Below are 49,114 nucleotides of genomic sequence, written 5' to 3'. Positions count from 1 at the left end.
GGAGCGGTCCTTCGCAAGCTCCCTAGATCGGCCAAGAGCGGACAGTGGCCGTTTAGTGCTCAGTCGATAGGAATAAAGAACGTGTCCGAAATTTCATTTCATGAAGCAACCATCCGCGACATCCACACACTCGACCGGGCAATCACGATTGTTGTTGATGAGGCAATCGTGGAGTCAGTAAAAAGCTCACTGCGGATCGAGCTTCGCGACGTTACGAGCATTGAGCGTGACGGGGTGTTGATCGATTCGCTAAAGGTGGAGAAAAAAGACGGCGAAATTCTTTCGCTGTTCACGACCTCAACTGGCATAGAGCTGGTCGTAGAGTGGCATGATTTTTCACCACTCGTATTTGAGACTAGGGCGTACAAAGTGCAGTGTCGCGAGTTCGCTGCAATGCCATGCCCGTAAGGTCTGCAATGGGTCGGTTGCAGTCCTTCGCTGGTAGACTGCTACCGGCCATAAGCGGACATTAAATCTTGAGGTAAGGACAGTGAAAATCGCAGCGTTCCTTGCTAACGAGCCACTAGCTTTGCCCAGTCGTGCCCGCCTATCCAGTCGCGCGACCTCCTCGCGAAGAAGCAGTTTTTCTTTACGTTTCCTCAAATCGTCCAGTTCACTCGTCATTCCTCCCTTTCCGAGGTGTTCAGTTGGGCACCCAAGGCTTGATCCGTCCAGTAAGCGCCCAACGAATGGCATAAAAAGTTGCCATCACTGCGACTGGGCCGACGACCGCAAACACAGCGGCCGCCATCTTGCCGTTAGGACTGCGGGTAATAAAAATACCGACGACGCAGAAGAGGAAGCCGCAAACGGCTCCAAGACATGCAAATCGGAAGAGAATTAATTATAAATGTTTCATTGTTTTCCTAGGTGATAGCCCTGTCGAGCCGGCGATGGATTAGGGACGCCATCGACAGCAAATCCTCTGCGTCATCCTTAGACATATTCCAGTGAATGCGGGCTTCGTGCGCAGTCGTATTCCTGAACATTCCGGCGACTCCTCGTAGCAGGTTTGCGAACCCTTTTTGCTCGCTTCGTTCGCTGTCGGTCGACAATGCATTGATACGAACCAGAGGACGTTCTCCGGCAAGTGCCTTATCAATAAGCGCGGCACCATCTTCATTAAGTCCGCTTTTCGACCGGAGTTTGTCCATGACACTCTTTACGGTCTCCAGAACTGCATGAAAGTAGTTGTTTACCAGAAGCTCTTCTCTACAGAATTTTAGGACGTCAGCGTGCACGCCTCGTTTCACCAGGTCGGCGCGAAGCTCGTCAGCACGGACCCTTGCCTCCGAAATTGTGCGCGCCTGCCGTACCTCGTGGAGCAAGCCACTATGATCAATTGCCAACCCAGCGAACAATAGAGCTTGGTTCACGCGAACACGCATGGGCTCGAAGCGATCAGGGTTGGACACGTATCGTTCAGGCTTCACCGACTTTCGGATGAACGCGAGTACATGCAGCCTATCCTGTCTGCTATTTTGGTCAACAGCGAAAGCATTGTAGAGCCGGATGCGTTTGGTCGCGTTCGGATCGACATCCGTGATACGGCTCGCGCTGAGCAGAAATCCGATTTCTGAGCATGTTAGCCCGCTTGAGGTATCACCGAGCGCAGCAGCAATTGCTTCCAGCTGCGTGTCGGTAAAGAAAAGAGAACTCATATTTTTCCGGTCTTATTCGGTTTTCTCCCGTAATACCAGCATTGCATCCGCTATGGCGTAACAGTGCTCTGCGATAGCTCGGGCTGAGTGATCACCGCTCAGTTCGGTTGCAGTTGGCCGAAGGCTGCCTAGTGCCTGGGCGGCGAAATAGCCAAGCAAGCTCATCCCATGCGAACCTGCGCTAGGTTGATTGTCGCGCGTGGTGGGGAAGACAAGCTCAACTTCACCACTAGCTAATTTGAAGGAAGGCTGGTTTGGCATATTGACCTCTGTTTCTGGCTACCGGCCCATGCGGACGCCAATGACGCGTTTTTTCATGCTCACTTTGCCGGTTTATGTTTTTGGACGATGGCAGCAATCTCTGCGTCAAGTTGTTGCTGCTCTTTCCTCAGCTTCAGTGTCGCTTTTTGCTGAGCCTCCCGCTGCGCTTTGGCGCCTGCAGGATCAAATCTTTCGCCAATATAGTTGGCCTGATTCTCTTCCGGGAAGTCCTCAAAATAGTCTGACCACTCACCCATCTCTGCTCTCCTCTCGGTTGTACCGACTGCCGGTCGCCACGGACGCCGTTAGGCGCAGATTTCCCGAGCGTAGCCCGCAGCGTGTTGCAATAAGGCAATCTTATAGCCATGGGCCATTCGGGTCCACAAGAAGTTGATGATTTTTCAGTTTTCGCTACAACCAAAAGTGAAGCGCACGCAGTCGGTTAAGAGGGTGTAGACAAAATCGACGGCGTAACTATGGCATGCTATCTCTGATGTGGAGGGGCATGCCATGGCAACGAAACAGCGACTCGATTCTCAGCCGCTAGCGAATCCTGGCGGCAGGCCGTCAGCATTAAAACCTGAGCATATCGCAGCTTTGCACGAAATCGTATCGGAGCACGCGCAAGCCAGTTTAGAGGAAATTGCCAACGAGCTGGATCGTCGCTGCGGCGTGCGCGTTTGCACAGCGACGATCCGGCGCGCGTTGCGTGCACAAGGGATCGTGCGCCTCAAGACAGCTCGACGGGTTTCCCCGACTGCCGATAAAGGACCAAAGCGCTACGGCTACACGGCGGCGCACCGGCGCGAAGACGTACCCTTCTATAGCACCAATCTGACAGACGCTGAATGGGACTTGGTCGCCGACTTGTTCGAGCGCGCTCCTGGCCATCGAGGCACGCCGCCCCATTAAAGTCGACGCGAGCTGGTCAACGCCTGTTCCTATGTATTGCGTACGGGCTGCGCCTGGCGGCTATTGCCCACGACGTTCCCACCCTGGCAGGCAGTGTACAAAACCTTTGCGCGTTGGGCCGCAGCAGGCGTGTTCGCGCAGATGCAAGACCGATTGCGCGAGCAGTGGCGCCTACGTATGGGGCGCACTGAGACGCCGACAGCGGCCGTCATCGATGCTCAGTCCAATCGCAGTTCACCCCAGGGCGGCGAAAGCGGCTTTGATGCAGGCAAGAAGGTCAAGGGGAGAAAGCGCAACCTCGTCGTCGATACGATGGGCCTGATCATCGCCCTGACAGTGACCGCGGCGAGCGTGCAGGATCGCGATGCCGCCGCTGCAGTCGTCGCGAAGGCATGTGCTAAAGCGCCCGGGCTTCAAAAGCTTTACAACGACGGTGCATACGGTGGGAAGTGCGCTCGCGATATCGAGGAGCGTCACCATATCCGTGTCGAAGTCATACGGCGCCCGGGAAACGGCACGACGGGAACCTTGCACAACGCTGCGCAAGCGACCGCGCCGGCTGCAGAAGTCGACACCGCGTTCGTGGCTCTGCCAAAGCGATGGGTCGTTGAACGAACGCATGCTTGGACTGAACGCTGGCGCCGCACGGTAATGCATCCCGACCGAAAATTAGATATTTCGGCCGCTTGGGTTTGGCTGGCCGAGGCCCGAATGCTACTCAGCCGATTGACTTATCGGAGTTAATTTCGTCCACACCCACTAAGAATGCCTAACAAAACCTCTTACTTGCTGTGGTAGCAACAACCTCGTACACTGAGCCGACGTCCGCAATCGGCCCAGCCTGTGTAAAAACTCAAAATCCAAGCCTTGGCCACGAATTGTACGGACCAAAGCTAATTTCGGCGCGTTGAGAAGCGTTCCAGGGGGCGTAATCCCGTTTGACAGTTTTCATCAACACCAGCGTGGAAACCGCTTCAAGCAGGCCTTGTAGCGTCAGAAAATGGGCGTGCGCCATGATCGCTGCGAGCATTTTCTCGGGGCCGAGAATCGCCATCAAGCGCCTGAAGTTATAGGCGAGCACGTGCAGGCTCATTTCTGCTTTCACGCGCTCCATGCCTTTCGTCAGGAAATGCGTAGCGCCCATCCATGCCTTGATCGTCGCGTATGGATGCTCAACCGTTGAGCGCCTGATTCGCATGGCATCCGGCGTCTGTTCGAGACGCGCCTGCATCTCATCGAGCACGTCCTGATGTTCCCAGCGGGTTACCCGCCTGTTAGCGCTCGGCGTGCATTTGTCTTTGAGAGCACAGCCTTTGCAGTTCGAGCTCCAGTACCGGTGGTTGGTCATGCCCTTCTCGACGCTGGCGAAGCGCCATATTAAAGACTGGCTTGCCGGGCAGCGGTATTCGTTCTTTTGCGGGTCGTAAATGAAGTCGGCCTTGTCGAACCGGCCATCGGCTTTGGCTCCGGAGGTTTTCGTGGGAGGCACCAAAGTGCAAATACCTGCTTCATGGCAGGCAAGGATTTCTTCGCCCTTGAAATAGCCGCGGTCAGCAATTGCTGTCAGTGTCGCCGTGCCGATCGCGGCCCGGGCTTTCTTGGCCATGTCAGACAATTGGTCTCGGTCACTGCCGTTATTGGTTACCTCATGTTCGACAATCAAATGATGCTTGGCGTCGACTGCAGTTTGCACGTTGTAGCCAACGATGCCTGAGCCGCGCGTCATCATCGAGCGCGAGTCCGGATCGGTGAGCGAGATCTGCGTTTCGCCAGTCTCCATCAGCTTCGCTTCGATTTCCTTAAGCATCGCCATTTGCGATTTCATCGCCGCGATCTTGTCGTTCAGACGAGCGCTTTTCGACTTTGCAGTGGCTGGTTCCTGCCGGTCAGCGGAATCAAGTTCTGCCAGGTAGCGGCCGATATTGGCTTCGATCTCCGCCATCCTGCGCTTGAGTTTGGCATCGGTAAAATTGCGGCCGCTGCTGTTGACAGCCTTGAATTTGCTGCCATCGATCGCGACGACCGCGTCCGAGAAAAGATCCAACTGCTGGCACAGAACGATGAACTGCCGGCAGACTTTACCAATCGCCTTGCCGTTGTCTTTTCGAAAGTTCGCAATTGTCTTGAAGTCGGGCGCCAGGCGTCCGGTTAGCCACATCAACTCGACGTTGCGTCAAGCCTTCGGCTCGATTGAATACGGTTGAGGTAGCCGTAAATGTAGAGTTTGAGAAGCACAGCAGGATGGTAAGCCGGCCGGCCCGTCTTCGCCGGATGCACGCGCCCAAATCCGAGGCTGGCAAGATCAAGCTCTTCGACAAACACATCGACTACACGAACCGGATTATCCTCAGTCACGTAATCGTCCAGATGCTCAGGCAGCAGCGTGCCTTGTCCGCGTTCTTCGCCTTCAATAAAGCGCCTCATATAGCACCCGTGATGATGAGATACTGGTTCAACGTTTACTGGTACGATTTCGTTTACATGGCCCTACGTTTTTACACAGGCTGGGCCAGAAGCAGAGGATCATGAAGCGATGAGTGCTGTTCAAGCCATGAACGCAACATGGCCCCCTGGGTGGCGTGCTTTGTCTCACTCGCCAGAACGCCAAGCGCAAGTTCTATGATGGTGATAGCAGACACAAAGAGGTCAGCGGCATCAACGCTCTCCGCCCATGCCGTTACGTTCGTATTGGCCTTGCCAAGCCGCACGTTGCGGAGTTCGGACACCACGTTGGTATCGAGAACAAACATTATGAGAAATCAGCCGCCCGTGTTTCGATGGTCACGCGGGGAGGCTCGAGCTCAATGTCGGTAATACCCGGTATAGCCAGCGCATCAGCAATGTTGCGCCGCTGCTTTGTAAGTCGCTGATATTCCTCAAAGCTCATCAGTACATGGGCCGGCCGGCCTCGATCTGTGATGAACACCGGCCCATTGGTTGCGGCCCGTTTTGCCTCGCTCACCCCTTGGTTGAACTCGCGGCTGGATATGGTGATAATGGTCATGGCAACCCCTTATGCTTGCTCTATGCAGTGATGTTACTACTAGTGCAAGTGAGTGCAAGCTAACTGGTGTAAACGAATAATAAAGTTTGCCATATGCATCCATATGGGGAGGCCGTTCCAGCACGCTGTTCCTGCGAATAATGTTTGCCATAGCTCGCAGGGCGAAGGCTTCGGTGAAGTCCCCTTTCGACCCAGGCTGTGTAAAAACGCGAGATCTGTGTGTTTTCGGGGATCTCTTTACCATTCCCGACCTCGAGAAAACGCCGTCGACAGCGTTCTGAGAGCCCTGGTGTCGCCGGCGTACTGCCGGCTTTGTGTTTTTACACAGCTTGGGCCGACTGCAGACGTCAGTCAGGCCGCATCCCGGGCTACAGCAGGATTCGGTCGACGCTGCCGCATCGTTACTCACCAAAAAAAGGTGTTTCCTACGTTCACTAATAGGCTCTGTTGAGCCCAGTTACGCTTGTCTCTTTATAGTTGTGAACTTTGCTTCCCCAAGCTTTTCGAAACCGATTAATCTGACGCGCATGTTAACGGCTGTCTGTGGATTGCCATAGGACGAAGGCCGGGTCGACATCGTTGACGGACGTCGTCATGCGACGAACTCGGTCCATTCTAGCCTTCAGCTATTCGACTGCGTCTGGGAAAGCAGGGCAAAGAGCACACACGTGACGCCCACAACTGTCGCGCACGAGAGATTTCCGTGTCGTGATTTTCGCCTTAAGAGTTGTCCCGTGGACGAGATTGTCGTGAATTCGATCCCTAACTCGACCATTTGTCGCAAATTTCGTCCTTAGTGCACTCAGTTCCACGAATTATTTCCAAAGTGCCTTAGAACTAGTCCGGCTATCCCTATTGTGGCGTTTCCAAGGAGCGGATAGTAATAAGACCCTAAAACACCCAGATCCTGCGTTGTATGAAACTCCTATCAGTTGCGCCTTGACCGACCGGACGCAGTCGAAAAAGAGCGCGAACAGAACTTCGTTGCTTGTCATGAAAGCAACGAACCGTACACTAAGCCACTCTAAGCGTCCGCTCTCGGCACGATGTGTCGAAAACTCGGTCAGGTCGCCGCCGAAACAAGAGAAAGCGTTTTCTCGACTGTTCAGAACCGCACCTATGAAACTTACCCGGACGTCTTGGCAAAGTACACCGCGGCCTTTTACAATGTCACGCTCCTCCGTGACGCGCTTGAGCTCGGCCTTCAAGCGCCGCATCTCGTCGGACTGGGCATTAATGGCCTTCCGCTCCACCTCTGGTACGCCATAGCGCTTCGTCCATGCGTACAGGCTGTGGATGCTTATCCGGAGCCGTGCGGCTACTTTGATCGCTGGGTGATTGCTCTGCTCCACCTGTTTGACCATTGCAATCTTAAATTTCTCTGTGTACCGCTTGCCGCTCATACGTTCTCCTTGTGCCGATATTATGGCTCAGGAGTGTCCACGTTAGCCGTGGCGATTCATGCATCTTCACGAGTTCAGCATGCGGTTGTTAGTCTTGTCCGACCTTCACTTAGAAGTGTGGCGTGAGTAAGCACCTCGATTCGATACGTCTGCTAGTGAACCAGATGTTGTTATCTTGGCGGGTGACATTCATACAATATCTCGAGCCCCTGCGTGGGCTGCAGAGGAGTTTCCTGGAGTGCCCGTGCTTTATTGCTGGCAACCATGAGTTTTACGGGGAAACTATTGAGACGTCTGGGTTAGCGATTCGTGAGGAATGCGAGAATTACCCGCACGTGCACTACCTCGACTGTGGGGAATATGTGCTATCTGGCGTCCGTTTTTTGGGTGCGACACCATGCACTGATTTTTCCCTTTTTAGCCCGGATCGCAAGTGGAGTGCTATGTTGGATGCGCGAGCCGGTATGAATGACTATCAGCGCATCAGGGTAGCAACAGCCGGATACAGAAAATTGCATCCACAGGACATAGCGGGGCTACACGCTGAACAGAAGAAGTGGCTTAGCGAGAAGCTCGAGGAGCCGTTCTCGGGCCGTACTGTGGTTGTGACGCACATGGCGCCTTCGATGCGCTCTGTTGCTCCCCAATATAACGCGGATCCCGTCTCCGCTGCGTTTGCTTCGAACCTCGACGACTTGACGGCGAAGGTCGACGTCTGGGTTCACGGTCATACACACACTAGTTTCTACTATCAACTGGGCAAGTGCCGTGTGGTGGCCAACCCACTTGGCTATTTTCTGCGTGGTGGAGGGGCGGAAAACCAAAAATTTCGACCCAAACTTCATTGTTCAAGTTGAAAATTGATGGTGTTGATTTGGACAAAAGCTTAGCCAACGCATCGACCTCTTCTGGTAATTGGTTTGATGCCTTTGTGCCGTATGCGTGAAGAATTGCAGTCTAATGATGCTCTACTGCTCTACTGCTCTACTGCTCTACTGCTCTACTGCTCCACTGCCAGCTTTAATTGAGGCCTTGTGTCCTAGATTTCTAGCAGCGCGCGACCACGCCCGGCCCAGTACAAGCCATTGCTGCTCAAACACATGTCACCGGCGAGCGGCCCAGGTCCCTGGAGGATGATGATAGTAAGGGCGGGCAGAATAATTGTTTTCCGATATAGCGGCGGGTGGGTAATCGTCAAGGTACCGTCCTGCTGCAGACTGGAAGTCATCGCACTGAGATGACAAACGACATTTAGTAATGCTCGGTACATCCAGGTAGGTCTTGTACGGATCACTATTGCTGAGTAGCATAAGCCACTAGTGCGCATCGATTTTGGCAATTCTCTCAACAGTGGCCGTCTTGCTGGGCTAACGTCCAAACCGGCGCTCGTTATACTCTCTTGCGGTCAGAAGTACACGAATTAATTTACCCCGCTCAAGCGCTGCCAATGGAGTATCCTTGTCTAAAGAGTACTTTGGGGTCGTGAAAAATTGCCATTTCGCATCACCAGCCAGATCGCCTAGAGCAACGGAAACCTGTTCGAGCTCGCATCGCCTTAAGGAGCTAGTTACAAAAAAGCTCGGGTACCACATTGCCCGGCCCGGCCCCCTGATCCCGAACATACGTTTTTCCCGAACAGCGTTTCTTAGGCTGCAATGGGTGATTCCAAGACGTTCACAGAGAAAAGAAGAGTCAATAAGTTCCCCTGCCCTAAAGAGGGCCGACCGCCGGTCCATTGCGTCTTGTCGCAGTTGAGCAACTAGTTCAGCGTTATCTTCCTCGCTAACTTGATTCGCCTGCTGCACTTTTAACGATGCCCCAGTCTTCTTATTTGATAACGTATCAGCAGTTTTTTTTTGCATTCGAACTTTCATCGCAGTATCTTCTATCTAATAAATTTACTGAGCCTTGACCTATTTAGCTGGGAAGATCAAGGGTTCACAGTTCGCCAATTTAAAAGCAATTTCGCGATCATGCAAAATAAAATTTCTTCATTGCACTTGAGACTTAATTAGTGAATCTATTGTTTCTGCCCGCGCAATGTCACCAGCGGAAATGGCTGCGCTATGCTCCCTTTGTAACCAAAGCATCATTCTTTCCTCCAAATACCGGGCAGTATTCTCACCGACGACATTGGCAAACCGGCACAGCTTATCGAGATCCACAATTAATGAACGGCCAGCATCAGCCGATCGGCAGTCCATCTCACTAAACTTCGCCAGCCACATGAAATCTACAGTGTTATCTAAGGAAAACGCCGCAGAATTCCCTATTTTTGGCTCGATCATATACCTATTTATAATAGACCTGAATTTTGATAAGGTCTGCATGTATAGCGCATGTAACTTTCGGAATTTAAGATTCATTTTCGACCACCTTATGAAAACTCTGCCCACAGACTTTGAAAATCTTGGCATAACTTGTGATAGCGAAATCTATTCTAATAAGATATTTTACTCGTTTGGCAAAGCGTCGAGATCATTGCGGTATTTTGCAATGCGATGGTTCGACCAACGCAACTCGGAAATCGTCTTCTAGAGTAGCGCGGCTACACATCCTTAATATCATCTGGTCCGTATGGAGAGAATCGGATCAGGTTGATTTTGGAATTCGTTACTAGAGCAATGCAATAATAATAACCGGATCGACTTTCAAGCATCGGGGTAAAATCCATCGTCGGCGAGCTCCTCCCAGTCGATCATATTAGTATTTCGCCCTACGCGTACCAGATCAGCAGCACCTGCGCGTTTTGTCGCGATACGCAGCGGTCTTCCTTCGATATGTAACGTTCTCGCAACAAGCGATTCTATTTTGCGTGCGCTATGTGTAAATTCAATGATTCCGTAGGGTGTGCTGAATGTTCCTTTTCGGCCGGTCGTCATGACCGTAATCCGACTAATCATAATCTGAGAAATTACACCGAATTCTGAAAGAATGGATTCTAAGCTAACGTAATTAAAATAACCCTTTCTCAGTACGCATGCTATCTCTTCGATCAAGTAGCTCTTCCGCGACTGAGCCTGAAGATTTACAAAAACTCCTCTGGCTACTCGCTGCAATACTCTTTCGGAAAGCAAAGTTTTCACAGCGTCCGTAACTACACTAGGAGAACATGTTCCCAGCATAGATTTTAGGTCGGCAGAGCTAATAACCTGGATGCCGCGCTGATCTAACTCTTCGAGTTTGATGATCAAATTCTTAAATTCAGCAGCCATAATCAGACACTAAATTATCCCGAAAACCATTTTTCAGTTTGGCAAATGAGTTTTTCATAAAAGCGATATGGGCGCGACCACCATAATATAAGGCGCTAACTTTACGTAATATTTGATTTTTTACCGCATTCGTTGGCTGTTACGTTGGATATTCAAAGAATCAACTGTTAGGTACGAAATTGCGCTCTTTGCCAAAAAGCTGGCAAAAAATACTTGACATCAGCGAATCTCCGTCCAGTATTATCTGATCGTTAAGAGGCTCGGAAACATCTGAAGAAAGTTTAAACCGCGGCATTGCATTCGCATACTGCTCTAACTTGGCCACCACAGCTGAAACAGCATTTTCTATTCGGGTCTTCTTAAACTTGTCCCAAAAACGTTGATCAATGAATATCTCATTAATAATTATTATGACGGCCTTTGCGGGGAAATTGCGCATTATGGGTTCAAGTGCTGAGCGCAACTGCGACTCTGCGCTTTGATTTAGCCGAAGCTTTATCCTAGAAAACTTGGAACCAATTAGATTTATGCATTCATGCTCGACGAGTGACCGCCGTAACTCTCTACAGCTTGGTTCAGAGGCCGAGCCGATTATGTTACGCAGTAAAGCCATGAGCTGATCTTTATCATGGCCGTCCTCATCGACTGCAAGCGTCCAACTAACACGCAGAGGATCGTATGTGATTTGGCTACCCTTGCCACCCGCGATATTGAAAGACCGTAAATGCGAATGCACGCTGGGCACGATTACTGAAAGAGAACGTAGCCGCTCATAGAGCTGTTCAGTTAAAAGGAGCGTCGGTGCTAATTTCGCTGATAGAGTGTTGTTGGCAGGTATCTCAGAGTCGTACCAATCGTCTATAGATCCAACTAAAATAGAATATATATAAAATGCGTCGACTGCACTTAGCGAGGTGTAATCGAAAGGTCGGAGTTGATTGCGTAGTTTCTGGAGCTTCTCTTCAATGATGTCGGCGCGTTGGTTGAGTGATTTTAATGTTTTACTCAAGTCGAGCGGATCACGCTTGAGCTCACATTTGACATTGTGGCACGGCCGCGCAAATCTACTTGTGAACCTTGCTAGTTGCTCGTATTGCGCTCGCGTCACCGCAAACTCTGGCATTCCACAACATTTACAGCGCATTTTGAGCGCGTACGCCACTGAGTTATCCGAAACCTGCTTTTCTAACGACTCTGCCGTAAGTGCAAACGCCCGACAAAGACTGATTAAACTCTCTTGCCAAGCTCCGTCGTCGTATGCCCAATAACGCAGGCAAAGTTCCGCGTTTGCGCTTGAACTCAAGGTACATAGTAGGTCGAACGCCATGATTGCATTGAAGTAAGTAAGCAGCACCTCAATGATCAATGTTCGAGGAGCAGGAAGGGACCATCGCACATGGCCTCTAAGAAGGCTCACTTCGAATTTCTCAGAAATGATGACTATAGTCCGAAGACTAAATCATACAGCAAAGAGATGATTTCTCCAACGAAGGAGAAATCATTGGACCCCGGCTTAGCATTTGGAATAGCGTTTCGCGAGGCGCGAATAAGCGCTGAGCTCACTCAGGAGCAGGCTGCACATGCCGCAGGTCTGGACAGAACATACATCAGTCTGATTGAGCGAGGCAGACGGCAGCCCACCGTTCGAGCGGTGTTCCAGCTCGCTGCTGCCGTTGGAACCACCGCAAGCTCACTGATCATTTCAACAGAGGAGCTGGTCGCCGCTACCTAGAATCATACGATGGCAATTTACCTGAAAGTCAACACTAGCAGCGGGATGTTCGCAATCGCTGGCTCTTGCAGCGTGCCGGTTACGAGCAGAAGCACTCAGGCACGACGTGCGGGTCGGACCTAACAGGAGTCCTTGCGCCTTCGGGCAGCTAAATCAACCTCGGCCTGCGTGCCTTCGGTCTGGGCCTGGAGGACCGCCATGGTCTGTTGGAAACGGCCAAGGAGTGCGTTGTTCCACACTGAGACAGGCACGCCCAGAACGCTCGTGTCCGGTGTGAGCAATGTAACAATGCAGTACGTTTTTTTGTCGCAATCTTCCATGGTCAATAGTCTAATCGGTCCAAGCAAAACTCAGCGGGCACATCGGCTGTCATATGTGCTTACCCTGCCACCGTAACCAAGCTGATGAAAGCTGATACTTCAATTTTATTTGCTTCATATGCTCATGGTTGCACGACCCGCCGTAGGGGTTTTGCCCTTCTTGTCGGGGTGCGCATCTGAGTCTATGGCTACTTTTTACACCTCAACCCACTCTGTTGCAAGAAAACGCAGTCGCCTTGCGGTGGTGTCCGAGACGGCTGTTCACTAATTGCGATAAAGCCCAGTGCTCGCAGTAATGAGATAAATTTCGCGTAGGCGCCAGCTGGCTACGCAACCCGAACATTGCATTCCCCTCATCAACGTACCGCTCCGAGGACCGGACCTTGCTGGAGGCCGTGCTTAAGAGCGCCTAACAAAACCTCTCAACGTACCTCCAACAGATGAGTGAGCAGGCAAGCGAAAGAAAGGCTTAGTATCTCTAACAGAACCGTTCAACATATCGCCAACAGATGAGAGAGCATGCGAGAGAAAGGAAGGCTTGATGAATATCTGCACGACGTTCGTAGCGGATTCGTAGCCTGCGAAATCGATGAAGCCAACCAAGGGTTCGTTCGACCACCCAACGCCATCGGCCGAGCCGTTCACGTGACTCGACACCGTACCTCGCGATCCGTGAGGCAATGCCTTGGCGACGCAGCCAGGCCAAATGCGCGCGCGACGCGTACGCTCGGTCGGCATGCAATTTTGCTGGACGCTTGCGAGCTCGGCCTGACAAGCCTTTGACGGCCGGAATAGCGTTCACTAGTGGCATGAGTAACCGCGAATCGTGAACTTGTGCTCCCGAGATTCTAGCCACTAACGGCAATCCGCGTTGATCTACCAAGATATGATGCTTGCAGCCGAGTTTGCCACGGTCAGTAGGATTTCGCCCAGTATGCTCACCACCAAAGGGCGACGGCACGCTGGCAGCGTCGACGCTCACTCGGTCCCAAATGATTTGGTCGTATTCGCGGAGCCGACGAAGTACCGCCTCATGAACGCTCTGCCAAACACCGGCCTGCATCCATTCGTGTAGCCGACGCCAGCATGTCATGCCGCTACCGCATCCCAGCTCGCGCGGCAGATATTCCCAAGGTATTCCAGTCCTCAGTACGAACACAATTCCGGTTAGGGCCGCCCGGTCATTGACGCGTGGCCTGCCTCCCTTCGGCGACGGCGCATGTGCTGGAAGATACGCTGCGATAAGGGACCAGAGCTCGTCGGGCAGCAGTGCTTTGGACATGGGATCAATCCAGGCTACGAGCATACTTGACGCCCGCGACAGTATAAAAAGCACATTGACCAGCTAGGTGAGCCGATGTTGTTGACTCAACATTTCTACGAGGTCGGCGGGAGATCTTTGTCCTATCGGGGCTTGTCTCGGGAACGAAGAAGCTTCCGTTTTAAGCCCCGAATGAACCGCTCCCGCCGCGCCCGTATGGGTTAGGGTTGCTTTGAAACTACCATTGACAGTGCGAGTGCTTGGTCGCCATCGCCTGCCTTGACGGTTGCCTTATCACCTAATCGTGCCAGTATCGTCGGGGCACCAACGACCTTGTCGTTCTTGATTAGCTTGCCAGCTAACCAGACCTGATTCGCTGACTGCGCTGGCCGTACGGTAAGTTCGATACGCCAGTCACCTGATGCAACGGCGAACGCTTCGCCCGCTTTTGCCAGCACTCGCGGTTCAGCGTGCTCAGCACCGGCATCGAACGTCAGAGCAACGGAATAAGTGGACGCTGTCGCAACCTGTTCGGCGCGGGCGCCCAGCGTGGCGGCCATTGCCCCTGCGGCTAAGACAACGACGATACAGCGGCCGGCAAGGCGACGGGCGATTCCGGGTGCAGACAAATGTAGGCTCATGATTCTTTCCTTCGTTGGGTGGTTGGTCTGCCAATGGCAGTTGATTCCGGCATAGACTGCGGAAGCGCCGGTATGAAACTTCAAGAGGGCATGTGCATATGCCCGGCGTTGGTGCGGATGACTCGCCATAACGAGTGCATCGCAGGCGATTTCCTGGTCTTGACGGAAGCGCCGTGCGCCGAAGTGGCACAACGGATTGAACCAAAATACGCACTGAAACATTGCGCATAGTAGATTGCCTATGGCGTCCCGCCGGTCTATATGAGCCCGCTCGTGTGCGACTATAAGCACCTGTTCCAGCGCCGAGCAGCGCCGAGTGAAATCACTTGGCACAAAGATACGTGGACGAAACAAGCCAACAGACGCTGGACCCACGTCACCTGCACTCACATACCAATCTTGGCAAGCGGTAAGATGGCCAGCCTGACGCAAAAACTTATAGTGCGCTGCAATAAACTGAGCCGCCATAAGGACCATGCCGCACGCCCACAGCACGAGCAATGCGTCGGCTGGAGCTGCTGTGACTGGTGTGGTGTGCTCCGCGAGAACACGAATAGGCTGAAGAACTGGCACCATCCGGATAACCGGCGCAGCGCCGCTGGGCAGCAGCGCTGCGGTAGTCGCGCAAGGTACGATTAGCCAAGATTGATAGGCCGTTGCGGCGCCAAGCCAGTGCCGCAACGGCCGGCGAACAAGCAGAACCAACACGATCGCAAAGCTCGTAAACAGCAACGCCCGTGATACCAATAGTGTCAGCTCATTCACCATCGTCGAGCTCGTCGATTAACTTGCGCAACTCATGGATATCAGCTTGTGACAGCTTGCTGCGGCTGCCGAAATGTGCGACGAGTGGTGCGATGCGCCCGCCAAACAGGCGTTGAAGCAAGCTCTCGCTTTCGCTCGACAACCAGGCATCACGCTGTAATACGGCGTGGTAGAGAAAGCGCCGCCCATCTTTTTGCGCACCGATAGCCCCTTTCTTTAGCAGGCGGTTGAGTAGCGTCTTTACGGTAACCGCCTGCCAATGTTCGGTGTCCGCTAATGCAGCAATAATCTGGTCCGCCGTTAGCGGTGAGGCTGCATGCCAAAGGATGTCCATGACACGGGACTCAGCGGCGCTGATTGAGGTAGCGATATCGTCGTTCAAGGCTTCAACCGTTTACAAGTGTAATTGCGATGATAATTACACTTGTAAACAATAGTGTCAAGCTTCGATTTCGTCTGCAGTGTGTTGCTTTAATTCAAGCCGAGGTTTTGTTAGACGCTCTAAGTCATGAGCTTGCATTTTGAGCTGTGAGCCTAGCATCATGTGTGCGCACGTTCACCTGTGGGTGGTCGCATTCATACTTATCTGCGGCCATGACGCCGCTGCCTGGTAGCGGGGCGAACGGTAGATAGCAAGAGCTGCTTGGTGAGCTTGCAATGTGACGAGGCCCACCTTCGCTTGAGGCCAACGGTGAGGTGACTGATCGTACGCGGTACAGGTCGCCGTTTCTGAGACGCTGCCCGATTTCGGCAAGTATATGTTGTCGCTTGTAAATGGCGACGCTCTTTCAGTGCCGGCGCACTTGCTCAATTATGACGCGCGAGTTCGGTTGGCCCTCGAGCACACATCCGAGAGGGCTAGATCTGCGACCTGTAGCGCCCGATGAACATGCCAGCGCGCATGCGGCGCGCATCGAGCTTGGGATGGACTGACTGGGCAGGGCGCGCCCCTGATGGGCAGCTGCAGAGACAAAAATGTCGCGGCAGTGGGAACTTTGATTCGTAAGGCAACTGAGGGATCGAAACTGGTTGTCAATTTGTAAAGTCAGATAGGCGGACAGACAGCACTGACTTTCATATAACTTCAAATTCGTCGAGGAACAGCACGCCGCAGTGCGCGAGCGAGACTTCGCCCGGACGCGGCACGCCGCCCCCGCCAACCAATGCCACGCCCGAGCTGGTGTGGTGCGGGCTGCGAAATGGCCGCACGCGCCAACGCTCCACCGAAAAACTGCCACCCAGCGATTGCACGGCAGCCGCCTCCAGCGCTTCCTCGTCCGTCATGGGCGGCAGCAGGCCGGGAAAGCGTGCCGCCAGCATGCTTTTTCCCGCACCGGGTGGGCCCATCAGCAAGAGCGAATGGTTGCCGGCCGCGGCAATCTCGAGCGCGCGCTTCGCATGCTGCTGGCCCTTGACGTCGGAAAAGTCGGGATAGTGCACCGCTTGCCCTGGGCGTTCGTTGCGATAGCGGTCCAGGCGCGCGCCCTCGTCGGTTGCCGCGAAGTGGGCGCAGACCTGCAGCAGCGTGTCGGCCGGATAGATGGCGGCGTCGGTCACCAGCGCGGCCTCGTCGGCGTTCGCCCTGGGCAGGATGAATGCGCGCCCCTTGCCGACGCTGCCGCGGCCGATCGCAAAGGTCATTGCCAGCGCGCCCCGAACCGGACGCAACTGTCCGGAAAGCGACAACTCGCCCGCGAACTCGTAGCTGTCCAGTTCCTTTGCCGGGATCTGGCCGGACGCGGCCAGGATGCCGAGTGCGATCGGCAAGTCGAAACGACCGGATTCCTTTGGCAGATCGGCCGGCGCCAGATTGACGGTAATGCGCCGCGCCGGCATCTCGAAGCCGACGTTTTGCAAGGCGGCGCGTACCCGGTCCTTCGCTTCGCGCACCTCCGCGTCCGGCAGGCCGACGATCGTTAGTCCGGGGAGGCCGTTGGCAAGGTGGACTTCGACGCTGACGGCGGGTGCTTCCATGCCGGCAAGGGCACGGCTTCGTAACACGGCGAGACTCATGGGACTCCTGACGAAACGGGACTGGCCAGATGGTGCGCCGCCGTGAGCTTGCGTCATTGAGCGCTGCCAATCGTGCGCGGAACCCACGCCGATGTGCTTGTTTGTGAGAGTCCGGCACTCCTGAAAATGCACGCTTTCTCAAGTCTTTAGCCAACGCGTTATGGCCAGTGCATATTCAACCGTATTTTTTTGTTTGGTTTTAAGCAGGATTCATTTGGTATTGACTTATAGCAAGCCGAGCTTCATTGTTTAACTTCCAAATAGGGAATGCAACCAACCGCGTCAATAAGATGAAGGTTCGATGCACCATGGCGAATAAATGGTTAATGAACCTTTTATTCTTCGTATGTATAAATAGATCGGAATATAAAAACGTGAAAATTCTCATTGCGTTGATGGTAAGTGCCGGCATCCTGTCGCCGGTTTTCGCTGCAGCTCCAACCGCCGCGGCGGCACCTGTCCAGGCAAGGTCCGGCTTGCAAAGCGGTCCGGCCAAGGTGACCTCGGTGGAGGGCATTACCGAATACCGCCTGGCGAACGGCCTGCGCGTGCTGCTCTTCCCGGACGCGTCCAAGCCGACGCTGACGACGAATATGGTGTACATGGTCGGTTCGCGCCACGAGAACTACGGCGAGACCGGTATGGCGCACTTGCTGGAACATCTGCTGTTCAAGCCGACCGCCAACTTCGGCGTCAAGAAAGGCACCCAGAGCCCGGTCGAAGTGCTCAATGGACTCGGCGCCGACTTCAACGGCACCACCTGGTTCGACCGCACCAATTATTACGCGACCTTCCCGGCGAACGACGCCAACCTGCGCACCATGCTGGCGCTGGAAGCGGACCGCATGATCAACGCCCCGATTTCGCAGGACGACCTGTGGAACACCAAGACCAACAAGGGGGAAATGACGGTTGTGCGCAACGAGTTCGAGATCGGCGAGAGCAACCCGGTCCGGGTCACACTCCAGCGCCTGCAGGCCGTCGCATTCGATTGGCACAACTACGGCAAGTCGACCATCGGCGCCCGTTCCGACATCGAACAGGTGAACATTCCGCGCCTGCGCGCCTTCTACAAGCAGTACTACCAGCCAGACAACGCGGTGCTGATCGTCGCCGGCCGCTTCGATGAAGCCAAGGTGCTGGCCCAGGTCAACACCCTGTTCGGCAAGATCCCGAAACCCGCGCGTGTGATCCAGCCGACCTATACGGCCGAACCGGTGCAGGATGGCGAACGTTCCGTCACCGTGCGTCGCTCCGGCGGCACCCAGTTCGTTGGCGCCGGCTACCACGTCGCGCCAAGCGGGCACCCGGATGCCGCGGCGCTGCAGGTACTGGCCCGTGTGCTCACCGACGCGCCATCAGGCCGCCTGCACAAGGCCTTGGTGGAAACCAAGCTGGCAACCGGCGTCAATGTCATGGCAGTCAGCAACCTCGAGCCTGGCTACCGCATCTTCGGCGCGGTGGTGCCGAAGGGCCAGCCGCTGGCGCCGGCCCAGGATGCGATGCTCAAGGTGCTGGAAGACCTGAAGTCCAATCCAGTGACCGAAGCGGAAGTGGCGCGCGCGCGGCAAGCCATCGCCAAGAACATCGAACTGGCGATGAACGACAGTGCCAGCCTGACGATCGGCCTGACCGAAGCCATGGCGGCAGGCGACTGGCGCCTGTTCTTCGTGAACCGCGACCATGTCGAAAAGGTCGACGTCAAGGCCGTGCAGGCAGCCGCCGAGAATTACCTGAAGGCGTCGAACCGCACGCTCGGCGTGTTCGTCCCGACCGATGCCGCGGACCGCACGCTTGTGCCCGGCGTGATCGACATCGCCGCCGTCGTCAATGACTACAAGGGCCGCGCAACCGTAGCACAGGGTGAGATATTCGACCCGAGCCCTGCCAATATCGAAGCGCGTACCCAGCGCTTCACGCTGGCCAACGGGTTCAAGGGCGCGCTGCTGCCGAAGAAAACCAAGGGCAAGCTCGTCACCGCGACCATCCGCTTGCGCTTCGGTACCGAAGAAACCTTGCGTAACAAGGCAACCGCCGGCAGCTTCACGGCAGGCCTGCTGAGCTATGGCACCCAGGAGAAATCGCGCCAGCAGCTCAAGGACATGTTCGACAAGCTCAAGGCCCAGCACAGCATCTCGGGCGGCGCCGAAGGCCTCAGCGCGTCGGTGACGACCACCCGCGAGAACCTGCCTGCCGTGATGGAGCTCGTGGCCGACATGCTCAAGCAGCCGGCATTCGCAGCGCTTGAATTCGGCGAGTTCCAGCGCGCGAACATCAATGCAACCGAGCAGGCGATTCCGGAACCGAATCCGCAGGCCAGCGCTGCACTGTCGCGCCTGCTCGACACCACCCCGGAGGGCCACGTCAAGCATGCGATGACGCTCCAGGAAAAACTCGCCGCGCAGAAAGCGACGACGGCCGACGAGGTCAAGGCTTTCCACGCCGCCTTCTACGGTGCGGACAACGCCACTTTCGCTGCGGTGGGCGACTTCGATCCGGCGGCGCTCAAGGCCCAGGTCGAGCGTCTGTACGGTGCCTGGCGCGCGCAGCAGAAATATGTGCGTGTCCCAAGCACCGTCAAGCCGGTCGCCGGCCAGAAGCTGGCACTCGAAACCCCGGACAAGGCCAGCAGCATGTTGCTGGCAGTGCATCCGGTGCCCATGAAAGACGACGCGAAAGCCTATCCGGCGCTGGTGATGGCGAACTACATGCTGGGCGGCGGCGCCCTGCGTTCGCGCCTGGCCGACCGCATTCGCCAGAAGGAAGGCCTGTCGTACGGCGTCGGCTCGCAGCTGAACGTCCCGATGCGCGATCCTGCGGGCATGTGGATTGCGTACGCCATGAGCGCCCCGCAGAACACGGCGAAGGTGGAAGCCGTCCTGCGCGAAGAGCTCGCGCGTGCAGTGGGTGAAGGCTTTACCGAAGCCGAGCTGCTCGAGGCGAAGAAGGGCTGGCTGCAGGGTGAGGAAGTGTCGCGCACCTCGGACGAGGCGCTTGCCGGCGCCCTGGCCGAGTACCTGACGCTGGACCGCACGCTGGCATTCGATGCCGCGGTCGAAGACCAGGTGCGCAAGCTGACGCTGGCCCAGGTGAACGACGCGATGCGCAAGCTGACGCTGGCCCAGGTGAACGACGCGATGCGCGAGTTCATCAAGCCGGCTGCCATCTCGTTTGTTGCGGCGGGTGATTTTGCGAAGGCGGCGAAGGAAGGTAGCGGCGTCAAGTAATACAGCGCCCATCGCTCCCACGAGAACGCCCGGTCATGTCATGATCCGGGCGTTTTTTTCAGGTCTCGGACGCGGCAGACCCGGTACCGAACGCCGGCTCTGCCAACGCCAATAAATGGGCACGCACGCCGGAGGGCCACGCGGCGACCAGCCCCCGGAAGCGCTCGCCGTCGCCCGCGAACAGCGCCCGCGACGCCTCTTCGAATCCGGCAGCATCCCCCATCAGCTCATGCATGAAACGATACGCCGCATCGCGCGCTTCGCGCATCGTGTCGGCCCCGCGTGCGTCGCGCGACGCGTGTTCGACCAGTTTGCGCAGCGCCACCGATGCGCCGCCGGGCTGCTTCGACAGCCATTCCCAGTGGCGCGGCAGCAGCGTCACTTCGCGCGGGACCACGCCCAGCTTCGGGCGGCCGGCGCTGCGCACGGGGGCGCGCGGAATGCGCTGCAAGACTTCTTCTTCCGTGCCGGTGAAATTGATGTCGACGGGGCGGCTGGTGGCCGCGTCGAGCAGCGCGACCGAGCGCTCAGTACCCTTGTCGAGTGCTGCCTTGACGGCCCGTATGACATCGATGAGCTCGCCCTTGGCCAACAGGTCGGTTCCGGCAAAGGCGATGCAGTGACTTGGCAGCATAAGATTCTCCACAATGGTGCGCCCTCGAACGAAAGCGCCTGCGTGAATATTACCCGGATAAAAATAGAGGGTCAATAATATCCGGGTAAAATTCTGCCCCGCGTTATTTCGGCGCCACGGCTGCCATCCGGCTAAGGGTCCAGCACTGACGCGACCTTGTCCGTCACGTCGATTTGCGGGCGGTGCCAGATCGTGCGCGTCAGGACCACATCCACACCCTGCCGGGCGGGCAGCGTCTGCACGATGTCGTGGATGCGTTGCGCAAGCGCCGCGCGCTCGGATGCCGTGCGTTCGGCAAAGTCATCGCCCATCCGGTCCTGGGCACGCCGCACGGCCCGTTCGAGTTCGCCCACCGCGCGCGAACGCTTGAGTTTCTCGCGGTCGTCGAGGCTGGGGGCATCCTGCGCCAGCTTTTCCGACAGTTCGCGCAGCTGGCGCAGCTGGGCCTGGATCTGCTGGCGCCGGGGCGCGAATTCAGCCTCGATCTTCGCGGCGGCGCTGCGGGCGCGTTTCGAATCGACCAGCAGGTGCTCGACGTTGACGACGACGACCCGGGCCTCGAGCGCGCCGGTGCCGTGCTGGGCGCGCGCCGGGCCGGACAATGCCAGGCCCAGCGCAAAGCAGGCCGTGGCCGCGTATTTCACATGCTTGTTCAATGGATTCCCCTGCCAATCGACATCATTCGTGTTTCCTTCAATTCTGGGTGCGGGAGGCTGTCCACAGGAGCGCCGAGGCATCGTCGGCGCTTTTTACCGCAAGTGGGCCGGACGCGCGTGCCGCTTCGAAGGCGCGCAATTCGTCCATCAGGACGGCCAGTCCATGGGTGCGGCAGCGCCCCGCCAGTTCGTCGATTGTATAGCGTCCGTACGGATCGACGAGCCGGTAAAAGCCATCGGTCATCGCCAGCACGGCGGCATCAAGCGGCAGGCGCAGCGCGTATTGCCGCGCTTTGAATTCACCCTGCGGCGCCAGGCACAGCACATCCGGCGCCGCCGAGCCGTGCTGGAATGCGCGCCGCGCGCGCAGCATCGGCAGCAGGCGCGCACGGCGCAGGTCCGGATCAACGACGCCCGCCAGGCCCAGGGCCGCGATGGCCTCCTGCAGCACGGCTTCGTGCGGGTTCACATACGGGTCGAGGTCGAGCACCGCACCTGCGGCGTCAAGCGCGAAGACTTTGCAGTCGCCGAGGCAGTAAAGCGACAGCGCGAGATGGTCGTCCATGTGCCGGATGCGGATCCAGGTGAGGGCTGCCAGCGGGTGGGCATACACGGGAATCGGCGCGGCGCCGGCACGCTCACGGTAAGCCGCGCTCACTGCATCGAGCGCCCGGCGCACTGCAACCGCTTGCGTAACGCCGGGTGCAAGCGCCGCTTCGAGTGCGGCGGCGAACGCCCCCACGAACCAGGCGACGTCGCCCTGTCGCGGGTCGATGTAGTCGGTGTCCGCCACCGAGGTCGCACCGTCGAGCACCAGCAGGTCGCTCAAGCCCGCGCTCTCGAACGCTGCAACCAGGTCTTCATTACTGCCGCTGTCAGGGGCACGGGAAATTTGTTCGGTCGTCATTCACATCGTTATTGGTCGCCTGATCCCACGATGGTATCACCGCACCGGTCCGCCGCAACCACAACTCAGCCGCATTCCCCCACATATTGGCAGTTGTTGCAGCGCGTGCAGCCTTCGCTCTTGCGCAGCGCGCGGGCGCCGCATTCCGGGCATGTCGCACCGCCGGCCTCCGCTGCCGTCACGCCAGGCAGGGCCGCGACGTCAAGCGGCGGCGTCTCGATCGGCGCGCCGCGCGCGGCCAACTGGCGCGCCAGCTGCGCCACCGGCACCTGGTTGCCCTGGCTGTCGAGGAAGCCGCGCTTGACCAGGATCCGCTGCAGCATGAAGCCGACCGCCGCCGCTTCCGAATCATGGAACACCGGCACCCGGGCGCCATCTTCGCGTGTCAGAAAACCGCAGCGTACCGGCCCCTTTTCCCAGACCACGTCGCGCATGTCGGCCAGGGCTTTCGCGATCGGCCCGCCGGCGCGCGCCAGCATCGACAGCAGGCGCATCGAGGAAGTGATCCACTGCTGGCCATCGCTGCGCTGGTTGGCCGGCATGAAGAATTCGAAGGGACGCTCGATCGTGACCGGTACGCCGTCCGCCAGGCCCTCGGCCCGGATGAAGCTCACCGTCAGGTACAGGGTCTTGCGGCCTTCCTGGGTGGCGTATTCGACTTTCGAGGTGACGGAATCGAGTTCTCCCAACGGGCGCCCGTCGAAGCGCCTGCGCAGTGGATCGTCGTCGATGCCGCCCTGGTCGGCGTCCGATGCCGCGCTACCGAGCACGCTGCCCAGCACCGCGTTCGGGCGATAGGTCGCAAGGCCCTTCAGGCCGGCGCGCCAGGCCTCCAGGTACAGGCCGCGAAAATCTTCATACGGATAGTCGGCGGGAACGTTCACCGTCTTCGAGATCGACGTATCGATGAAGGGTTGAACAGCTTCGAGCATGCGCAGGTGGTCGTCGGCGCGCATCCGGAGTGCGGTGACGAATTGCGGCGGTAGTGGTCCGCCTGGTGCGGCTTGCGGATGCAGGCGCTGGTACAGGCGCCAGGCATGGTCCTGCACCTCGTAGGCCCGCGTCGCTCCGTCCGGCATGCGCTTCTTGCGTTGATAGGTCCAGGAGTAGGCCGGCTCGATGCCGTTCGACGCATTGTCGGCAAAGGCGAGCGCGATGGTGCCGGTCGGCGCGATCGAGAGCAGGTGCGAATTGCGGATGCCGTGCACCCGGATTGCTTCGCGCAGGTCCTGCGGCAAACGCGCGACGAACCGACCTGCGAGATAAGGCTCGGCATCGAACAGGGGAAAGCTGCCTTTTTCGCGCGCCAGCTCGACGGACGCGGCATACGCGGCATCGCGCAGGTGCTCGGCGATCTGCGCGGCGAGCAGCCGTCCTTCGGGCGCGTCGTAGCGCAGCCCCAGCATGACAAGCGCGCTGCCCAGGCCCAGGAAACCGAGGCCGATGCGGCGCTTGGCGCGGGCCTCCTCTGCCTGTTGCGGCAGCGGCCATTCCGTCGCATCGAGCACCAGGTCGAGCATGCGCACCGCAACGGCGGCCACTTCGCGCATGCGCTTGAAGTCGAAGCGGGCCTGCTGCGTCAATGGCGCGTCGACGAAGCAGGTGAGATTGAGGGAACCGAGGTCGCAGCAGCCGTAGGCGGGCAGGGGCTGCTCGCCGCAGGGATTGGTGGCGCGCAGCTGCTCGCAATACCAGAGGTTGTTTTCGCCATTCATGCGGTCGATGAACAGCACACCCGGCTCGGCATGGTCATAGGTCGAGGCCATGATGCTGTCCCAGAGCGTGCGGGCCCTTACCTCGCGCCAGACCCACAGGCCATCCTCGCGCTGGTGGGCGCCTCCCTCGATGAATTCCTCACCCGGTTCGGCGCGGTGCACCAGCGCGAAGCCGGCATCGGCTTCCAGCGCATGCATGAAGGCGTCGCTGACGCCGACGGAGATATTGAAATTCGAGAGGCCGCCGCGGTCCTTGGCGGCGATGAAGCGTTCGATGTCGGGATGGTCGATGCGCAGCACGCCCATCTGGGCGCCGCGCCGGGCGCCGGCCGATTCGACCGTGCGGCACGAGGCGTCGAACAGCTCCATGTACGACACCGGACCGGACGCGCGCGAACGGGTGCCGTGCACGACGGCCCCAAACGGGCGGATGGCGCTGAAGTCGTAGCCGACGCCGCCGCCGCGGCGCATCGTTTCGGCCGCTTCTGCCAGGGCCGTATAGATGCCGGGCAGGCCGTCCTCGAACCCGGTGACCGAGTCGCCGACCGGCTGGACGAAACAATTGATGAGGGTGGCCTTCAGTTGGAGACCGGCGGCGGAGTTGATCCGTCCGCCAGGGACGAAGCCATGTTCCATGGCCCGGAAGAAGCGTTCTTCCTGTTCAGCGCGAAGTGCCGGTGCCTCGCGCGCGGCGAGCGCTTTCGCTACGCGCCGGCGCACGTCGGCGACCGTGGTTTCATCGCCTTTCGCATACTTCTCGCGCAGTACGTCGATCGATACCTCTTGTGGAGGCAGGGGCATGCCGGGCAGTTTGTCGTTTGCATTCATGGCTGCCTTCCAAAGGAGTACAGCATGCGGCGATCAGACTTTCGGCGCGGTCTCCGTCAGCCGCGTTTCCAGCTCGGCCACGCGCAGCTCGAGCGCTTCGAGCTTGGCGCGCGTCTTTGCCAGCACCTGGGCCTGGATGTCGAATTCTTCGCGGGTCACGAGGTCGAGCTTGGAAAAGCCCTGGGTCATCATCGCCTTGACGTTGCGCTCGATGTCCTTGGCCGGCGCGCTGTCCATCGCCTGATTGATCTTGCCTTGCAAGTCGTTGAAGAAATTATTCATGTCCATCAGTCCTGGTCGGCGAGGTGGCGCACCACAGTGGTGCGCGATGACCTCGTTTAGTGCGTGAGGGCGGGTCGTGCCCCCGTCCTGCACTTAATTGTGGTGATTACCACCGGATGTGGGGCAGGTGAGCGAAAAATCAAGCACATGCCGTGCCCCCGTGAGCTGGCACGCATTCTGCTACAGGATGGATAAAGCTGCAACGCAGGCTGCCAGAAACACCAACATCCATCCACTCAAGGGGAATCGTCATGAAGAATAAGTTAGCAGGCAATGCAGCAGGGGGAGCAGCAATTCTGGCGCTGGCAATGATGGTCGGCACGGCGGCGCAGGCACAGGAGGCACCCGCGGCCGAACACCAGCTCAGCTACAACGCTGCCCTCACCAGCGAGTATCGTTACCGCGGCCTGTCGCAAACCCGCTTCGATCCGGCCCTGCAGGGCGGCGCCGACTACACCCACAGCCCCAGCGGTTTCTATGTCGGCACCTGGCTCTCGACCATCAAGTGGACGAAGGACCTTGGCGGCGACGGCAACGTCGAAGTCGACCTGTACGCGGGCAAGCGCGGCCAGATCACGGACGCGATCAGCTACGACGTCGGCGGCCTGTACTACTGGTACCCGTCGAACGACCTGAACCCGGATGCGAACACCTTCGAGCTGTACGGCCAGGTCGGCTTCGGTCCGGCCTACCTGAAGTATTCGCACGCGACCACGAACCTGTTCGGCACGACCAACAGCAAGCAGAGCGGCTACCTCGACCTGGGCGCCAACGTGCCGATCGAAGCGGTCGCGGGCCTGGTGCTGAACCTGCACGTCGGCCGCCAGCGCGTGAAAAACAACGGCCAGTTCTCGTACACCGACTACAAGGTCGGCCTGACCAAGGACCTGGGCTTTGCCAGCGTCTCGCTGGCCTGGATCAAGGCGAATACCGAAAGCTATCTCAGCCCGACCGGCCGCAACCTGGGCAAGTCGGCGGCCGTGCTCTCCGTCTCGAAAACCTTCTGAAAGAGGCAATCCGATGAAACTGATTACCGCCATTATCAAGCCCTTCAAGCTCGACGAAGTGCGTGAGGCGCTGTCGGAAATAAACGTGCAGGGCATGACGGTCACCGAAGTCAAGGGCTTCGGCCGCCAGAAGGGCCACACCGAGCTCTACCGTGGAGCCGAGTACGTGGTCGACTTCCTCCCGAAAATCAAGATCGAAGCGGCCGTCGACGACGCCGTCGTCGACCAGGTCATCGACGCCATCCAAAGCGCCGCGCGCACCGGCAAGATTGGCGACGGCAAAATCTTCGTGTCCGACCTCAACCAGGTCATCCGTATCCGTACCGGCGAGACCGGCAACGACGCACTGTAAGGGGATTTCCAAATGAATCGAACCATGACAAAAATCCTGGGGGCCGCGCTGGCACTCGGCCTGGCTTTACCGGCCGCCGCCGCCCCGTCCATCAACAAGGGCGACACCGCCTGGATGTTCGTCGCCACACTGCTCGTGATCATGATGGCGATCCCGGGACTGGCGCTGTTCTACGGCGGCCTGGTGCGCGCCAAGAACATGCTGTCGGTACTGCTGCAGGTCTTCATGGTGTTCTCGGTGATCATCGTGCTGTGGTGCGTGTACGGCTATTCGCTCGCCTTCACCGGCGGCAGCCCCTTCATCGGCGGCTTTGATCGCGCCTTTTTGAACGGCATCTACGATCCGGCCGCGGGCGTGTTCAGCATGGCAGCCACCTTCAGCAAGGAAACGATGATCCCCGAGTTCATCTTCGTCGCCTTCCAGGGCACCTTTGCCGCCATCACCTGCGCCCTGATCGTCGGCGCCTTTGCCGAGCGCGCGCGCTTCGCCGCGGTGCTCGCCTTCGTGGTGCTGTGGTTCACCTTCGGCTACATCCCGGTCGCGCACATGGTCTGGTTCTGGGCCGGTCCCGACGCGATCACCGATGCGGCCACGCTGGCCAGCGTCACCGCCGACGCCGGCTGGCTGTGGCAAAAGGGCGCGCTCGACTTCGCGGGCGGCACCGTGGTGCACATCAACGCGGCAGTGGCCGGCCTGGTCGGCGCCTATGTGATCGGCAAACGCGTCGGCTACGGCCGCGAATCGATGGCGCCGCACTCGCTGACGATGACCATGATCGGCGCCTCGCTGCTGTGGGTTGGCTGGTTCGGCTTCAATGCCGGTTCGGCACTCGAAGCAGGCGACGTCGCAGCGCTGGCTTTCATCAATACCCTGCTTGCCACCGCCGCTTCCACCGTCGCCTGGACCATGGGCGAGTGGATGACCAAGGGTAAGCCGTCCATGCTGGGCGCCGCCTCGGGTGCCGTTTCCGGCCTGGTGGCCATTACGCCGGCTTGCGGCTTCGTCGGCCCGATGGGCGCGCTGGTGATCGGCCTGGTCGGCGGCATCGTCTGCCTGTGGGGCGTGAATGGCTTGAAGCGACTGCTGCGCGTCGACGATTCGCTCGACGTGTTCGGCGTGCACGGTGTCGGCGGCATCGTCGGCGCACTGCTGACCGGTGTGTTCGCCTCGCCACAGCTGGGCGGGCAGGGTATCTGGGATTACGTCACGAACAAGGGATCGACCGATGTATATTCGATCGGCCACCAAGTCTGGGTGCAGGCCCAGGCGGTGGGCGTGACCATCGTCTGGTCGGCGCTCGTGGCCTTCATCGCGTTCAAACTGGTGGACCTGGTGATCGGACTGCGCGTGCCGGAAGAGCAGGAACGCGAGGGATTGGATATTACCAGCCACGGCGAATCGGCGTACCATTCGTAGCAACCGCGACCCGATCTGCATGAAAGGCGCCCTGCGGGGCGCTTTTTGTTTTGGAGCGCCTTTAAAATAGCGGCTGTTGCCCCAAGATAAGGGCATTCATTGCCAAGAAGTCAATAAGGACGCCCACTTTCATGGTTCCGCACCTCGCTACCGCCCTGACCGGCCCGCTGCTCGATTTAGAAAAGAAGATCCTCGATGCCACCCCGGCCATCGAGCGCTGGTTCCGCCTCGAGTGGCAGGAGCATACGCCGCCGTTCTATTGCTCGGTCGACCTGCGCAATGCCGGCTATAAACTGGCGCCGGTCGATACCAACCTGTTCCCGGGTGGCTTCAACAACCTCGCCAGCGAAATGCTGCCGCTGACGGTGCAGGCGGCCATGGCAGCGATCGACAAATATTGTCCGGACGCGCGCAACCTGCTCCTGATTCCGGAAACGCAGGCACAGACGCGCAATCCGTATTACCTGCAAAACGTCGCGCGCCTGATGCAGATCTTCCGCCAGACCGGCCTGCACGTGCGCCTGGGTTCGCTGTCGCCGGACGTTACCCAGCCGACCCCGCTGGCGCTGCCGGACGGGAACATGCTGGTGGTCGAACCGCTGGTGCGATCAAGCAACGGGCGCCGCCTGGGCCTGGCCGATTTCGATCCGTGCACGATCCTGCTGAACAACGACCTGTCGGCGGGCATCCCCTCGATCCTGGAAAACATCCACGAGCAGTCGCTGCTGCCGCCAGTGCACGCCGGCTGGGCGCTGCGCCGCAAGAGCAACCACTTCAAGGCCTTCGACGAAGTGGCCAAGAAATTCGGCAAGCTGATCGACATCGATCCATGGATGGTCAACCCGCTGCATGCAAAGGTCAACGAGATCGACCTCGAGCACGACCAGGGCACCGAGGAACTGGCCGACGCCGTCTCGGCGCTGCTCTCGAAGATCAAGAAGAAGTATAAGGAATACGGCATGAAGGAGCAAAAGCCCTTCGTGATCGTGAAACCGGACGCCGGCACCTACGGCATGGGCATCATGACGATCAAGGACGCGAGCGAAGTGCGCGACCTCACGCTCAAGCAGCGCGCGCGCATGTCGGTCGTCAAGGATGGCCTCCAGGTGACGGATTTGATCGTGCAGGAAGGCGTGCCGACGTTTGAGAAGATCGACGACGCGGTGGCCGAACCGGTGGTCTACATGATCGACCGTTATGTGGTCGGCGGCTTTTATCGCGTGCATGCCGAGCGCGGCATCGACCAGAACCTGAATGCACCGGGCTCGCAGTATGTGCCGCTTGCGTTTGCCCAGCAGCACGCGGTGCCGGACCTGAAGGCGAAACCGGGAACGGCGGCGCCGAACCGGTTCTATGTGTATGGCGTTGTCGCGCGGCTGGGTCTGCTCGCGGCCTCGCTTGAAATGGAGCGGACAGACCCGAATCCAGAAGTGTATTGAGCGCCGTGCCAGAAAGTCGAACGCATGTGAAAGGGACCTGTCAGGTCCCTTTTTTCATGCGAGCATAGTTCGCCCTTACCGCTCCTTCTGCACCATGTACATGAAATGCGAGCGCAGCGGCGGCGCCAGTGCCGCCAGTGATTCGGTCACCAGCGCCGGCAGCGCGGCCAGTGCACGGGCGACGGGCGGCGCCAGCAGCAGGGTCTGGTATTGCTGGCGGTGCCCCGGCCAGTAAGCGTCGAGCTCCTTGCGCATTACCTTGCGCACGTGCGGGTTGCGCGGGTTGTTGTAGCGGAAGTCGAAGACGAGGCACCAGCCGCCCGGTTTCAGTACGCGCCACATGTCGGCCGCCAGTTGCTGGCGCACCTCGGGATCGATGACCGACGAGATCACGGTATGCGCGCTGACCAGGTCGGCGCTGGCGGTCGGCAAGGTGGACAAGGCGCCGCAATGCCAGTGTATCCCGGGCGCTGAGCGCGGGCGCGCAAGGTCGAGCCGGTCCTCCTGCAGTTCGGTGCCGGCAAGGTTGGCCGGCGTTGCGCCCCAGTCGATCAGCTGGCGCAGGAAGCCGCCCGTGCCGCAGCCGACGTCGACGGTGCGGATCTTGCCGAGGTCGGTGCCGACGGTACTGGCGAGCATGCGCGACAGCACCCGTGTGCGCATGGCGTGCTGGTAGACGATGTCGGGCCGGTGCCAGGCATAGCGCGCCAGCGCTGCGCCGCCGTGCCAGCCGCGGTACACGCTGGCGATGCGGTCCTGTTCTGCTTGGTGGTCAAGTTGAGCGGTCATACGTTCATCGTCGCCCAGCCGATTGCGCCACGGTTTGCGCGCGCTCAGGCGTGCGAGCAATCCCACGCAATTTGCTCAAATGCATTATGTGCCCAAAAGAATCATATGACCCGGGAGGGGTCGGCCGCGCGCGTTCGTGATTCCGGCTAAAATCGAGGGCATTACCCAGACAGGACCCTCCATGAAAATCGCCTTCCTCGCCGATCCGCTCTCCGGTTTCAAGATCTACAAGGACTCGACCTTCGCGATGATGCGCGAGGCGGCGCGGCGTGGCCATGATATTTATTTCTTCGAGCAGCGCGACATGGCGCTCGAAGGGGGCGTGGTCAGCGCCGAGGTCGCGCGCATCCACCTGACGGGCGAGCAGGACGTCTGGTACAAAGCGGACGCCGCGATCGATACCCGTTTGTCGACGTTCGACGCCATCATCGAGCGCAAGGATCCGCCATTCGACATGGAATATGTCTACGGCACCTATCTGCTCGAACTGGCGGAAAAGCAGGGCGCGCGCGTCTTCAACCGTCCTTCGGCGATCCGTGACCACAACGAAAAGATGGCGATCGGCCAGTTCAGCCAATTCACTTCGCCGACCCTGGTGACCTCGTCGGAAAAGCGCCTGCGCGCCTTCCACGCCGAACACGGCGACGTGATCTTCAAGCCGCTCGACGGCATGGGCGGCACCGGCATCTTCCGCGTGACATCCGATGCCATGAACCTGGGCGCGATCATCGAGACCCTGAGCGACAATGGAAAACGCACCATCATGGTGCAAAAATACATTCCCGAGATCGTTAAGGGCGACAAGCGCATCCTCGTCATCGGCGGTAAACCGGTCCCGTTCACGCTGGCGCGCATCCCCCAAGGCACCGAAGTGCGGGGCAATCTGGCCGCCGGCGGCATCGGCGTGGCCCAGCCGATTACCGAGCGCGACCTTGAGATCGCCGAGGCGCTCGGACCGATGCTGGCCGAGCGCGGGCTGTTGCTGGTAGGATTAGACGTGATCGGCGATTTCCTGACCGAGGTGAATGTCACCAGTCCGACCTGCTTCCAGGAGATCACCGACCAGACCGGTTTCGACGTTGCGGCGATGTTCATCGACGCGGTCGAGCAGGCAACAGGGAAATAACATGGTAGGTATCTTGCTCCTGACCCACGCACCGCTGGGTCAGGCATTCATCGCGGCGGTGGCCCACGTGTTTCGCGGGCCGACCGAGCGCTTCGAGGCGATCGACGTCGCCGCCGACGAAGACACGCATGCCGTCAACGCCCGCGCGCGCGAGGCGATCACGCGCCTGGACGACGGCGACGGTGTGCTTGTCATTACCGACGTCAAGGGCGGCACGCCATCGAATTGCTGCAACTCGCTGGCCGAGGACGGGCGAGTGGAAGTCATCGCCGGCATCAGTCTGCCGATGCTGCTGCGTGCGATCACGTATCGGCGCGACACGCTCGATGTGGTGGTGGAGATGGCGCTGGCGGGCGCCCAGAGTGGTGCCACACGCGTCGATAACCGCATCCGGGTAGGCCCCGATTGAGCCGGATGACAGGGGAGCAGGGTGCTCCGCCGCAGTTCTGACGACCGAAAAGAAAACGAAAAACATGATTCAGCAAGAACTTGAAATCATCAACAAACTGGGCCTGCACGCCCGTGCATCCGCCAAATTCACCCAGATGGCCGCGAGGTACAAAAGCGAAGTCTGGCTCACCCGCAATGGCCGCCGCATCAACGCCAAATCGATCATGGGCGTCATGATGCTGGCCGCCGGCAAGGGTGCGAAAGTCACGCTCGAGGCGGACGGCGCCGACGAACAGGACGCCATCACGGCATTGTCGGGCCTGGTCAACGACAAGTTCGGCGAAGGCGAGTAATGCCGGAATCGGGCCGCTACCGTTCGGGAACATCGATGGCGTCGTTCACGCTCCATGGCATTCCGGTCTCGCGCGGGATCGCGATCGGGCGCGCGCACCTGCTCACGCCTGCTGCGCTCGACGTCAAGCACTACCTGGTGCTGGTCGAGCAGGTCGAAGCCGAAGTCAAGCGCCTGCAGGACGCGATCGCCGAAGTACATCGCAACCTGCAGGAGCTGTGGACCGCTCTGCCGAAGGATGCGCCGACCGAACTGGGCGCCTTCATCGACGTGCATGCCCTGATCCTGTCGGACCCGATGATTTCGGAAGCGCCGCTCGACATCATCCGCTCGCGCCACTACAACGCGGAGTGGGCGCTGGTGACGCAAATCGACGAGCTCTCGGCCCAGTTCGACGAGATCGAAGACGCCTACCTGCGCGAGCGCAAGCACGACATTCAGCAGGTGGCCGAGCGCGTCCTGAAAGTCCTGATGGGTACCGCCTTGTCGGTGCCGCCGGTGCTGGCCGGCGACGACGGCTACGCGCCGCAGATGGTCGTCGTCGCCCACGACATTTCGCCGGCCGACATGCTGGCCTTCCGCGACCGCTCCTTCATCGGTTTCGTCACCGACGTCGGCGGCCAGAATTCGCACACGGCGATCGTCGCGCGTTCGCTCGACATTCCGGCAGCGGTGGGGATGAGCCAGGCCTCGCGCCTGATCGAGCAGGACGACTGGATCGTCATCGACGGTGACGCCGGCGTGGTGATCTGCAATCCGAGCCCGCTGGTGCTGGAGCAGTACCGCGCACGCCAGCTGGCGCTGGTGAAAGCCAGGAAGCGCCTGCAGAAGCTCAAGAAAACGCCGGCGGTCACCAAGGACGGCGTCGCGATCACGCTGATGGCCAACATCGAGCTGCCCGACGACTGCCAGCACGCACTCGACGCCGGCGCGACCGGCATCGGCCTGTTCCGCTCAGAATTCCTGTTCATGGGCCGGGGCGCCCCTGGCCTGAAAATACCGGACGAGGACGAACAGTTCGAGCAGTACCGGCGCGCCGTGGTGGCCATGAAAGGCCGCCCCGTGACGATCCGCACGCTCGACGTCGGCGCTGACAAGCCGCTCGACCCGACCGAGCACACGGCCCTGAATCCCGCGCTGGGGCTGCGCGCGATCCGCTACTGCCTGGCCGAACCGCAGCTGTTCCTGACCCAGTTGCGCGCGATCCTGCGCGCCTCCGCGTTCGGCAAGGTACGCATCCTGATCCCGATGCTGGCCCACGCCTTCGAGATCGACCAGACCCTGAACATGCTCGAGCAGGCCAAGGCCCAGCTGCGCGAACAGAACATCAAGTACGACGCGGCGGTGGAAGTGGGCGCCATGATCGAGATCCCGGCCGCGGCGCTGGCGCTGCCGATGTTCGTACGCCGCATGAACTTCCTCTCGATCGGCACGAATGACCTGATTCAGTACACGCTGGCGATCGACCGCGTCGATTACGAAGTGGCGCACCTGTACGACCCCCTGCATCCGGCGATCCTGCAGTTGATCGGCATGACGATCGCTGCCGGCCAGAAGGCGGGCGTCGACGTTGCCGTGTGCGGCGAGATGGCGGGCGACACCAGGCTGACACGCCTGTTGTTGGGGATGGGCTTGCGCGAGTTCTCGATGCATCCGGCCCAGTTGCTGTCGGTGAAGCAGGAAATCCTGAATGCTGACCTGACCCGAATCGCACCGCGAATGCGGCGCATCATGCGCTCGATGGAACCGGGCGAAATCCTCGAGGCGGTCGAACAGCTCCAGCTCACGTAATACAGAAGGCGGCCGCTAGTGTCGCCAACAACACACAGTTAGAAAGTCTCATGGGATCCATTGGAATCGTTTCACCATCAGCGATGCATTTCGCCGAGCCGCTGCGCCTGCAAAGCGGCGCGCAGCTCGGCGACTACACGCTGATGTATGAAACCTACGGCACATTGAATGCCGAGCGCTCGAACGCGGTGCTGATCTGCCACGCACTGAACGCCTCGCACCACGTCGCCGGCACCTACGCCGATGCGCCGAAAAACCTCGGCTGGTGGGACAACATGGTGGGGCCGGGCAAACCGGTCGACACCGACCGCTTTTTTGTCATCGGCGTAAACAACCTCGGCTCTTGCTTCGGCTCGACCGGCCCGATGCACGCCAATCCAGGCACCGGCAAGCCGTATGGCGCGGCGTTTCCGTTATTGACAGTCGAAGACTGGGTCGGCGCCCAGGCGCTCCTGGCCGACCGCCTCGGTATCGAACAATTCGCCGCCGTGATGGGGGGCTCGCTCGGCGGCATGCAGGCGCTTTCGTGGAGCATCAAATTCCCCACGCGCCTGCGCCACTGCATCGTGATCGCCTCGACGCCGAAACTGTCGGCCCAGAACATCGCCTTCAACGACGTCGCGCGCCAGGCGATTCTGACCGACCCTGACTACCACGGCGGCGACTTCTATGAACACAAGACAGTGCCGAAGAACGGTTTGAAAGTGGCGCGCATGGTCGGTCACATCACGTATTTGTCGAACGACGACATGGCCGAGAAATTCGGCCGTAAACTCCGTAATGCCGCCGAAACAAACGACTACAAATTCGACTTCGGCATCGACTTCGAAATTGAATCCTACCTGCGCTACCAGGGCGACAAGTTCTCGGAATACTTCGATGCCAACACCTACCTGTTGATCACCAAAGCCTTGGATTACTTCGACCCGGCGCGCGAGCACGGCGGCGACCTGACGCGCGCGCTGGCCACGACGCGTGCCCAGTTCCTGATCGTCTCCTTCAGTACCGACTGGCGTTTTTCGCCGGAGCGCAGCCGCGAGATCGTGCAAGCGCTGATCTCGAACCGGCGCCAGGTGACGTATGCCGAGATCGACGCGCCGCACGGGCACGACGCTTTTCTCCTCGAAGACGCGCGCTACATGGGCGTGGTGCGGGCCTATGTCGACCGCATCTGGGGTGAGATCGCGGCGCAGGAGGCGGCATGAATTTCGAAGACCTGAGCACGCTGCGTCCCGACCTGGCTTTCATTGCGCACTGGGTGGGCGAGCGCGCGCACGTGCTGGACGTGGGATGCGGCGACGGCGCCATGCTGCGCTACCTGGAAAAGGGCAAGCACTGCACCGGCTACGGCATCGAGATCGCCGACGACAAAGTACTCGAGAGCACACGCCGCGGCATCAACGTCCTCCAGCACGACATGGAGCAGGGCCTGGGCCTGTTCGGCGACAATTCCTTCGACACGGTGCTCTGCCTGTCCTCGCTGCAGATGATGCAGCACGTGGAAGCGCTATTGCGCGACATCGTGCGCGTGGGAGCGGAGGCGATTGTCTCGTTCCCGAATTTCGCCTACTGGCCGCACCGGGTCGCGCTGTTGAAAGGCCGGATGCCGGTCTCGCGCTCGCTCCCGTACCAGTGGTACGACACGCCGAACGTGCGCTGCGCAACGATTGTCGACTTCAAGGAGCTGGCGGAAGAGTGCGGGCTCGAGGTGATCGAATACGTGGCGCTGGCCGACGGCAAGCCGGTGACCTTCCTGCCGAATCTGAGGGGCAGTCTGGCGGTCTTCAGGTTGCGCAAAAAAGCGAAGCGCGCTTGACGCCATGGCCTCCCATATCGTGCGTACCCCATCCACGCTTTTCTGCGACGATGCTGCTGACAAAAACAGCACACCGGCCACTCACATGTACAAACTAAAACAACTATCCCTCTCCATCGCCCTGGTCGCCAGCCTCGGCGCCATGCCCCTGCAGCAGGCCCACGCCCAGAAGGAGCAAGTGGTCCAGGACGGCATCGCCGTCAAGCCGCTCTCGCGCGTGCGCGTGCTCGTGCCCGAAGAGCAGCTCAACGAGCAAGCGGCCCAGCAATACCAGCAAATGATGTCGCAGGCGCAGCAGAAGGGTGCGCTGGTGCCGGCGACCGACCCGCAAGTGAAGCGCCTGCGCGGCGTCGCACAACGCCTCATCCCGCACACGCCACGCTGGAATGCATCTGCCAGGAACTGGAAATGGCAGGTTAACCTGATCGACAATCCACAGGTGAACGCCTTCTGCATGCCGGGCGGACGCATTGGTTTTTTCACCGGCATCGTCAACCAGCTCAAGCTGACCGACGACGAAATGGCCGCCATCATGGGCCACGAGATCGCGCACGCGCTGCGCGAGCATGGCCGTGAGCGCATGGCCAAGTCCGGCATCACGTCGGTTGTCGCGCGCGGCGCCGGTGCGCTCGGCGCCGCCATTTTCGGGATCGACCCGAGCATTACCAATGCCGTCACCGGCATGGTCGGCCAGGGCGTCGTCCTGAAATTCTCGCGCGACGAAGAACGCGAGTCGGACCTGGTCGGCCTGGATATCGCGGCGCGTGCCGGCTACGACCCGCGGGCCGGCATCGCCCTGTGGCGCAAGATGGGAATGCTGAGCAAGGGCGCGCCTCCCGAATTCATGTCGACCCACCCGGGCGGCGAAACCCGCATCAAGGACATGGAAAAGCACATGAACGTGCTGCTGCCGCTGTACGCGCGCGCCAAAGGCACCACGGTGAACCGTTTGCCCGCTTACCGCACCAATGTCGCGCTGAAATAAGCAAATGGGCCGCCAGGCAGACGCCAATGCGTATGTGCCGCTACCGGTGCGCGGCGGCGTCGCGCCCAGCTACCTGTGGCTGACCGAAACGCTGCCCGGCGGTATGCTGCGTTTCCTGGCCGGGCGTTTTGCCGACGTGACGCTTGCCTCCTGGGCCGCACGCCTGCAGCGCGGCGAAGTGGTCGACGCCACAGGACAAGCACTGGCGGCCGACAGCCCTGTCCGTAACGGCATGCGCATCTGGTATTACCGCGAGCTCGACGAACAGGAAACACCGATCCCGTTCAGGGAACGCATCCTGTTCCAGGACGCGCACCTGCTGGTGGTCGACAAGCCGCATTTTCTGCCGATGATCCCGACCGGGCGCTTCCTGCACGAGACGCTGCTGGTACGCCTGAAAGCGCAGCTGGAACTGCCGCACCTGACGCCGATCCACCGCCTGGACCGCGAAACGGCGGGCGTAGTGATCTTCTCGCACAACGTACAGACGCGCGGCACATACCAGTCGATGTTCCAGAAGCGGGTCGTGAAAAAAGTCTATGAGGCGCTGGCCGGCCCGATCGAAGGACGCGACTTCCCCTTCACCTACAAGAGCCGCATGGTCGACGGCGACAAGTTCTTCGTGATGACCGAGGAAGAGGGCGAACCGAACTCGGAGACCTTGATTGAAGTGATCGAGCGCCGCGGCGACATCGTGCGCTACCGCCTGCATCCGCATACGGGCCGCAAGCACCAGTTGCGGCTTCACTTATCCTCACTCGGCGCGCCGATCCTGAACGACGCCTTCTATCCGGTCGCGCTGCCCTGCAAGGGGGACGATTTTTCAGCACCGCTGCAACTGCTGGCGCGCGCGATCAGTTTTGACGATCCGATCACCGGTCAGCCGCGCACGTTCACGAGCGAACGCACCCTGGACTGGACTGGGTAAGGATCAGAGGTGGTAGTCGATGATCAGTGGTGCGTGATCGGAAAAGCGCTCATCCTTGTAGACCGACACCGCATGCGCCTTGGCCGCGATGCCCGGCGTGGCCACGTGGTAGTCGATACGCCAGCCCACGTTCTTGGCCCATGACTGGCCGCGGTTGCTCCACCAGGTGTAGTCGGCAGCCTCCGGCGCCACCACGCGGTGCACGTCCACCAACCCGAGTTCGTCGAACAGGCGCGTCATCCACGCGCGCTCTTCCGGCAGAAACCCCGAGTTCTTCCGGTTGCTCTTCCAGTTTTTCAGGTCGATTTCCTTGTGCGCGATGTTCCAGTCGCCGCAGATGACGACTTCGCGGCCTTCAAGCTTGAGCTCCTCCAGGTGAGGCAGGAACACCTCCATGAAGCGGAACTTGGCCAGCTGGCGTTCCGGCGAGGACGAGCCCGACGGGCAGTACACCGAGATCACGGTCAGGTTGCCGAAGTCGCAGCGCGTGTAGCGGCCCTCGGCGTCGAATTCCTGGCAGCCGAAGCCGATGCGCTTGTTGTCGGGCGCTACGCGGCTATACACGCCGGTGCCCGAATAGCCCTTCTTTTCGGCGTAGTGGAAATGACCGTGGTAGCCGTGCGGACGCAGGAAGTCCTCGGTCATGTCGGCTTCCTGGGCTTTCAGTTCCTGCACGCAGATGAAGTCGGCGTCGATGGTGGCGAGCCAGTTGAAGAAGCCTTTTTTGTGCGCCGAACGGATGCCGTTCAGGTTCGCGGAAATAATTCGTGGCATAGTCGAGAAGTAGGTGATCGGTGCGCGGCTAAATGTTGTGTTTTTGCCTCGTGACGCGCGCGCAACACTGTGCGGGTCAATAGTGTAGCGCGTTTTCCGGCAGGCAGGAATGTGGCCCACCATCTGTTAAACTTTAGTGTTGGCAACGCGCAGTGCCGCCTTGCCGCGTCTGCTTTCATGGAGTCTACTTGCTGACAACCCCCGACGAGGCGCTTGATAAAGCCTCCGACGCTTCCGCCCACGTGGTCCGTTTCTACGATCACGAAGCCTCCCTGCTCGACGAGGTCGCCGAGTTCATCGATGCATCCCTGCGTGCCGGCGGCACCGGCTTCGTCATCGCCACGCCGGCGCATGTGGTGCAGCTGCGCCGCCTCCTTGCCGGTTTCGGCAGCTCGAACGGCGCCGCTTGCTGGTACCCGGGCCGCCTTGTCGTGCTCGACGCCGAGCAGACCCTGGAAAGTTTCATGGCCGATGGCATGCCTGACCGCGAGCGCCTGCGTGCCGTCATACTTCCATCGCTGGCCGAGGCTTGCGCCAGCGGCGCCAGCGTTCACGCGTTTGGCGAAATGGTAACGCTCCTGTGCGAGCGCGGCCAGTACGACGCCGCTGTGCGTCTCGAGCAGTTGTGGAACGAAATGAGCACCGAGTTCAGGTTCTCGATGTTCTGCGCCTACCCCTGGCACCTGTTCTCTTCAAGCGGCCGCGCCGAAGCCTTTGCGCGCGTCTGCGCCGAACACGGCCAGTGCGGCATGCCGCATGGCGCCCACATTATCGCGCCTGCAGTGGCGAACGTAGCGCCTTCGCATGAACAGCGCGCACTGGCGCTGGAAGCCGAGATCGCGCGCCGCAAGGAAGCCGAGCAGACGCTGCGCCGGCGCGAAAAGGAATTCGCCGACTTCGTCGAGAACGCCGCCGAGGGCCTGCACCGGGTCGCCGGCGACGGCATCATCCTGTGGGTCAACCGCGCAGAACTGCAGATGCTCGGCTACACCTGGGACGAATACGTCGGCCACCACATCGCCGACTTCCATGTCGATCCTGAGGTCATCGCCAGTATCCTCGCCAAGCTCGGTTCCGGCGAGACCCTGTACGACCAGCCGGCGCGCCTGCGCTGCAAGGACGGCTCGGTCAAGCATGTGGTGATTCACTCGAACGGCTATTTCGAGGATGGCAAGCTGCGCTATACCCGCTGCTTCACGCGCGACGCCACCGAACGCCGCGAGCGCGACGAGGCGCTGATGCGCCTGGAGCGTGCCAGCGTCGAACGCGAACGCTTGCTCGAAGAGCTCACGAGTGCGAATCGCGCGAAGGACGAATTCCTGGCGATGCTCGGACACGAATTGCGTAATCCTTTGTCGCCCATCGTGACTGCGCTACAGCTGATGCGCATGCGTGGCGAGACAGCCGCCGCGCGCGAACGCGATATCATCGAGCGTCAGGTCGAGCACCTGGTGCGCCTGGTGGACGACCTGATGGACGTGGCGCGCGCCACGCGCGGCCAGATCGAATTGAAATCGGAGCGCGGCGACATCGCGCGGCCGCTGGCCAAGGCGGTCGAGATGGCCAGTCCCCTGCTCGAGCAGCGCAGGCACCGGCTCGCACTCGAGGTCGAAGAGGGCCTGGAGTGGGAGGGCGATCCGATGCGCCTGGCCCAGGTGGTCTCGAACCTGCTCACCAACGCCGCCCGCTACACGGGCAATGGCGGCGCGGTCGCCTTGTCGGCGCGGCGTGACGGTCCGGATTGGCTTCGCATCAGTGTCGCCGACAACGGCATCGGTCTCGCACCCGAAGTGCTGCCCCAGGTGTTCGGCTTGTTCTTCCAGGGCAAACGCAGTGTCGACCGGGTCGAGGGCGGCCTCGGGATCGGCCTCGCGCTGGTGAAGAACATTGTCGAGCTGCACGGCGGCACCGTGGAAGCGCACAGTGCGGGACTCGGGTGCGGCAGCGAGTTCGTCGTGCGCCTGCCGGTGCGCAGCGTCGCGTCCGCGCCGCATGCGCCTGTCGTCTCCCAGGCGCCGCCGGCGCCTGGCCGCCGCATCATGGTCGTCGACGATAATGTTGATGCGGCCGAAACGCTCGGCATGCTCCTGAGTACGCATGGTCACACTGTCGAGGTGTTCAACGATCCTGCCGCCGCACTGGCGGCGGCAGGACAGCTGCGCCCGGAGATTGCGGTGCTCGACATCGGCCTGCCGGGCCTCGACGGCTACGAGCTGGCAGGACGCCTGCGCGTGCTGCTCGGGGATCATCCATGCCGCCTGATTGCGCTGACCGGCTACGGCCAGGACCGGGACAAGGCGCGTAGCGAAGCGGCCGGCTTCGAGCAGCACCTGGTCAAGCCGATCAGCCCGGAGCAGGTCGCGCGTCTCGCCAGCGCGCCTTGATTCCCGCCGCGCCGGTCGCCTCAAGTACCGGCGCGGATTAAAATACGGGTTTTCGAATGTAAGGGAGTGCTGCGTGAACAATCTGCGCCAGGAGTTTATTGCGTTTTCGGTCGAGACCGGAGTACTGAAATTCGGTCAATTCACGACCAAGGCCGGACGGCTCTCGCCGTACTTCTTCAACGCCGGCTTGTTCCACGACGGCGCCACGCTCGGCCAGTTGGCGCAATTCTATGCCCAGACCCTGCTCGACTCGGGCGTCGAATTCGACATGCTGTTCGGCCCCGCCTACAAGGGCATCACGCTGGCGTCAAGCACCGCGGTCGCCCTGGCCGGCAAGGGCCGCAATACCTCGTATGCCTACAACCGCAAGGAAGCCAAGGACCATGGCGAAGGCGGGACGATTGTCGGCGCCAGGCTGCAGGGTAAAGTCGTCATCGTCGACGACGTGATCTCGGCCGGCACCTCGGTGCGCGAATCGGTCACCATGATCCGCGCCGCCGGCGCCGAGCCGGCCGCCGTGCTGATCGCGCTCGACCGCATGGAGCGTTCGGGCAAGGATGGGGCACTGTCCGAGAATTCAGCGGTGCAGGAAGTGGCACGCGAGTTCGGCATTCCGGTGATCTCGATCGCCAACCTGGACGACCTGTTTGCTTACCTGTCTGGCGCCTCGGCCGATGCCGAACTGGGCCAGCACAAGGATGCGGTGGCGGCGTACCGCACGCGTTACGGCGTCTAAGTGAAACGCTTCGTTGCGGCAGCCGCGATGGCGCTGCTGTGCGCTGTGCCGGTGCTGGCCAGGGAGGGCCTGCCTTGTCCGGGTGCCGCGGCCTGGGCCGTCGCCCATCCGCAGGAATCGGACGAAGCGCTGGCAGGGCGCGACGCGGCGCGCACGTTCACCAATCCGCTGCTGCGCGCCGAGTTGGCGGCACGCGTCGCGCGCGACCAGGCCGCGCGCATCGCCATGCTTGCGGATCGTGGCGACCGCGGCGCACAAGGCGCGGTGCTGGCGATCGACGATGAGAACGTCCGCTGGCTGCACGCGCTGGTGCGCGCGCAAGACTTCCCGACCGCGCTCCGAAGTTTCAGGCGGCGCTGCTGCCTGTGCTCGAGCAGCGCGCGCAGCATGGCGAACTGCCATTAAGTGACTTGGCACGTCTCACGGATCGGGTGTTGAAAGGGCAGGGCAAGCCGCAGCGCTATGGCACCCAGTTGTCGCCCGAGGAGTGGGGAGCTCGCTATTTCGGCCTGCAGGACGAAGCGAGCGTGCATGCGGTCGAGGCGAACCGGCGCGCACTCGGCGTCATGCCGCTGGCGGATTATGTGTGCATCATGAGCGAGGCAAGGAAGCCGCGGCCGTGAGCGACTGGCTAGGGCTTGACTGCAATCCATAAGGCGATCAAAGCAACGCAGCAGGAACCTTCACCGCTGCGCGCGCAAGCTCTGCCAAGCGCTTCGCTTGGCGGCCGACGAGCTCCACCAAGTTGAGGACGACAAAGGCAAGTTCCTCGTCCTGGTAATTGCTGGCGTACGCCAGTTCGATAGCCACCTTAGAGGCGGCATCTGCCATGCGTTGCGCCTCGCGCTGCATCAATCTGCGGTCGATGCCGCAGCGGATGGCAAAGTCGGCCAGGGCAAATGGCGTGACCTCGTCGTAGGTGAACGCATCGCCATATGCCATCGCCAGGTCGGTATCGAAATGCGCATACTGGACCATGCTGACCAGGTCATACCAGGGCGTTGGTTCGAGGTAGCCTCCAAGACCGATAAAAAACGAGAAGTTCTTGCCGTGCGCATCACTGTTTCCGATCAGGAACTGGAAGAGCGCCCAGCGCAGCGTCGTCAGCTTTGCCTGAGCTTTGTTGCCTGTCAATTCGCCAAGATCGAACAGACGCTCGAAGCTCATGCCTTCTCGAATGTCGCGTACTGCATCCCCTTTCCCATAATTGCGCTCGTACTTAAAACTGACTGGCAGATCGCAGGCCTGGCAAGCGTCGATCATGTGTCGCCGCTCGACGCGCACGTTGTTATCCTGTTTTTGCACGATACGATCGAAACGGCGTACGACAAGCACCGGACGAGGCGTGCGCAGTAAGTGTACTTCCGCCGCCGGCAAGCCAATGCGGCGCGCCAGCGACATGCAGAAGTGCTCGTTTATCGCGAGATGCGGCATTTTCGGATGACTAAAGTCGGGCTTGAGAATATGGGTCGATGCAAGGCGTGGGCCTTCGACCAGGAACAAGCGTCCTCCCTGTTCGAGCGGAGCGTCGACATAGACCAGAAGCTTGTCGTGCACGCCCGCGACCGACATACGCACCTTGCCGTCCCAGACCATGAACGGTATGTCATGGCCGGCAATGCGCGCATCGAGTTCCTCCAACGGGATTTCCCGCATCTCGGGCGCGACATGGGCGTCCATCCCAGCCTGCGCGTCTCGGAAACGCAATACACCGGCGGTTTCCGTGCCGAGTGCATGGATTAGGCCAAACACGTTGGACTTCGCTAGCCCATTGGCCTTAATGGCGACATCGAGCGCATGCCCTTCAGGCAGCAAGTGTTCGATAAAGCGCTTGATCGAATGTGAATCGTAGCCGCGCTCGCGTGGGTAAGCGGTAGCGTCGGCGACAAGGGGTAAGCATCGGGGGCCTCAAGCCAGTCATGTAGGTAGGTCAGAGAGCACGTATCCGGAATTGCATCATGTCCAATGTGCGCCATCGGGCGCTCTCCGGCGAAGACTTCGAGCACCAGGTTCACTTGGTTTCCCCGGACGCCTGTGGCACAGGCATCGCGCGGGCGCGGTGTGCCCAGGGATGCTCCTTCGGGACGACGAGCAAGGCCAAACCTAAGCCGTCAAGAACAGCCATTGCCTTGTCCAGACGAACGCTGCCTTGGCCATTTTCGAGCCGCGACATCAAGTCGACCGATACGCCAAGAAGTCCTGCGGCGTCGTCGATTCGCAAATGCTGTGCACGGCGACGCTAACGTACTGGCGGTCCCAATGTACCGGGCGCTGTCAGAAGGGTGGGCAATGATTCCATGGTGGCCCTGTTTCGGATATTCAGAAATATAATGAATAATAGTCGTCAAAATATAGATATTTCCGAAATTCCGAAATTCCGACTAAACATTCTGAAAAATTTTAAGAATTTCTTAAATTCCGAAACATCGAGATTAACGTGACGTTATTGCTTAAATTTTCTGATATTCCGAAACAAGCCGAGGTGCAATGTTTACCTGAGCGTAAAAAAACCGGAGCATGCCCCGGTTTCTAGTTGAGCCAGACGGTGTCAGCCCGCCAGCTTTTGCTTGAGCAGCTCCGTCACCTGCGCCGGATTCGCCTTGCCCTTCGACGCCTTCATCGCCTGGCCGATCAGCGAGTTGATCGCCGCTTCCTTGCCGGCACGGTACTGCTCGACCGATTTGGCGTTCGCCGCGAGCACTTCATCGACGATCGACGCCAAGGCACCGGTATCCGAAATCTGCTTCAGGCCCTTTTGCTCGATCACGATGTCGGCCAGGTTTTCATCGAGCGATTTGGCTTCCCACATCGCCGCGAACACTTCCTTGCCTGCCTTGTTCGAGATTGTGCCGTCGGCAATCCGCTTGATGAGCAGGGCCAGCTGCGACGCTTCCACGGGCGAATCAAGGATATCGACGCCTTCCCGGTTCAGGGTCGACGCCACGTCGCCCATCATCCAGTTGGCGATCGCCTTCGCGTTTTCCCTGCCGGCTTTTGCCACCACGGCTTCGTAGTAGTTGGCCATCGCTTGCGATGAGGTGAGGATCAGGCTGTCGTATTCCGGCAGGCCGTAGTCGCCGGTGAAGCGCGCGCGCATCGCCTCCGGCAGTTCCGGCATGTCGGCGCGCACGCGCTCGATCCAGTCTTCGGAAATCATCAAGGGCGGCAGGTCGGGGTCCGGGAAGTAGCGGTAGTCCTGCGCGTCCTCTTTCGAGCGCATCGCGCGGGTTTCCTTCCGGTCCGGGTCCCACAGGCGCGTGGCTTGCTGGACCTTGCCGCCGTCCTCGATCAGTTCGATCTGGCGTCGCACTTCGTAGTGGATGGCCTCTTCCATGAAGCGGAACGAGTTCAGGTTCTTGATCTCGCAGCGGGTGCCGAATTCCTGCTGGCCGCTTGGCCGCACCGAGACGTTGACGTCGGAGCGGAACGAACCTTCCTGCATGTTGCCGTCGCAGACGCCCAGCCACATGACCAGCGAGTGCATGGCTTTCGCATACGCGACCGCTTCGGCGGCGCTGCGCATTTCCGGCTCCGAGACGATTTCCAGCAGCGGCGTGCCGGCGCGGTTCAGGTCGATGCCCGTCATGCCTGCGTAGTCTTCGTGCAGCGATTTACCCGCATCCTCTTCCAGGTGGGCCCGGGTCAGGTTGACGGTCTTCGTTTCCAGCTTGCCGTCCTTCTCAAAGCCGAAGGTGATGGTGCCGCCCTGGACCACCGGGTCTTCGAACTGGCTGATCTGGTAGCCCTTCGGCAGGTCCGGATAAAAGTAATTTTTGCGCGCGAAGACAGACTGTGGCGCGATCTTTGCGCCAACCGCGAGGCCGAAGCGGATCGCGCGCTCGACGGCGCCCTTGTTCATCACGGGCAGCACGCCCGGCAGCGCCAGGTCGACCGGGCTCGCTTGCGTGTTCGGCTCGGCGCCGAACTGGATCGAGCTGCCGCTGAAAATTTTCGAATTGGTCGTGAGCTGGACGTGGTTCTCAAGACCGATGACGACTTCCCATTGCATGGTGTTCTCTCTTTGTATTCTCTGTGCGAGCACTAGTTGAACGCGTGGGCGGGATAACAGTCCCCCGGACTATTATCCCCCGCCCACCCTACGTCCCTTGCTTAGACCTCGGCCGGCACGCGTTGGTGCCAGTCGGTCGCCAGCTGGTACTGGTGGGCGACGCCCAGCAGCTTCGCCTCACTGAAATAATTGCCGATGATTTGCAGGCCGACCGGGCGCTTGCTGTTCTTCTCGCCTTCACCGAAACCGCAGGGGATCGACATGCCGGGCAGGCCGGCCAGGCTGGTCGACAGGGTAAAAATGTCGGCCAGGTAGTTCGCCACCGGATCGTTCGTTTTCGAGCCTGCATCCCAGGCGACGGTCGGCGCCACCGGTCCCATGATCACGTCGCACTTGTCGGTAAAGGCAGCCTGGAAGTCGTCGGCGATCAGGCGGCGGATCTTTTGCGCCTGGACGTAATAGGCGTCGTAGTAACCATGGCAGAGCACATAGGTGCCGACCATGATGCGGCGCTGGACTTCGCGGCCAAAACCTTCGGCGCGCGTCTTCTTGTACATGTCTTGCAGATCCTTGTACTCGCTGGCGCGGTGGCCGTAGCGCACGCCATCGAAGCGCGACAGGTTCGACGACGCTTCGGCCGGGGCGATGATGTAGTAGGTCGGGATCGAGAGCGCTGTTTTCGGCAGCGAGATGTCGACCAGGGTCGCACCCAGCTTCACGAACTGTTCGAGGGCGGCGCGCACGGCGCTTTCCACGTCGGCAGCCAGGCCTTCGCCGAAGTATTCCTGGGGCACGCCGATGCGCAGGCCGTTCAAGGGCTTGTTCAGGTCGCGCGCAAAATCTTCATGCAGGTTGCCCTGGTCAGGCGTGAGGCTGGTCGAGTCGCGCTCGTCGTGGCCGACCATTTCACCCAGCAGCAGGGCGCAGTCCTCGGCGCTCTGGGCCATCGGGCCGCCCTGGTCGAGCGAGGAGGCGAAGGCGATCATGCCGAAGCGCGAGACGCGGCCATAGGTCGGCTTGATGCCGGTGACGCCGCAGAAGGCCGCCGGCTGGCGGATCGAGCCGCCCGTGTCGGTGGCGGTCGCTGCCGGCGCCAAGCGCGCGGCGATCGCGGCAGCCGAGCCGCCCGAGGAACCGCCCGGTACCGCCAGCGCATCCCACGGATTTTTAACTGCGCCGAAGGCCGAGTTCTCGTTGGCCGAGCCCATCGCGAATTCGTCGCAATTGACCTTGCCCAGCGTGACCATGCCGGCTGCATTGAAGCGGCTGACGACAGTAGCGTCGAACGGGCTGACGTAATTGGCCAGCATCTTCGAGCCGGCAGTCGTGCGCCAGTCGCGCGTGACGAAGATATCCTTGTGGGCGATCGGCACGCCGGTCAGCGGGCCCGCGGCGCCTTCCTGGAGGCGTAGGTCGGCGGCTGCGGCCTGGGCCAGCGACAGCGCCGGGTCGACGTGCAGGAAGGCGTTGTGTCCGCTGGCCGCGATGCGGTCGAGGAAGTGCCGGGTCAGTTCGGTGCTCGACACCTGCTTCGAATGCAGCAGCGCCGACAGTTCTTTGATGGTCTTGTTATGCATGGTGCTCATGTCCAGTGGGGGCAAAGTTACTCGATCACCTTGGGCACCAGGTACAGGCCGTCCTGGGCTTTCGGGGCGCTCGCCTGGTAGTCGTCGCGGCGGTTTTCTTCCGTGACCACGTCTTCGCGCAGGCGCAGCGGCAGCGACGACAGGATCGCGGCCAGCGGATGCGACAAAGGCGCAACCCCGGTGGTGTCGACCGCCTGCATCTGTTCGGCCAGGGCGAAGATGCCGTTCAATTCGCCCAGCGCGGTCTCGGCATGGGCGTCGTCCATATCGAGCTGCGCCAGGTTGGCAATCCGTTTTACGTCTGAAAGAGTCAGGGACATGGCAAAAAGCGCGGCGCGGGCCGCGTTCAAAATGTGGTTGGACGAATAACGGAATCGTGCCGGCAGGCTGTTGAACAGCGTGCTACGGTCGATAAAACCTTGCTAATACCGTCGATTTCGCTTCGGTCACCAGGGGGTAAAACCACCTGTCATCAGCGTTTAATCGGCAAATTATAAGGTAGAATGGCGGGCTAATGCATGGTCGGCGCCGAATGAGCGCGGCCTTCGCAGCGATAACCTGCCGGAAGCAGGTTATACAAAGACCGCCGGGCGCAGGCAGGGCCAACGCGGCGAGGACTCCCGATCAATAGTTTACGCGCGCCTTCGCGCATCAGGACACACATGTTTGGTTCTTTACGCAGTTACTTCTCGAACGACCTGGCCATCGACCTGGGCACCGCCAACACGCTGATCTATGTGCGTGGCCAGGGCATCGTGCTCGACGAGCCATCGGTCGTCGCGATCCGCCAGCAGGGCGGCCCGAACGGCAAGAAGACGATCCAGGCGGTCGGCACGAAAGCCAAGCAGATGCTGGGCAAGGTGCCGGGCAATATCGAGGCGATCCGCCCGATGAAGGACGGCGTCATCGCCGACTTCACCGTCACCGAAGAGATGCTCAAGCAGTTCATTCGCATGGTGCACGACTCGAAGTTCTTCCGTCCGTCGCCGCGCATCATCATCTGCGTGCCCTGCGGTTCGACCCAGGTCGAACGCCGCGCGATCCGCGAATCGGCGCTCGGCGCCGGCGCCTCGCAGGTGTTCCTGATCGAGGAACCCATGGCCGCTGCGCTCGGCGCCGGCTTGCCGGTGTCGGAAGCCACCGGCTCGATGGTGGTCGACATCGGCGGCGGCACGACCGAAGTGGGCATCATCTCGCTGGGCGGCATGGTCTATAAAGGCTCGGTGCGCGTCGGTGGCGACAAGTTCGACGAAGCCATCGTCAACTACATCCGCCGTAACTACGGCATGCTGATCGGCGAGCAGACCGCCGAAGCGATCAAGAAGGCCATCGGTTCGGCCTTCCCGGGTTCGGAAGTGAAGGAAATGGAAGTCAAGGGCCGCAACCTGTCCGAAGGCATCCCGCGCGCGTTCACCATCTCCTCCAACGAGATCCTCGAGGCGCTGACCGACCCGCTGAACAACATCGTCTCGGCCGTCAAGAACGCGCTCGAGCAGACGCCTCCGGAATTGGGCGCCGACATCGCCGAAAAGGGCATGATGCTGACCGGCGGCGGCGCGCTGCTGCGCGACCTCGATCGCCTGCTGATGGAAGAGACCGGCCTGCCGGTGCTGGTGGCCGAAGATCCGCTGACCTGCGTGGTGCGCGGTTCGGGCATGGCCCTGGACCACAACGACAAGCTTGGTTCGATCTTCTCGTACGAGTAAATCACATGTTGTGGGGGTAAGCGTGGGCGGGTAGGGGGCTTCGGGCCAACTGCCTGCCCTTGCGCGCATTGACGCCCGCCCTTCATCGCAT

At 60.0% G+C, this 49,114-nt stretch carries 45 protein-coding genes and 4 pseudogenes; 22 read left to right on the top strand and 27 right to left on the bottom strand.

All coding sequences use genetic code 11. From position 1 onward, the window contains the following. The coding region (locus ACHAC9_RS18985; protein ID WP_435762231.1) for a hypothetical protein at window positions 1–408 on the top strand (408 nt) is incomplete at its 5' end. 458 nt (window positions 409–866) lie between these two features. On the opposite strand, the gene ACHAC9_RS18980 is transcribed toward ACHAC9_RS18985, so the two are convergent. Both ACHAC9_RS18980 and ACHAC9_RS18975 read right to left on the bottom strand, forming a co-directional pair. Beyond that, entirely contained in the window at window positions 867–1,661 is a 795-nt protein-coding gene (locus ACHAC9_RS18980) for a TIGR02391 family protein (RefSeq protein ID WP_435762229.1), read from the bottom strand. 320 nt (window positions 1,662–1,981) lie between these two features. Next, a complete protein-coding gene (locus tag ACHAC9_RS18975; RefSeq protein WP_435762227.1) occupies window positions 1,982–2,179 on the bottom strand; it encodes a hypothetical protein in 198 nt (65 codons plus the stop codon). A gap of 253 nt (window positions 2,180–2,432) precedes the next feature. On the opposite strand from ACHAC9_RS18975, the pseudogene ACHAC9_RS18970 reads away from it, so the two are divergent. Then, window positions 2,433–3,578: pseudogene (locus tag ACHAC9_RS18970) on the top strand (IS5 family transposase). 265 nt (window positions 3,579–3,843) lie between these two features. On the opposite strand, the pseudogene ACHAC9_RS18965 reads toward ACHAC9_RS18970, so the two are convergent. The 4 genes and pseudogenes from ACHAC9_RS18965 to ACHAC9_RS18950 all read right to left on the bottom strand — a co-directional run. Continuing rightward, window positions 3,844–5,258: pseudogene (locus tag ACHAC9_RS18965) on the bottom strand (IS1182 family transposase); the annotation flags it as partial. Between the two features lie 116 nt (window positions 5,259–5,374). After that, window positions 5,375–5,587, bottom strand: a pseudogene (locus ACHAC9_RS18960) (VapC toxin family PIN domain ribonuclease); the annotation flags it as partial. Then, window positions 5,584–5,838, bottom strand: coding sequence for a type II toxin-antitoxin system Phd/YefM family antitoxin (locus ACHAC9_RS18955; protein WP_435762225.1), 255 nt, complete (start codon window positions 5,836–5,838; stop codon window positions 5,584–5,586). The pseudogene ACHAC9_RS18960 and the gene ACHAC9_RS18955, both read right to left, overlap by 4 nt. 815 nt (window positions 5,839–6,653) lie before the next feature. Continuing rightward, the gene (locus ACHAC9_RS18950) at window positions 6,654–7,241 is read right to left on the bottom strand and encodes a transposase (RefSeq protein ID WP_435762223.1); all 588 of its coding nucleotides are present in this window, start codon (window positions 7,239–7,241) and stop codon (window positions 6,654–6,656) included. 122 nt (window positions 7,242–7,363) lie between these two features. Between ACHAC9_RS18950 and ACHAC9_RS18945 the strand changes: the two genes are divergently transcribed. Further along, on the top strand, window positions 7,364–8,098 hold the full coding sequence (locus ACHAC9_RS18945; protein ID WP_435762221.1) for a metallophosphoesterase: 735 nt from the start codon (window positions 7,364–7,366) through the stop codon (window positions 8,096–8,098). Between the two features lie 510 nt (window positions 8,099–8,608). On the opposite strand, the gene ACHAC9_RS18940 is transcribed toward ACHAC9_RS18945, so the two are convergent. The 4 genes from ACHAC9_RS18940 to ACHAC9_RS18925 all read right to left on the bottom strand — a co-directional run bounded on the left by ACHAC9_RS18940 (window position 8,609) and on the right by ACHAC9_RS18925 (window position 11,810). Next, the gene (locus tag ACHAC9_RS18940) at window positions 8,609–9,115 is read right to left on the bottom strand and encodes a hypothetical protein (protein ID WP_435762219.1); all 507 of its coding nucleotides are present in this window, start codon (window positions 9,113–9,115) and stop codon (window positions 8,609–8,611) included. A 117-nt stretch (window positions 9,116–9,232) separates the two neighbouring features. After that, complete coding sequence (locus ACHAC9_RS18935) at window positions 9,233–9,529, bottom strand: hypothetical protein (RefSeq protein WP_435762217.1); 297 nt, start codon at window positions 9,527–9,529, stop codon at window positions 9,233–9,235. 363 nt (window positions 9,530–9,892) lie between these two features. Further along, window positions 9,893–10,456, bottom strand: coding sequence for a type IV toxin-antitoxin system AbiEi family antitoxin (abiEi, locus tag ACHAC9_RS18930; protein ID WP_435762215.1), 564 nt, complete (start codon window positions 10,454–10,456; stop codon window positions 9,893–9,895). A gap of 160 nt (window positions 10,457–10,616) precedes the next feature. After that, a complete protein-coding gene (locus tag ACHAC9_RS18925) occupies window positions 10,617–11,810 on the bottom strand; it encodes a hypothetical protein (RefSeq protein ID WP_435762213.1) in 1,194 nt (397 codons plus the stop codon). Window positions 11,811–11,852: 42 nt separating this feature from the next. Here ACHAC9_RS18925 and ACHAC9_RS18920 point away from each other — a divergent pair, with 42 nt between their 5' ends. Then, window positions 11,853–12,188, top strand: a complete 336-nt coding sequence (locus ACHAC9_RS18920; protein WP_435762211.1) for a helix-turn-helix domain-containing protein — start codon at window positions 11,853–11,855, stop codon at window positions 12,186–12,188. 798 nt (window positions 12,189–12,986) lie between these two features. Here the strand turns inward: ACHAC9_RS18920 and ACHAC9_RS18915 are convergent. From ACHAC9_RS18915 to ACHAC9_RS18900, 4 genes and pseudogenes are all read right to left on the bottom strand, one after another. Beyond that, complete coding sequence (locus ACHAC9_RS18915; RefSeq protein WP_435762209.1) at window positions 12,987–13,790, bottom strand: IS5 family transposase; 804 nt, start codon at window positions 13,788–13,790, stop codon at window positions 12,987–12,989. 200 nt (window positions 13,791–13,990) lie between these two features. Next, window positions 13,991–15,178: a M56 family metallopeptidase gene (locus ACHAC9_RS18910; protein WP_435762207.1), complete on the bottom strand. Its 1,188-nt coding sequence runs from the start codon at window positions 15,176–15,178 to the stop codon at window positions 13,991–13,993. Further along, on the bottom strand, window positions 15,168–15,557 hold the full coding sequence (locus ACHAC9_RS18905) for a BlaI/MecI/CopY family transcriptional regulator (RefSeq protein WP_435762205.1): 390 nt from the start codon (window positions 15,555–15,557) through the stop codon (window positions 15,168–15,170). Before ACHAC9_RS18905 ends, ACHAC9_RS18910 begins: the two co-directional genes overlap by 11 nt. A gap of 707 nt (window positions 15,558–16,264) precedes the next feature. Then, window positions 16,265–17,188 (bottom strand): annotated as a pseudogene (locus tag ACHAC9_RS18900) (YifB family Mg chelatase-like AAA ATPase); the annotation flags it as partial. A gap of 374 nt (window positions 17,189–17,562) precedes the next feature. Here ACHAC9_RS18900 and ACHAC9_RS18895 point away from each other — a divergent pair. Beyond that, window positions 17,563–20,415 carry a M16 family metallopeptidase gene (locus ACHAC9_RS18895; protein ID WP_435762203.1) on the top strand — a complete coding sequence of 951 codons (2,853 nt, stop codon included), beginning with the start codon at window positions 17,563–17,565 and terminating at the stop codon, window positions 20,413–20,415. A 58-nt stretch (window positions 20,416–20,473) separates the two neighbouring features. Here the strand turns inward: ACHAC9_RS18895 and ACHAC9_RS18890 are convergent, their stop codons facing one another. The 5 genes from ACHAC9_RS18890 to ACHAC9_RS18870 form a co-directional block, all read right to left on the bottom strand. Further along, window positions 20,474–21,049, bottom strand: a complete 576-nt coding sequence (locus ACHAC9_RS18890; protein WP_435762201.1) for a DUF2239 family protein — start codon at window positions 21,047–21,049, stop codon at window positions 20,474–20,476. Window positions 21,050–21,180: 131 nt separating this feature from the next. After that, window positions 21,181–21,705, bottom strand: a complete 525-nt coding sequence (locus tag ACHAC9_RS18885; RefSeq protein WP_435762199.1) for an OmpH family outer membrane protein — start codon at window positions 21,703–21,705, stop codon at window positions 21,181–21,183. Between the two features lie 37 nt (window positions 21,706–21,742). After that, window positions 21,743–22,612: a hypothetical protein gene (locus tag ACHAC9_RS18880; protein WP_435762197.1), complete on the bottom strand. Its 870-nt coding sequence runs from the start codon at window positions 22,610–22,612 to the stop codon at window positions 21,743–21,745. 65 nt (window positions 22,613–22,677) lie between these two features. After that, complete coding sequence (locus ACHAC9_RS18875; protein WP_435762195.1) at window positions 22,678–25,155, bottom strand: adenosylcobalamin-dependent ribonucleoside-diphosphate reductase; 2,478 nt, start codon at window positions 25,153–25,155, stop codon at window positions 22,678–22,680. A gap of 33 nt (window positions 25,156–25,188) precedes the next feature. Beyond that, window positions 25,189–25,443, bottom strand: coding sequence for an accessory factor UbiK family protein (locus ACHAC9_RS18870; protein ID WP_435762193.1), 255 nt, complete (start codon window positions 25,441–25,443; stop codon window positions 25,189–25,191). A 245-nt stretch (window positions 25,444–25,688) separates the two neighbouring features. Here ACHAC9_RS18870 and ACHAC9_RS18865 point away from each other — a divergent pair, with 245 nt between their 5' ends. From ACHAC9_RS18865 to gshA, 4 genes are all read left to right on the top strand, one after another. After that, the gene (locus ACHAC9_RS18865) at window positions 25,689–26,444 is read left to right on the top strand and encodes a TorF family putative porin (protein WP_435762191.1); all 756 of its coding nucleotides are present in this window, start codon (window positions 25,689–25,691) and stop codon (window positions 26,442–26,444) included. A gap of 13 nt (window positions 26,445–26,457) precedes the next feature. Beyond that, a complete protein-coding gene (gene glnK / locus ACHAC9_RS18860; protein WP_435762189.1) occupies window positions 26,458–26,796 on the top strand; it encodes a P-II family nitrogen regulator in 339 nt (112 codons plus the stop codon). Between the two features lie 12 nt (window positions 26,797–26,808). Then, window positions 26,809–28,212 (top strand): ammonium transporter, encoded by a 1,404-nt coding sequence (gene amt, locus ACHAC9_RS18855; protein ID WP_435762187.1) that lies wholly within the window; start codon window positions 26,809–26,811, stop codon window positions 28,210–28,212. Between the two features lie 131 nt (window positions 28,213–28,343). Then, window positions 28,344–29,651 (top strand): glutamate--cysteine ligase, encoded by a 1,308-nt coding sequence (gshA, locus tag ACHAC9_RS18850; RefSeq protein WP_435762185.1) that lies wholly within the window; start codon window positions 28,344–28,346, stop codon window positions 29,649–29,651. 75 nt (window positions 29,652–29,726) lie between these two features. Here gshA and ACHAC9_RS18845 read toward each other — a convergent pair whose 3' ends face one another. Further along, window positions 29,727–30,440, bottom strand: a complete 714-nt coding sequence (locus ACHAC9_RS18845) for a class I SAM-dependent methyltransferase (protein ID WP_435762183.1) — start codon at window positions 30,438–30,440, stop codon at window positions 29,727–29,729. A 181-nt stretch (window positions 30,441–30,621) separates the two neighbouring features. On the opposite strand from ACHAC9_RS18845, the gene gshB reads away from it, so the two are divergent. The 8 genes from gshB (at window position 30,622) to ACHAC9_RS18805 (ending at window position 37,828) form a co-directional block, all read left to right on the top strand. Then, entirely contained in the window at window positions 30,622–31,566 is a 945-nt protein-coding gene (gshB, locus tag ACHAC9_RS18840; protein WP_435762181.1) for a glutathione synthase, read from the top strand. A gap of 1 nt (window position 31,567) precedes the next feature. Next, window positions 31,568–31,975 carry a PTS sugar transporter subunit IIA gene (locus ACHAC9_RS18835; RefSeq protein WP_435762179.1) on the top strand — a complete coding sequence of 136 codons (408 nt, stop codon included), beginning with the start codon at window positions 31,568–31,570 and terminating at the stop codon, window positions 31,973–31,975. 64 nt (window positions 31,976–32,039) lie between these two features. Beyond that, entirely contained in the window at window positions 32,040–32,309 is a 270-nt protein-coding gene (locus ACHAC9_RS18830; protein WP_435762177.1) for an HPr family phosphocarrier protein, read from the top strand. Window positions 32,310–32,344: 35 nt separating this feature from the next. Then, the gene (gene ptsP, locus ACHAC9_RS18825) at window positions 32,345–34,099 is read left to right on the top strand and encodes a phosphoenolpyruvate--protein phosphotransferase (protein WP_435762241.1); all 1,755 of its coding nucleotides are present in this window, start codon (window positions 32,345–32,347) and stop codon (window positions 34,097–34,099) included. A gap of 50 nt (window positions 34,100–34,149) precedes the next feature. Then, window positions 34,150–35,304: a homoserine O-succinyltransferase MetX gene (gene metX / locus ACHAC9_RS18820; RefSeq protein WP_435762175.1), complete on the top strand. Its 1,155-nt coding sequence runs from the start codon at window positions 34,150–34,152 to the stop codon at window positions 35,302–35,304. Then, window positions 35,301–35,915, top strand: a complete 615-nt coding sequence (metW, locus tag ACHAC9_RS18815; protein WP_435762173.1) for a methionine biosynthesis protein MetW — start codon at window positions 35,301–35,303, stop codon at window positions 35,913–35,915. Before metX ends, metW begins: the two co-directional genes overlap by 4 nt. 85 nt (window positions 35,916–36,000) lie before the next feature. Next, a complete protein-coding gene (locus tag ACHAC9_RS18810) occupies window positions 36,001–36,900 on the top strand; it encodes a M48 family metallopeptidase (protein ID WP_435762171.1) in 900 nt (299 codons plus the stop codon). Window positions 36,901–36,904: 4 nt separating this feature from the next. Beyond that, window positions 36,905–37,828 carry a pseudouridine synthase gene (locus ACHAC9_RS18805; RefSeq protein WP_435762169.1) on the top strand — a complete coding sequence of 308 codons (924 nt, stop codon included), beginning with the start codon at window positions 36,905–36,907 and terminating at the stop codon, window positions 37,826–37,828. A 3-nt stretch (window positions 37,829–37,831) separates the two neighbouring features. Here the strand turns inward: ACHAC9_RS18805 and ACHAC9_RS18800 are convergent, their stop codons facing one another. Continuing rightward, entirely contained in the window at window positions 37,832–38,602 is a 771-nt protein-coding gene (locus ACHAC9_RS18800) for an exodeoxyribonuclease III (RefSeq protein ID WP_435762167.1), read from the bottom strand. 188 nt (window positions 38,603–38,790) lie between these two features. On the opposite strand from ACHAC9_RS18800, the gene ACHAC9_RS18795 reads away from it, so the two are divergent. The 4 genes from ACHAC9_RS18795 (at window position 38,791) to ACHAC9_RS18780 (ending at window position 42,345) form a co-directional block, all read left to right on the top strand. Further along, a complete protein-coding gene (locus ACHAC9_RS18795; RefSeq protein WP_435762165.1) occupies window positions 38,791–40,986 on the top strand; it encodes an ATP-binding protein in 2,196 nt (731 codons plus the stop codon). Between the two features lie 73 nt (window positions 40,987–41,059). Further along, window positions 41,060–41,722, top strand: a complete 663-nt coding sequence (gene pyrE, locus ACHAC9_RS18790; protein ID WP_435762163.1) for an orotate phosphoribosyltransferase — start codon at window positions 41,060–41,062, stop codon at window positions 41,720–41,722. Beyond that, the gene (locus tag ACHAC9_RS18785) at window positions 41,723–42,127 is read left to right on the top strand and encodes a hypothetical protein (RefSeq protein ID WP_435762161.1); all 405 of its coding nucleotides are present in this window, start codon (window positions 41,723–41,725) and stop codon (window positions 42,125–42,127) included. It begins immediately after the preceding gene. Next, window positions 42,088–42,345: a DUF6624 domain-containing protein gene (locus ACHAC9_RS18780; protein ID WP_435762159.1), complete on the top strand. Its 258-nt coding sequence runs from the start codon at window positions 42,088–42,090 to the stop codon at window positions 42,343–42,345. The genes ACHAC9_RS18785 and ACHAC9_RS18780 overlap by 40 nt, the downstream gene beginning before the upstream one ends. A 37-nt stretch (window positions 42,346–42,382) precedes the next feature. Here ACHAC9_RS18780 and ACHAC9_RS18775 read toward each other — a convergent pair whose 3' ends face one another. The 6 genes from ACHAC9_RS18775 to gatC form a co-directional block, all read right to left on the bottom strand. Further along, complete coding sequence (locus ACHAC9_RS18775) at window positions 42,383–43,537, bottom strand: HipA domain-containing protein (protein ID WP_435762157.1); 1,155 nt, start codon at window positions 43,535–43,537, stop codon at window positions 42,383–42,385. Then, window positions 43,486–43,698 (bottom strand): hypothetical protein, encoded by a 213-nt coding sequence (locus ACHAC9_RS18770; protein ID WP_435762239.1) that lies wholly within the window; start codon window positions 43,696–43,698, stop codon window positions 43,486–43,488. The genes ACHAC9_RS18775 and ACHAC9_RS18770 overlap by 52 nt, the downstream gene beginning before the upstream one ends. Before the next feature lie 35 nt (window positions 43,699–43,733). After that, window positions 43,734–43,943 (bottom strand): helix-turn-helix domain-containing protein, encoded by a 210-nt coding sequence (locus ACHAC9_RS18765; protein ID WP_435762155.1) that lies wholly within the window; start codon window positions 43,941–43,943, stop codon window positions 43,734–43,736. Window positions 43,944–44,270: 327 nt separating this feature from the next. After that, on the bottom strand, window positions 44,271–45,749 hold the full coding sequence (gatB, locus tag ACHAC9_RS18760; protein ID WP_435762237.1) for an Asp-tRNA(Asn)/Glu-tRNA(Gln) amidotransferase subunit GatB: 1,479 nt from the start codon (window positions 45,747–45,749) through the stop codon (window positions 44,271–44,273). 83 nt (window positions 45,750–45,832) lie between these two features. Further along, window positions 45,833–47,308, bottom strand: coding sequence for an Asp-tRNA(Asn)/Glu-tRNA(Gln) amidotransferase subunit GatA (gene gatA / locus ACHAC9_RS18755; RefSeq protein WP_435762153.1), 1,476 nt, complete (start codon window positions 47,306–47,308; stop codon window positions 45,833–45,835). A gap of 26 nt (window positions 47,309–47,334) precedes the next feature. Then, window positions 47,335–47,637, bottom strand: a complete 303-nt coding sequence (gene gatC / locus ACHAC9_RS18750) for an Asp-tRNA(Asn)/Glu-tRNA(Gln) amidotransferase subunit GatC (protein WP_435762151.1) — start codon at window positions 47,635–47,637, stop codon at window positions 47,335–47,337. Window positions 47,638–47,979: 342 nt separating this feature from the next. On the opposite strand from gatC, the gene ACHAC9_RS18745 reads away from it, so the two are divergent. Then, window positions 47,980–49,023, top strand: coding sequence for a rod shape-determining protein (locus ACHAC9_RS18745; RefSeq protein WP_435762149.1), 1,044 nt, complete (start codon window positions 47,980–47,982; stop codon window positions 49,021–49,023). The last annotated feature ends 91 nt before the right edge of the window (window positions 49,024–49,114 follow it).

Origin of the sequence: Massilia sp. CMS3.1, from assembly GCF_051262535.1 — a bacterium.
Lineage (GTDB): Bacteria > Pseudomonadota > Gammaproteobacteria > Burkholderiales > Burkholderiaceae_D > Telluria.
The sequence above is the reverse complement of the archived record's forward strand: the minus strand, read 5'-3'. Positions and strand labels throughout refer to the sequence as shown.

Bases quoted from the DNA above. Each gene is read 5' to 3' on its own strand.
- ACHAC9_RS18875 (WP_435762195.1), bottom strand. From the start codon at position 25,155: ATGAATGCAAACGACAAACTGCCCGGCATGCCCCTGCCTCCACAAGAG.
- ptsP (WP_435762241.1), top strand. From the start codon at position 32,345: ATGGCGTCGTTCACGCTCCATGGCATTCCGGTCTCGCGCGGGATCGCG.
- metX (WP_435762175.1), top strand. From the start codon at position 34,150: ATGGGATCCATTGGAATCGTTTCACCATCAGCGATGCATTTCGCCGAG.
- ACHAC9_RS18835 (WP_435762179.1), top strand. From the start codon at position 31,568: ATGGTAGGTATCTTGCTCCTGACCCACGCACCGCTGGGTCAGGCATTC.
- abiEi (WP_435762215.1), bottom strand. From the start codon at position 10,456: ATGGCTGCTGAATTTAAGAATTTGATCATCAAACTCGAAGAGTTAGAT.
- ACHAC9_RS18845 (WP_435762183.1), bottom strand. From the start codon at position 30,440: ATGACCGCTCAACTTGACCACCAAGCAGAACAGGACCGCATCGCCAGC.
- ACHAC9_RS18980 (WP_435762229.1), bottom strand. From the start codon at position 1,661: ATGAGTTCTCTTTTCTTTACCGACACGCAGCTGGAAGCAATTGCTGCT.
- amt (WP_435762187.1), top strand. From the start codon at position 26,809: ATGAATCGAACCATGACAAAAATCCTGGGGGCCGCGCTGGCACTCGGC.
- ACHAC9_RS18975 (WP_435762227.1), bottom strand. From the start codon at position 2,179: ATGGGTGAGTGGTCAGACTATTTTGAGGACTTCCCGGAAGAGAATCAG.
- ACHAC9_RS18915 (WP_435762209.1), bottom strand. From the start codon at position 13,790: ATGTCCAAAGCACTGCTGCCCGACGAGCTCTGGTCCCTTATCGCAGCG.
- ACHAC9_RS18810 (WP_435762171.1), top strand. From the start codon at position 36,001: ATGTACAAACTAAAACAACTATCCCTCTCCATCGCCCTGGTCGCCAGC.
- gshB (WP_435762181.1), top strand. From the start codon at position 30,622: ATGAAAATCGCCTTCCTCGCCGATCCGCTCTCCGGTTTCAAGATCTAC.
- gatC (WP_435762151.1), bottom strand. From the start codon at position 47,637: ATGTCCCTGACTCTTTCAGACGTAAAACGGATTGCCAACCTGGCGCAG.
- glnK (WP_435762189.1), top strand. From the start codon at position 26,458: ATGAAACTGATTACCGCCATTATCAAGCCCTTCAAGCTCGACGAAGTG.
- ACHAC9_RS18920 (WP_435762211.1), top strand. From the start codon at position 11,853: ATGGCCTCTAAGAAGGCTCACTTCGAATTTCTCAGAAATGATGACTAT.
- ACHAC9_RS18745 (WP_435762149.1), top strand. From the start codon at position 47,980: ATGTTTGGTTCTTTACGCAGTTACTTCTCGAACGACCTGGCCATCGAC.
- gatA (WP_435762153.1), bottom strand. From the start codon at position 47,308: ATGCATAACAAGACCATCAAAGAACTGTCGGCGCTGCTGCATTCGAAG.
- ACHAC9_RS18870 (WP_435762193.1), bottom strand. From the start codon at position 25,443: ATGGACATGAATAATTTCTTCAACGACTTGCAAGGCAAGATCAATCAG.
- ACHAC9_RS18865 (WP_435762191.1), top strand. From the start codon at position 25,689: ATGAAGAATAAGTTAGCAGGCAATGCAGCAGGGGGAGCAGCAATTCTG.
- gshA (WP_435762185.1), top strand. From the start codon at position 28,344: ATGGTTCCGCACCTCGCTACCGCCCTGACCGGCCCGCTGCTCGATTTA.
- ACHAC9_RS18955 (WP_435762225.1), bottom strand. From the start codon at position 5,838: ATGACCATTATCACCATATCCAGCCGCGAGTTCAACCAAGGGGTGAGC.
- ACHAC9_RS18910 (WP_435762207.1), bottom strand. From the start codon at position 15,178: ATGGTGAATGAGCTGACACTATTGGTATCACGGGCGTTGCTGTTTACG.
- ACHAC9_RS18805 (WP_435762169.1), top strand. From the start codon at position 36,905: ATGGGCCGCCAGGCAGACGCCAATGCGTATGTGCCGCTACCGGTGCGC.
- ACHAC9_RS18935 (WP_435762217.1), bottom strand. From the start codon at position 9,529: ATGATCGAGCCAAAAATAGGGAATTCTGCGGCGTTTTCCTTAGATAAC.
- ACHAC9_RS18800 (WP_435762167.1), bottom strand. From the start codon at position 38,602: ATGCCACGAATTATTTCCGCGAACCTGAACGGCATCCGTTCGGCGCAC.
- ACHAC9_RS18880 (WP_435762197.1), bottom strand. From the start codon at position 22,612: ATGACGACCGAACAAATTTCCCGTGCCCCTGACAGCGGCAGTAATGAA.
- metW (WP_435762173.1), top strand. From the start codon at position 35,301: ATGAATTTCGAAGACCTGAGCACGCTGCGTCCCGACCTGGCTTTCATT.
- ACHAC9_RS18830 (WP_435762177.1), top strand. From the start codon at position 32,040: ATGATTCAGCAAGAACTTGAAATCATCAACAAACTGGGCCTGCACGCC.
- ACHAC9_RS18950 (WP_435762223.1), bottom strand. From the start codon at position 7,241: ATGAGCGGCAAGCGGTACACAGAGAAATTTAAGATTGCAATGGTCAAA.
- ACHAC9_RS18770 (WP_435762239.1), bottom strand. From the start codon at position 43,698: ATGGCGCACATTGGACATGATGCAATTCCGGATACGTGCTCTCTGACC.
- ACHAC9_RS18890 (WP_435762201.1), bottom strand. From the start codon at position 21,049: ATGCTGCCAAGTCACTGCATCGCCTTTGCCGGAACCGACCTGTTGGCC.
- ACHAC9_RS18940 (WP_435762219.1), bottom strand. From the start codon at position 9,115: ATGAAAGTTCGAATGCAAAAAAAAACTGCTGATACGTTATCAAATAAG.